This window comes from Nocardia anaemiae NBRC 100462, from assembly GCF_001612725.1.
In the GTDB taxonomy this organism is placed as follows: Bacteria; Actinomycetota; Actinomycetes; order Mycobacteriales; family Mycobacteriaceae; genus Nocardia; species Nocardia anaemiae.
Genome location: NZ_BDAZ01000004.1, coordinates 225,269 through 282,594 on the forward strand (window position 1 = coordinate 225,269; position 57,326 = coordinate 282,594).

A 57,326-nucleotide genomic window follows, 5' to 3' on the forward strand; every position below is an offset into this window, starting at 1 on the left:
CCGCACCCCTGTCGGATCAGCGGGTGTTGCAGGCCATCGCGGGCGAGATGAAGGTGGCTCTGGGACTGCCGGATACCGAATCCGCGCGCGCCGAACTCGCCGAACTCGGCGCCTGGGACGGTCCTTCGGTGCCCGCGCCCGCGCACCGGCCGCACCCGGTGACCCAACCCAGTCCCGGCACCGCCATCCTGTCCGGCTGGCGGATGCTGCTGGATCAGGGCCGCATGCAGGACGGCGAGCCGAATCTGGCGGGTGTCGCGCGGCCGCCCGTGGTGCGACTGTCTCCCGCCACCGCCTCCGAAATCGGTGCCGCCGATGACGATCCGATCATCGTCGCCACCGATCGCGGCGCCATCACGCTGCCGCTACTGATCACCGATCTGCCCGATCGGGTGGTGTGGCTGCCGCTGAACTCGCCGGGCTGCTCGGTCAACGAACAGCTCGCCACCCAGCCGGGCGGTGTGGTGCAGCTGCATCGCGCCGACGAGAGGATGAAGGAACACCGCCATGAGTGATCTCTCTCTTTTCGGCCACGACCCGCTGTGGCTCGTCATCGGAAAATCCTTGGCGATCTTCGCCTTCCTGCTCCTCACGCCGATGATGGCGGTGTATCTGGAGCGCAAGATCGTGGCCTGGATGCAGATGCGCGTCGGACCGAACCGGGTCGGCCCCAAGGGCACACTGCAGGCCGTCGCCGACGGCGTGAAGATGGCGCTGAAGGAAGATATCGTCCCGGCGATCGTCGACAAGCCGATTTTCATTCTGGCGCCGGTCATTTCGGTGGTGCCCGCCTTCATGGCGTTCGCTGTCATCCCGATCGGGCCGGAGGTGTCGATCCTCGGCCACCGAACCGCACTGCAACTCACCGATCTGCCGGTGGCGGTGCTCTACATCCTGGCCATCACCTCGATCGGCGTGTACGGCATCGTGCTGGCGGGCTGGTCGTCGGGTTCGACCTATCCGCTGCTCGGCGGGCTGCGCTCGACCGCGCAGGTGATCTCCTACGAAATCGCGATGGCACTGTGCTTCGCGACGGTGTTCCTGCTCGGCGGGACCATGGCCACCTCCGGCATCGTGAAAGCGCAGGAGGGCACCTGGTATGTCTTCCTGCTGCTGCCCTCGTTCCTGATCTACTGTGTGTCGATGGTCGGTGAGACCAACCGCGCGCCGTTCGATCTGCCCGAGGCCGAGGGCGAGCTGGTCGGCGGCTTCCACACCGAATACTCCTCGCTCAAATTCGCCATGTTCATGATGGCCGAATACATCAATATGGCAACGGTTTCCGCGCTCGCCACCACACTGTTCCTCGGCGGCTGGCACGCACCGTTCCCGATCAACCTGTGGGACGGCGCGAATTCCGGCTGGTGGCCCGCGCTGTGGTTCATCGCCAAGATGTGGACATTCCTGTTCGTGTTCATCTGGTTGCGCGGCACGCTGCCCCGCCTGCGCTACGACCAGTTCATGAATCTCGGCTGGAAGCTGCTGATTCCGACCTCGCTGCTGTGGGTCATGGTGGTGGCCACCGCGCGGCTGCTGCAGAACGAGGGCTACCGGATCCAGACGCCGCTGCTGGTGATCAGCGGAATCATCATCTCCGGACTGATCGTGCTGATGTTCCTGCGGGCCGGGCGCAAACAAGGCGCGCCGCCGACGGTCGCCGAACCCGCCCCGGCCGCATCGGGCACCGCGGTCTTCCTCGGGTTCCCGACGCCGCCGCTGCCGGATCCATCGACGCGACGTCCGGAACCCAAGGCGGGACTGCTGGAGCCACTGATGGGCTTCGCGGTCACCTTCCTGACCATGTTCAAGAAGCCCAACACCGAGTCGTATCCGGAACAGAAGGTACCGACCGCGCCCCGCTATCACGGCCGCCACCAGCTCAACCGGCATCCCGATGGCCTGGAGAAGTGCATCGGATGCGAGCTGTGCGCGTGGGCCTGCCCCGCGGACGCGATCTACGTCGAGGGCGCGGATAACACCGAGACCGAACGCTTCTCACCCGGCGAGCGCTACGGGCAGGTCTACCAGATCAACTATCTGCGCTGCATCGGCTGCGGATTGTGCATCGAGGCGTGCCCGACCAGGGCGCTCACCATGACCAACGAGTACGAGATGGCCGATGACAATCGCGCCGATCTGATCTATGAGAAGGACCGGCTGCTGGCCCCGCTGCAGCCCGGGATGACCGCACCGCCGCACGCCATGTATCCCGGTGCGACCGAAGGCGATTACTACCGCGGCAATGTCCCCGGCGGTGACAGCGGTTCGGATCGGGAGCCCGCCGCCGCGGGCGCGGAAGGAGGCACGCGGTGACCGAATTCATCCTGGCCGCCCAGACCTTGGCGGCCGAGCCACTGACCCACACCTCGACCGGCGAGGCCGTCCAATTCTGGATCCTCGGCCCACTCGCCGTCATCGGCGCGCTCGGCATGGTATTCGCGGGCAAGGCCGTGCATTCGGCGATCTGTCTGGCCGCCACCATGATCGTGCTCGCCACCTTCTATATGGCCCAGGACGCGCTGTTCCTCGGCGTCGTGCAGATCGTCGTCTACACCGGCGCGGTCATGATGCTGTTCCTGTTCGTGCTCATGCTGGTCGGCGTCGACTCCCCCGAATCACTCGGGGAAACACTGCGCGGACAGCGGCTCTCGGCCACCGCGGTGGGACTCGGCTTCGGACTGCTGCTGATCAGCGGTATCGCCAACGGCATCCGCAACTCCGGAATCACCTATCCGGCAAAGGGATTCGCCTATCAAGACGTGATCGGCCGACTCGCCGAGCTGATCTTCGTCCGATATGTGTGGGCCTTCGAACTCACCGGCGCGCTGCTCATCACCGCCACCATCGGCGCGATGATCCTGGCGCACCGGGAGCATTTCGGCCCGCGCCTGGATCAGCGGGAGCTCTCGCGCCGCCGCTTCCGCGGCGCCTACGATCCGGCCCGGCCCGCCGAACGCGCCACCCCACTGCCGACGCCCGGCGTGTATGCCAGGCACAACGCGGTCGATATCCCGGCACGGCTGCCGGACGGATCCTTCGAGGAACTGTCGGTCAGCACCATCCTGCGGCACCGCCGCACCAGGGCGCTCACCGAGGCGGCGGTCATCTCGGTCGGTACGACCCCGACCTTCGCCCCCGAGGTCGACGAGTCCGAAACCCCCGCCCGCGAGGCAGACGAGGAAGGCAAGCGGTGAATCCTGAGAACTACCTGTTCCTGTCCGCCCTGCTGTTCACCATCGGCGCGGCCGGTGTGCTGCTGCGGCGCAACGCCATTGTGGTGTTCATGTGCATCGAGCTGATGCTCAATGCGGTGAATCTCGCCTTCGTCACCTTCGCCAGGCTGCATTCGAATCTGGATGGTCAGGTATTCGCGTTCTTCACCATGGTGGTGGCCGCGGCCGAGGTCGTCGTCGGACTGGCCATCATCATGACCATCTTCCGCACCCGCCGTTCGACCTCGGTCGACGACGCCAACCTGCTGAAGTTCTGACGTGGATACCGCAACGCTCTGGATACTGCCCGCCCTGCCGCTGGCCGGGGCCGTCGTGCTGCTGCTGGTCGGACGCTACAGCGATAAGTGGGGGCATCTGCTCGGCTGTGCCACCGCGCTGGCCTCGTTCGGCTTCGCCGCCGTCGCCTTCTTCCACATGCTCGACCGTGCCGATGCCGCCCGCGCGATCCACAAGGACTTCTTCAGCTGGGTGCCCGTCGATGGGTTGCGGGTGGACTTCAGCCTCCAATTGGACCAGCTCTCAGTATGTTTCGCGCTGCTGATCACCGGCGTCGGATCGCTGATCCACATCTACTCAGTCGGCTACATGAACCACGATCCGGGACGGCGGCGATTCTTCGCCTACCTGAATCTGTTCCTGGCGGCCATGCTGCTGCTGGTGCTGGCGGACAACTACCTGGTGCTGTATCTGGGCTGGGAGGGCGTCGGTCTGGCCTCGTACCTGCTGATCGGTTTCTGGTACCACAAGCCGACCGCGGCGACCGCCGCCAAGAAGGCGTTCGTGGTGAACCGGGTCGGTGATATGGGGTTGGCGATCGCCATGTTCACCATGTTCGCGACCTTCGGCTCGATCGACTTCGGCTCGGTGTTCGCGACCGCGCCGCAGGCGGGCGAGGGCACGCTCACCGCGATCGGGTTGTTGCTGTTGCTGGCCGCGTGCGGTAAGTCCGCGCAGGTGCCGCTGCAGTCCTGGCTCGGTGACGCGATGGAAGGTCCGACACCGGTCTCCGCGCTCATCCACGCGGCCACCATGGTGACGGCAGGTGTGTATCTGATCGCGCGCTCCGGACCGATCTTCGATCTCGCGCCCAACGCGCGCCTCGGCGTGGTGCTGGTGGGTGCGGTGACGCTGCTGTTCGGTGCGATCGTCGGTTGCGCGAAGGACGACATCAAGAAGGCACTTGCGGCATCCACCATGAGCCAGATCGGGTACATGGTGCTGGCCGCGGGCCTCGGCCCGGCCGGATACGCGATCGCCATCATGCATCTGCTCACCCACGGCTTCTTCAAGGCCGGGCTGTTCCTCGGAGCCGGATCGGTCATGCACGCGATGGACGACGAAACCGATATGCACCGCTACGGCGGACTGCGCAAACTGCTGCCGGTCACCTACGTCACCTTCGGGCTCGGCTATCTGGCGATTATCGGAGTGCCGCCGTTCGCCGGATTCTTCTCCAAGGATCGGATCATCGAGGCGGCGTTCAACCAAGGCGGCGCAAGCGGTTTGGCTTTGGGCGCGGTGACGTTATTCGGTGCCGGGTTGACCGCGTTCTACATGACGCGCGTGATGATGATGACGTTCTTCGGCGAGCGACGCTGGAAGCCAGATACCCATCCGCATGAGGCACCAGCGGTGATGACCGGCCCGATGATTCTGCTCGCGATCGGTTCGGTGGCCGCGGGTGGGCTGTTCGTCCTCGGGTCGTCGCTGCAGAACTGGCTCGAACCCGTGGTCGGGGCGCATCACGGCGAGGAGGTCGTGCCCGCGGGTGTGGTGACCGCGCTGGCGCTGCTCGTGGTCGCTGTCGGAATCGGCTTCGCCTACTACCAGTACGCCCAGCGTGAGGTTCCCGAGACCGCACCGGAAGCGGTATCGGCATTGACCGTCGCGGCGCGCAAGGATCTCTACGGCGACGCGTTCAACGAGGGCGTATTCATGCGTCCGGGTGCGTATCTGACGCGGTCGCTGGTCTTCCTCGACAATCGCGGCATCGACGGCATCGTCAACGGGACCGCCGCATTGATCGGCGGATTGTCCGGGCGCATCCGGAAGGTGCAGTCCGGGTTCGTGCGGTCCTATGCCCTGTCCATGTTCACCGGCGCGGCACTGGTGGCCGCCGCCCTGCTGGCAGTGAGGCTCTGGTGAGTGAGTATCCCTGGTTGACCACGCTGTGGTTGCTGCCCGTCGTCGGCGCGGTGGTGGTGCTGCTATTGCCCGCTTCGCGGCGCACCCTGGCCCGCGGGCTGGCATTCGGTGTCGCCTCGGCGGTGTTGGTGCTCGGCATCGTTTTGGCCGTGCGCTTCGAACCCGGTGGGGCGCAATATCAGTTCGTCGAATCGCATGAGTGGATTCCGGCCTTCGGCGCGGGTTACACGCTGGGGTTGGACGGGATCGCGCTGGTGCTGGTGCTGCTCACCGCGGCGCTGGTGCCGCTGCTGATCCTGGCCGGTTGGAACGATGAGCGCGAGGTCGGCAGCGGGCGTCGGGTGTCGCACACCTATGTCGCGTTGACGTTGCTCGTCGAGGCGATGGTGCTGATTTCCTTTGTCTCGCTGGATATTCTGCTGTTCTACGTGTTCTTCGAGGCGATGCTCGTCCCGATGTACTTCCTCATCGGCGGATTCGGGCCGCGCAGTGCCGATCTGGCCCATCGCCAGCAGCGCTCGCGGGCGGCGGTGAAGTTCCTGCTGTACAACCTGTTCGGCGGTCTGATCATGTTGGCCGCGGTGATCGGGTTGTATGTGCTCACCGCGCGGCAGGGACTCGGATCCGGATCGTCGGGCACCTTCGATTTCCGCACCGTGGTGACGGCGGCCAATGCCGGACAGCTCGGTGCCGGTCCGGCGGTGCTGAACGCACTGTTCCTCGGGTTCATGTTCGCCTTCGCGGTGAAGGCGCCGCTGTGGCCGTTGCACACCTGGCTGCCCGATGCCGCGGTGGCGGCGACGCCGTCGAGTGCGGTGCTGATGATGGCGGTGGTCGACAAGGTCGGCACCTTCGGTATGTTGCGATACTGTCTGCTGCTGTTCCCGGACGCCTCGGGAACCTATGCGCCCCTGGTGATCACGCTCGCGGTGATCGGCATCATCTACGGCGCGCTGCTGGCCATCGGACAGACCGATGTGATGCGGCTGATCGCCTACACCTCGATCTCGCACTTCGGCTTCATCATTCTCGGCATCTTCGCGATGACCAGTCAGGGGCAGACCGGGGCCACGCTGTACATGGTCAACCATGGCATATCGACCGCGGCACTGTTCCTGATCGCGGGATTCCTGGTGTCGCGCAGGGGAACTCGGGCCATCGCCGCCTACGGCGGGGTGCAGAAGGTGGCACCGGTGCTGGCGGGCACCTTCTTGATCGCCGGTCTCGCCACCCTGTCACTGCCCGGTCTCGCGCCGTTCATCAGCGAATTCCTGGTGCTCCTCGGCACATTCACCCGCTACGGATTGGCGGCGGTGATCGCGACCGCAGCGTTGGTATTGGCGGCGCTGTATGTGCTGTGGATGTACCAGCGGATGATGACCGGGCCGGTCAAGGAGGGCAACGAGCGGCTCTATGACCTGGTGCCGCGCGAGGTGGCGGTGGTGGTGCCGTTGATCGCGGCGCTGCTGTTCCTCGGTGTCTATCCGAAACCGGTGCTGGACTTCATCAATCCCGCGGTGGGTCAGACGCTGACCACCATCGGCGTCCACGATCCCGCGCCGAAGACGCCCGCGATCCCCGCAGCGGGGGCCGATCACGGAGGTGCCCACAAATGAGCAGTCTGCTCGCGGCGAGTATGCCCGCGCCGAGTATCGAATACGCCAAGTTGTCGCCGATGCTGATCGTGTTCGGGGTGGCGGTGGTCGGGGTGCTCGTCGAGGCGTTCGCGCCGCGTCGGCACCGGTATGCCATCCAGGTGCCGCTCGGGCTGGCCGGGTTGGTGGCGGCGCTGGTCGCGGTGCTGCGGTTGTCCGGCACCGAGGCGACCGCGATGGTCGGTGCGGTGGCGATCGACGGCGTGACGCTGTTTCTGCAGGGCACGATTCTGGTGGTGTCGATTCTGGCGCTGCTGTTCATGGCCGAGCGCGGCGCGGAGCCACGGCCGCGGGTGCGGTCCGGTCCCGGGACGTGGAGTGTGGCCGCTGCCGCCGTCGGTGGTGGTGTGGACGCGTTCACGCCGCAGGCCTCCGCGGTGCCTGGTAGTGCGGGTGAAATGGCTGCTGTCCGTGCCGGTGTCGCGACCACCGAGGTGTTCCCGCTGACCATGCTCGCGATCGGTGGGCTGCTGCTGTTTCCGGCGTCGAATGATCTGCTGACCATGTTCGTGGCGTTGGAGGTGTTGTCGCTGCCGCTGTATCTGCTGTGTGGGCTGGCGCGGCGCAAGCGGCTGCTCTCGCAGGAAGCGGCGCTGAAATACTTTCTGCTCGGGGCGTTTTCGTCCGCGTTCTTCCTCTATGGCGTCGCGCTGTTGTACGGGCAGGCCGGGACGGTCAAGCTCGGTGGGATCGCCGATGCGATAACTCAGCATCCGCAGAACACCACCCTGGCATTGCTGGGGGTAGCGATGCTGGCGGTGGGGTTGCTGTTCAAGATCGGCGCGGTACCGTTCCAGTCCTGGGTGCCGGATGTGTATCAGGGCGCGCCGAGTTCGGTTACCGGTTTCATGGCCGCGGCGACCAAGATCGCCGCGGTCGGTGCGCTGTTGCGGGTGCTGCAGATCGCCGTGCCCGGTCTGCGGGACGACTGGCGTCCGGTGCTCGCCGCCATCGCCATCGCGACCATGGTGATCGGTGCGGTCATGGCGATCACCCAGACCGACGTCAAACGCATGCTCGCCTACTCCTCGGTCGCGCATGCCGGATTCATCCTGACCGGTCTCGCCGCGGCGAACGAGGCGGGTACCTCGGCCATCCTGTTCTATCTGTTGGCATACGGCCTGGGCACGCTCGGCGCGTTCGCGGTGGTCAGCCTGGTTCGCGATATCGAAGGTGACGAGGCCACCGCGATGTCCCAGTGGGCCGGTCTCGGCCGCCGCTCCCCCTGGCTGGCAACGGTTTTCGCCCTGTTCCTGCTCTCCTTCGCTGGCCTGCCCCTCACCGGTGGCTTCGTCGCGAAGTTCGCGGTCTTCCAAGCCGCCGCCTCCGGCGACGCCACCTACCTGGTGATCGTCGGTGTCATCTCGAGCGCCATCGCCGCCTTCTTCTACATCCGCGTCATTGTCCTGATGTTCTTCACCGACCCACCCACCGACGCCCCGACCGTCGCCGCCCCATTCCTCACCACGACGGTCGTCGCATTCACCGCGGGCGCCACCGTCCTGCTCGGCATCATCCCGCAAACGCTGCTCGACTTGTCCGACCGCGCATCAACTTTCGTCCGCTGAGTCCCTGACGACATCGCCGCACCCGACTCTGGTGCGGCGATGTCGTGTTTCACGATGCGCCCGCGTCGCGTGTGGCGGCGTAGATGAGCATGTCGCGTCGGGTGCCGCCGATTTCCTCGTAGCTGTGCAGCAGGCCTTCGCGGAAGTATCCGCCGGATTCCGCGACGCGGATCGAGCCGGTATTCCATGGCTCGATATAGAGCTCGATGCGGTGCAGGCTGGGGATGGTCCAGGCGAAAGTCGTCAGGGCTTGTAGGGCGGCACCGGCGAATCCACGGCCGCGGTGGGCCGGGGAGACCGAATATCCCACTGCCGCTCGGCCTTTCGCCAGGTTTTGCAGCCAAAGACCGATCCCGCCGACAGCGTTGCCGGTTTCGGCGTCGGCTATGGCGAAGGAGAAACCGATTCCTTCGGCGTGCCTGCCGCGTTGACGGTGCACCCAGTCCAGTGCCTCGGTGGCGGTCGGGAAAGCCGGCAAGCTCCCGATCAACGGGATGTACGGGTCCGCGCCCATCTCGATCGCGAGGTGGGTGTCGGCTTCGGTGTACTCCCGCAGGATGATCGGGCCGTAGGTCGGTGGCGTGTTGGGCCAAGGTGGTAGCTGCTGTGTCATGTGTCCCCCTAGCCGATCAGTGCAGGTACGAGGCTCCGTTGACGTTCAGGACTGCGCCGGAGCTCCATGTGGCTTCCGGCGAGGCGAGATAGCGGACGGCGGAGGCGATTTCTTCGGGTTGGGCAACGCGGTCGAAGGGGCTCTGAGCGCGGACCTCGTCGGTGACGCGGGACGCGACACGTTCGGTTGCGACGAATCCCGGTGCCACCGAGGCGACGGCAATTCCGTAGGGGGCCAAATACACCGCGAGCGATTGGCCGAGGGCATGGACGCCTGCCTTCGTGGCACCATAGGCGGGATAGTCGGGTTCACCGCGGAATGCGCCGCGGGATCCGATATTGATGATGCGGCCCGGCACCTCGTTATCGATCATGTGGCGGGCGGCGCAGTAGGAGATATTGGCCGTGCCGAAAAGGTTGACGTCCATGGTCTTGCGCCACACCTGCTGCCAGTCCGCGTACGAGGTTTTCGCGAGGGGATGCGGAAGGTTCACCGCTGCATTGTTGACCAGCACGTGCACGGTGCCGAGCCCCTCGACCGCCGCCGCGACGATCGCTTCGGCGGCTTCCGGCGAACCGATATCGCCTTCGACGAGGACATGCCCGTCACCCGGCAACCGCCGCAACGTCTCCTCGGCATCTGCGCGCCCGGAGGAGTAATGCACCGCCACCCGGTCGCCGTTCTCAGCGAATGCCACAGCAATCGCCCGCCCGATCCCCCGCGAAGCACCCGTCACCAACACACCACGACTCATCCCTTCACCCTGCCACGAACATTCCGCTGCTCTCACGTTTTGGGAAGAGGTGCTCGGAGCCGGATGAGCTTGCGTCCGGCTCCGATCGTGCTCAGTTGCCGTACTGTTTGGTTTCTGGGCGTTCGATCATGATCCCGTGAGCCGGTTTCTCGGCCACCGGCCGATGCTCGACTCCGCGCGGAACGACGAAAATCTCACCAGGACCGAGCGTCACCGGCTCGCGGCCCCGCAATTCGATGCGGAAGGCGCCGTTCCAGCACAGAAACAGCTCGTCCTCGTCGTGGTGGTGCCAGGGGAATGCGCCGTGGAAGCGAGCGATGCGGACCACGGCGTCATTGGCGGTGGCCAGGTCCCGCGGCTGCCATGGTCCGGTCAGGTTGTCGATGACATCGGTGATGGAGATCTTGCTCATGACTTCATCCTCGTGACGACAGGGGTCGCGCCCCTAGAGCCAATCGGGCAGAATTGGTTTGCGCATGAAGCCAATCGAACTTGCCGACCGGCTCGGCCGCTGGTCCGCCGACCGCGGGCCGCTCTATTTGCTGTTGGCCGGACGATTGCGGACGCTGATCGATGACGGTGAACTGCGGCCGGGTATGCCGTTGCCGCCCGACCGCGCTCTCGCGAAAGTACTTGCGGTAGGGCGCAGTACGGTTGTGGCGGCCTATGACCTGCTCAGCGTGGAGGGCCGGGTGGTGCGCAGGCAGGGCAGCGGTACCCGGGTCGCGGGATCCGCAGCAGTTCCGGCGCGCGAGACCACCCATTCTCCGGCGTTCCTGCAGCTGCTCGAACCGGACGCCGATGTCATCGCGCTCGCCTGCGCCGCCCCTGCGACACCGCCGCCCGAGGTGACCCAGGCGTATCGGCACATCGTGCCCGAACTCGCTGCGGTCGAGGGCGATATAGGTTATCGGCCGACCGGACATCCGCTGTTGCGCAACGCGATCGCCGATCGATACCGGGCACGCGGCGTGCCGACCGATCCAGAACAGATTCTCGTCACCGGTGGCGGGCAGCAGGCGCTGTCGCTGCTCGCCCGCGCACTGCTCCGGCCCGGCGACCGGATACTGGTGGAGGCGCCGACGTATCCCGGTGCGCTGGAGGCGTTTCGGGAGGTCGCGGCGATCCCGCAGACTGGTCCGGTGGGCCTCGGCACGGTGACCCCGGCGGCACTCGCGTATATCGTGGCGACCTACCAGAATCCCACGGGCGCGCTGCTTCCTGCGCTGGCCCGGCGGAGACTGGTCGAGTCGGCGAGAACGGCCGGAGTGCCGCTGATCGACGACGAGGTGCTGACCGATCTCGGATTTCCGGGCACCGATCCGCCACCACCGCCCCTGGCAGCCCTGGACGAGTCGGTGATATCCGTAGGTTCGCTCAGCAAGATCGTCTGGGGCGGGCTGCGTGTCGGCTGGGTGCGTGCACCGATCCCGGTCATCGCCCAGTTGGCCCGGCTGCGTGCCGTGCACGATCTGGGCGGCAATATCCCAGCGCAGTTGGCCGCCGCCTGGCTGCTGCGTGACCTCGACCGGTTGCGAGAGCGAATCACGCAGCAGCGCAAGGAAAGCCACGACATTCTGGTGACCGAGCTGAGCGAGCGCCTGCCGGAATGGGAGGTCCCTCCGGTGTCCGGCGGCCAGACCCTATGGATCCGGCTATCCCGCGGGGATGGCACCTCGTTCGCCCAGCGAGCCCTGCGACACGGCGTCGCGATCCTGCCCGGCGCCGGTCTCGATGCCTCTGGCGGCAGCAGCGATTACGTCCGAATCAGCTTTGTCGCCGATCCCGACAGCCTGCGCGAGGCCGCACGCCGCTTGGCTGAGGCATGGCGGACCTATGAACCTCCTCCCCAGCCCGCCCCGGCGTCACCGACACTGGCTGTTTAGCAGGCCCGGTCCGAGACGTGAGACATGGATTCGGAAACATCACTGCGGTGCGGCCATGCTAAGCAGCACCTCCGAGTACCGCACGCACCCGGACGGCGAAACCGGTTGGGTCCTCGACGAATCCGGTGTGTCCGCCGGGGAATACGGTTGGAGTCACCCCGATGGCTGCGCCGAGCGCCCGCGACGTGCGATCGCAGTGCTGGCCGGTCGATTTGGAGCCGATGCCGATCACGATGCGGGCCGGAGTCGATTGCAGCACAGTGATATTCGGCTCCCACATAGTGGTGCCGCGCAGCTCGTGATCGAACCAGTAGCGCTCGCTGGCCAGCTGGCGCGGGTCGCGCTCGCCGCCGAATACCTGCTGTAGCACCGGTTCCGGCATCATGATGTTCGCGTTGGCCATGAACTTGCGCCACGCGCCGAGCGTATCGCCGCTGCGGTAGGTGGCGATCACATCTTCGGTTCCGGCGCGCACCTGGTCACGATCGTCGAGGAGTTCACCCAGCGGCGGTTCGTGGGCGATCACGGTGGTGACCAGGTCCGGCTGAGATTGGGCCAATGCCAATGCACTGACAGCGCCGCCGCTGGAGCCGAATACCATTGCGGGGCCGATGCCGAGGTGGGTGATGAGGCAGGCCAGGTCGTCGGCGCGCAGCTGCGGTGTCGAGTCCTGCTCCGGGTCGTCGAGCACGCTGCCCTGGTGCCCGCGCGGGTCGGTGGTGAGCACGGTGTAGTCGGTGGCGAGCAGTTCCGCCAGCGGCCCGAAGGCCGCCGCATCCATCGGTGCGCCGACCAATACGACCAGCGGTCCGGCACCGCGCACCTCGTAGTGCAGCCGCGCCCCCGGCACGTCGAGAGTGTGCGTGGTCGCGGTCGAAGTCGGGCTCATCAAGATCTCCTCGAACAAATAGTCATGGTATGCCGAGAATGTTGACCGGCCCGGCCGCACGAATTAATCGGTCCGCCACCGACTTCTCCCGAAACTTCCGTTGTGTACACCGCGGGCACGGCCTCGTGAGCTCGCGAATTCAACTGTCGCGGGTTCGGCGAATCGCACCCGCTGACGATGACAACCGTGGGTCACGTATCGATCGTGCCACCGCCTGGTGGAGAATCCTCGTGCTAAATTGGCCGGGCGCGGATTGCTGAGGAATGCTGTGCCCTGATTCGGACGGTCACCGATGTGAATTTCCGAGCCAACCTGGAGCAGCCATGGTCACAAGATCCACCAAGGCCACCACACGTGGTGTCAGGTATCGATTGATCACAATTGCCGTACTGGTCGTAGGCGCGCTGACGCCGGTCAGCGCGTGCGGATCGAACACAGATACGCACGAGGGGATGACATCCGCGACGGCAACGGGAGCGAATAGTCAGGACGATCAGATCGCCCTGCAAACCTTGGATGCCATCGTGCGCGCAGACTTCACCGCGGCCACCTCCCATTTCGATGACGCGATGAAGAAAAAACTGCCCTCAGGTAATCTCTCGTCGAGCTGGACGGCGTATCAAGGGGCGTTCGGCCGCTATCAATCGCACGGGGATCCGCAAGATGTCACGCGGGGCGATCTCACCGTTGTGAGCGTGCCGTTGAGCATGGAGCGAAAGCCCGGCGAGTTCCGAGTGTCCATGCACAAGGACGAAACCATCGCGGGCCTGTTCTTCCTCGAGGCCGGGGCTCCTATCCCCTAGCGGCATTGACCGCAACGGTGTTGCGTACTAAGCACTTTCGTCTACCAAACGCACGCGTGGGAACCCTTTCAGGGTCATCGAGTTCTCGAAGCGTCCGGTCGGAGAGGGATATCCCGAGCGCGAGTTGGTCGCGGTTGAGCTGGTCGGCGGTTCGTGGACCACTGTTACGGCGATGGTTGGGGAGGCACTCCAACACTTGCAAAAACTAGGGCGCCTAGGATATAACTAGGGTACCCTAGGTACAGGAGGTGCGATGTCGCCACGCGCCGGTTTGACCCGCGAGCGGATCACGCTGGCGGCGGCGGAACTCGCCGATGAGGTCGGTTTCGACAACATCACCGTCGCCGCGCTGGCCAGGAAGTTCGGCGTCAAGGACGCGAGCCTGTACTCGCACATCAAAAACCTCGAGGATCTGCGCAACCGAGTAGCGATGCTGGCCGGTGACGAGAAGACCGACCGCATCGCCGCGGCGGTGGCCGGACGCGCGGGACGGGATGCGCTCGCGGCCTTTGCCGACGAGTGGCGGCGCTACGCCCTGGACCATCCCGGTCGCTATGCCGCCACCCAGATGTCGATGGACCCCGCCGTGGCCGCCGATTGGACCGGTGGGCGGCGCGCCATCGACCTGACCTACGGGATGCTGCGCGCCTACGGGCTCGACGAACCCGATATCACCGACGCGGTTCGCCTGTTACGCAGCACTTTTCACGGATATGCCAACCTGGAAGCGAGCGGCGGCTTCGGCCACGCCCGCTCCACCACCGCCTCCTGGGACCGCATTATCGACGCCCTGCACATCACGCTCACCCACTGGCCGACCGACGAGAAAGCGAAACAACAGTGAGATCCGAAACCCTCGAAGTGCCCGGCGCCACCTTGTATTTCGAGGTGCGTGGCAACGGCCCGGTGCTGCTCCTGCTGCCGGGCAGTGGCGGCGACGCCGGGATCTTCGACCCGATCGCCGATGCTCTCGCCGAGCACTTCACCGTCGTCGCCGCCGATCCGCGTGGTTACTCGCGCAGCGTCCTGGACACTCCCGAGCCCGTGGACCAGCGCATGGAAGTTCTCAGCGATGATGCACACCGCCTCATCGAAAACCCCACGCCCGCAGGCGAATTCGCCTATGTCGCGGGTGTCAGCGGTGGCGCGGTCGTCGCACTGGACCTGCTGGCCCGGCATCCGGAACGGCTGCGTCTGGTCCTCGCCCACGAGCCGCCGTGCTTCGCGGTCCTGCCGGATGCGCACGCGCACCGGGCCATGGTCGAGGAGGTGGTCGAACTCGCCCGTGACCAGGGGCCCGCAGTCGCGGGCGGGCGATTCATGCAGGCGGTGGGTGTCACCTCGAAGCCGCTGCCCGATGCGGCCGAGGTCCCGGCTCGCACCGCCGAAATGCTCGGACGGCTGATGGGCAACGCACCGCTGATGTTCGCTCATGAACTGCGCGCGGTCACCGATTACCGCCCCGATACGGCCGCGCTCGCCGCTGTCGTGGACCGCCTTGTGCTCGCCGCGGGTCGCGAAACCCGTGGCCAGCTCCCCTATCGGACCGCGGAAACTCTCGCGAGCCAGTTGGATCGACCGCTGGTCGAGTTCCCGGGTGGGCACAGTGGTGTGCGGGAAACCCCGAACGAATTCGCTCGTGCCCTGCTGGAAGCGCTGACGGTCACTGCGGATCACTGACCCACGCAGAGAGGCCGAGCCGTGCGGCCGATACTGAGCGTGCACGTTTCGTCGAGACCTAGCAGATCTCGCCGGTGCCGACGGACCAGTGCATGCTCACTATCGTCAATCCCGTCGATCCGATTGCGCGGGAACGTATTCCGGCCGACGCCGCCAAGCCGGGACCGACAGATATGTCGCGGCGCGAAGTACCCATTCCACCGGCCCGTACGCATGACCGCGCAACCACCAGTGACTGAATGCGAGCTGCGCGGCATAGGTCACCAACGCGATCCCGATGACGCCCGCCGGTGGCACATCATCGGCTAGGGCGAATCCGTAGCCGGTGTAGATCACCATCAATACCACCGACTGCATGATGTAGTTGGAGGCCGCCATCCGACCGGCCGGGGCGAGCAGCGCCGTATACCGTGCGGTGCGGGCTGATCGGGTCAGCATGATCACCCCCGCGATGTAGGCGAAGGTCATGAGCGGGTTGACCACTTCCTGGATCCCGTTCCAGTACGACGGCGGTTCCAGCCAACCCATCCCAGCCGTGAATGTCACCGCCGATACCGGCAATCCGACCACCAGCCCACCGATGAACACCCGAGGTGCCAAGCGGCGCACTGTCTCCGGTTCAGCGAACAGCTTGCGTTGACCGGCCGCCATCCCGATCAGGAACATGCCCAGCGCCGGAACGCCCTGGGTGATCCAGATCAGGATGATCCACAGCGGCGCCTCGGACACCTGCATCGTGAAGGTATCGCCGAAGCTGCCCGTATAGCCGTCGTGCAATGCCACCACATCGAGCAGCTCCGCAACCTCGGCAATTCCACCGGAACCCGGCAGGAACGCCCAGATCGACCACGCGAGATACAACACCACCCCGCTGACGACCGCCACCCGTGGCCGCAACCACCGCAGCAGGATCAGAAACAGGCACAGAAACGCGTACAGCGTGAGGATGTCGCCGATCCACAGCAGGAAGACATGCGCCAATCCGATTATCATCAGCGCTGCACAGCGCCGCAGCAGCCGCGGATTCGCCGAAACCCCGGCCCGCTGCGCTGCCGCTATCTGCAGGGTGAACGAGTAGCCGAACAGGAATGCGAACAGCAGATAGAACCGGCCGCTGAACAGCGCCTCCACCACCGCGTTCACGAAATGGTCGATTGAGCCGTCGAAACCGGGGAGCGGATCGTCCGCAGTGCCGTGGAAGGACCAGAGCAGCGTGGCGACCGCGACGTTCACGATGAGGATCCCGAAAAGTGCGAATCCGCGCAGTATGTCGACTTCGGCTATCCGCCGCGACGCGGTGGCGGGCACGACCGATTCGGACATGATCGGAAGATTAAACGGCGGGCGACGAGGGGGCGTCCTCCCATCGACCGATTCGTACCCCGATCGGATCCGACCCGAACAGCTACCTGCGGCGTATTGACTTCACACCAGGTCGGCGACCTCCAAATAGAGCTGCCGCTCGACGGCGAGGTCGACGAGGAAGCCCTGCTCCCCGCCCGCGGTATCGGTCGCATGGAACGCCGCCACCGCGATCTCGCCGACCCGCAACCGTTGCCCCGCGAAATCTCGCTGGCCCAGGATGATCGGCTGTGCCTGATCGAATACCAACTCGCCGACATCGACCGACAGCGGGGCGCCGAGCAGGTCGGTGACGGTGCCGGGGATGAGCCGGGCCGAGACGATTTGATCGAAGCTGGGCCGCCGCACGATCCGATGCGCCACATACATCTTGCCCGCCCGGCCGAAGCACAGATGAGTCAGCAGTTCCGCGGTGCGCAAGCGATGCGGATCGAGCTGGGTGAAGGAAACGACGTTGCGCACGGTGGCCACCACGTCGCGTGCGATCACGATGCCGCGCCGATCCAGATGGCCGCGAACCAGGTTGCCTCGGAACGTGGTTCGCGGCTGATCCGTGCGCGGATCGAGGTCGGCGAGCGAGAGGTCGACCGGTTCGAAGGCGTGGCCGCCACGGAATCTGGTGCGCCGGTCTGCGCCGAGTGCCCGACTGCCACGCTCGTCCAACTCGATATCGAGTAGCACCTGGAAGTCGAACGGCGAGAAGAACGTCGGCCGATGCGAGAAATAGCAGTCGGTGCCCGTGCCGAAGACCACCATCCCATGCGTGCCGACCGTTGGCGCCGAGCGATATGGACCCGCATATCTGGCCGTATATCTGGCAGTCTTGGTGAACATCCCGCTCATGGGACGCTCCTTTCTTCATCCCCTCCCATAGCCTGGCCTCAGTAGGCCCCCATGCCACGAGTGTCCGGCTACTCGAATACGCCGACCCCCGCTACTCGACCTCCCGATCCGATATGTCCCCTTTTGTGCTCCACGATCCTCCGATCGCGCTACCTCGGCAATCGGTCATGACCTGGACATATGGGTCGCCGGTGCATGCCCTGGCGAAAAGGCGGCGCACGGGTCGACCCCGAGGTGCCCGCTGCCCTCAGTTGTAGGACTTGGTGACGCTCTCGATGAGGTGTTCGAGGGTGTCGATGGTCGGGGTGTCGATCGCATCGATCACATCGCCGGGCACCGGGACGTGGTTGTCGGCGGTGACCTTGGCGAATTGGCTGGGGTCGCTGGTACGGAAACCGTGTTCGGCGGCGAGGCGTTGCAGGTCGGGGTCGGTGGCCAGCAAGCGGCCGATGCGGTCACCGGGCGCGGTGAGTGGCACCAGGGTGTGCTGGGAGACCACGGTCGGGGACGGGTAGGCCAGCACCATTCCGGGTTTGATCTGACCGCGCGCGCTCGCCTCGACGTACTGGGCCTCGTAGATCCAGACCATGGGCGTCGGGCCCATTCCCGCCGCGAGATATTCGCGGAACGGGCCGTCGGTGGAGTTCTCGGTGTAGCCCTGGCGCACGAACAGTCGCGACACCGTGGGCAGCACTGCCTGCTCGGCGGCCGGGCCCTGCACGATGGTGTTGTCATTGGCGACGTGGCTGGCGATGGCCAGGTACATGGCGGCGGAGTTGGAGGTGCGCGGGTCGGTGCTGGAGACCAGGATGTTCTTGTGTACCGGGTAGACGGTGTTGTCGCGGAGTTTGTCCCATTCGACATCGTTGCGCACGAGTTCGAGGTACCGGGCCATATCGAAGGTCGGGACCGGACCGGGACGCAGCACGCCCGCCGCGGTCAGCAGGTCGGCGATGGGCTGGAAGGTCGCGATCGCCATGGGTGAGGAGAACGGCGTGTACTTGGTGCTGATATTGCGCACCCGCTGAATCCGTTCCGCCGCAGGCGCACTCGATGGAAATGCGAAATCGTACTTGCCGAGATCGATGGAGGTCGCGATCTGTCGCGATCCGGCCGGATCGACCTGCGCCTCGACGCCCTTGCGGGCCAAGGCTTCCACGACGCGCGGGTCTTCGAAGAAGGCCATCTTCTCCGAGCCGACCACGCCGTGCACGGTGGTCAGCGCTGCTGTCGCGCTGGCCGGAGCGGGTTGGGCGGGCTGGCGCACCGCGAAGGCGACGACCAACGCGAGGACAACGATCGCGGCAGCCGCCGCGAGTGCCATGAGTCGCTTGTCGGCGGCGAATTTGCGGCCAGCCGTGTGGATTCGGCCCATCCTCCGCGCCGGATCGGTCTGCGGGTTCGGGCCTTGTTGCGCGGCAACGCTTTCCGACTCCGCCAGTTTCGTCGAGGCCGCCAGTTCCCTGCGTGCGATCCGCTCGATGAGAATCGGAACGAATTCCCGCACCGGATGGCCTTCGAACCGCTGCCGCGCCGTGCCGACCGCGCTCTCGACCGCATCGGCCGGGTAGTCGTCGACAAGGCGATCGGTCAACCGCTGAATTGCCTGCTCTTCGCGGACAGTAACGACACCCACCACAGTCTCCTCGGCGTCACATCGATCTCCGGTCGCGACGGCACCCATCCCCGCCCGCGCCGCCGAACCCTACCGAAATTTTCGGCCGTGACGACACCGATGAAACCCCCATCTCTGGCGGGTGAATCCCACTTCGACTGTGCCCGTATTGATCTGCCGCTGATCGTTGCACACCACTGCCGCCCAGCTCAGGGCAGGAATCGCAACCCGACCACCATCTCGTGGACGGTCCGCGCCACCCCGAACCGCCCGGGAACTCGCGCCGAAAGTTCAACGCGCCATTCATCTTTCGCCACCCAATGTTGTCCCCGAGTTTCCACCCCACCCGCGCGTTGCCGAAGATCGGCATTGTCGTTCACGCACGCCACGCAGGCCCGGTGTGTCGCACACGAAGCCGCGCGAGCGCTGACGCACACCTTCGGCACCAAGGTCCGGCGTGGCGTGCGGTGCGTCCATATGCGCGAGGCCCCGAAGGTGTGCGGCAGCTCAGTCGGTTCGGCGCGACGGTGAAGCTGCCCGATCCGGCGCCGGTGCGACCGAGGTCGCGACCCCTTCGAACTCCGCTGCGGTCGCCGCGCCGATTGCCACAAGCGTAGTCAGGCAAGCCGCATGAGGCCGACGTCGCGGAACCAGCACTTACTGCGCCGCAGCAGTTTTCGCGTTTGAGCACATTTCTGTAGCCGCACTCGGCGAAGGCGTCGACGGCTCACGCCGGTCCCGGACAAACCGGCGAGAACCGTCCTTACGGTGCGATCAGGGCCTGGATGTCGGGCAGGTTGCCGATCCGCTGGGTCGCGGGGCGGCCGGGGCCGTCGACTTGGGGGGAACCGGTTGCGCGGAGTCGCGCCCGTACCTCGGTTGGTGTTTTGCGTCCGGTGGCCGCGGCGGCCAACCCTTGGTAGCTGGCTATGGAGCCGACGACGATCGGTGATGCGCTGGAGGTTCCGCTGAAAGTGTCTGTGTACCAGTAGTCTTCGTCGGTGCCGCCCTGCAGGTCACCGTAACCGGTGGTGGTGACCTCGAGTCCCCAGCCCTGTGCGTCGACACGGGAGCCGTAGTTGGAGAAGGCGAGTCGCGAGCGGGTTGGTCCGTGGTCGCGGCCGTGGAATCCGGGTGGTGGGGCGCCCGCGCCGACCAGGATGGCTCCGGAGTCGGCGGCGCCGCCGCGGAACGGGTTGCGCCACGAGGTCGGGAATTCCGCTGGTCGGGTGTCGTATAGGGCGCTGTCGAGGTCTTCGGAACCGTTACCTGCGGCGCCGACCACGATGACGCCGCGTCCGACCGCGTAGCGGATCGCGGCCCAGTCGTCGGGCCACCATTCGATCGCGATGTATCCGGCTTGGTCTTCACGGTTTTGGAAGTTGTGGCGCGGTCCGGGCCGGTGCAGTTCGAGCAGGATGATGTCGCCTGCGCTGAGCGCGTCGGCAGCGGTTCGGATGGCGGCCGCGGACCCGGCGTCGAATACCGAGACCGCGCGGATGGCGGCATCGGCGGCAATCCCGGTGATACCGAAGGTGTTCGCATCACCGCTGATCTCCCCCGCCACCGCCGTGCCGTGATTGCGCCAGCCCGCATCCGTCGACGGCGCACCGCCGATCACACCACCCTGGTTCGCCAGCAGGTCTTCGTGGGTGAATCGCCACGCGCCCTCCACGTCCACGATGCGCACGCCCGCGCCGCGACCACCGGGTTGGGTCCAGGCCCAGCGTGCGTTCACACCTTGCGGCGCGGCGTCCAGATAACCCTGCCGGGCTTCGAAATTAGGGGTGACGGGTGGTGCCTCTGCCAGCCGACGGGCCGCGATATCGGCCAGTACGACCGGTGGCGCGATCGGCGGTTCCGCGGGCGGTTTCACATAGGCCGCTTCGACCGCGTCATCGGCACGCAATCGGTCCGCGACTGCGTCGAGTTCGTCCCTGACTCCGCGCACCGCGAAATAATTCAGATATTCCGCACCCACATCCTCTCGAGCGGTGCCCGCGATCCGCTGTGGCAGCCGATTGGGTGGCCCGAAGATACGTACCGGCGCACCGCCTTCCGGCAGCAGTTCGACCAGTCGCGATTGCGCCGCGAGACTCTCGCGCACCACATCGGGATCGATACCCGCCCGGGCACCGTGGGTGACGACGATCAGTTCCGAACCACTATCGGTGCGTGCCATGACCGACAGTTAACCCGTCTCGTGATCATCGCGCCAGCGTGATCGAAGCCAACTCGGGTGTGCGCCAGTTCAGTTCGGCGCCGCCGGGATGCGCGCGGTCGGCGCGACCGGGTCGACCGCACCGTGTCCGCGCGCGACGGTGAGAATTTCCAGCATGCCGATCACGATCGCGCAGCCACCGGCCGCCATGCCGAGTACGTTCAGCGAGTCGAACGGTAGGGCGATCATGATGAATCCCACCATCATGGTCAGCAGCCCGAATATCTCTTGCCAGCCACCCTCGGGCAATCCGTCGGCCCAGACCGCAACGGTCGCCTGCGCGATCCCGCGCACGGCCCAGCCCAGGCCGAGCCACACCGCGAGCAGCAGGATCGAATCCGCGCTGTGGAACGCCATCACGGCCAACGCCACCGAGACGACGCCGCTGAATAATACGAACATCCGCAGCGCTGCCCCCAACCGGGCACCCATCGCGATGATCAGCTGTATCGCAGCGCTCAAGAGTAGATAGAGGCCGAACAACAACTCCGCCATCGGCTCGGTCTTGTCCGGCCACACGGCGATCAGCACTCCGAGAACCACGGAGCCGATACCTGCGACCAATACTGCCAACCGCGCGCCGTCGGCAAGCGAACCCCCACGACCCGCACTCTCGTTTTCGGGCATAGCTCCATAGTATGGCCCGATCATGCGGATAACCGATTGTTTGCTTTCGGGTCGCGATATTTCTACGCCGACTCAGCGTGTCGCGGTGAATTGCGGGTGTGCGCGAGTGCCCCGACCCCGCAGGCGAGGACCGTCCCGAACACGAGCGTGAGCGGCAGGTGTCGGGCTAGCAGGTTCTCGCCCAACGGGTCTCGCATAAGCAGCCAGCCGGCGACGATCATCACGAACCCCTCGCAGAGCGCAGCGACCAGCGCAGCCTCGACCGTCGGCCGCCACGCTCGACGGTTCCGCTCGACCAGCCAACCACCGATGCCGAGCAGCGCACAGCCGAACCCGATGAGCGACGCGCCGATCGCGGTGCCGAAAGCCACCGTCGGCGAGTCGACGGTTTCGGCGCGAATGTCGTTCCAGCGCACCGCAACCACATCATCGCGCCAGGACTCGAGTTCGACAGCTGACCCGGGTGTCGCACCGGCGAGGATGGTGTTGTCGGCGGGGAAGTCGAGGTACCGCTCGATGCCGGTGTCGATCTCGAGTCGGTAGGTCGCCGCCTGCGTCATTCCCCCGTGAACGTCGGTACCGATGACACGGGCGGGATTCAGCGCATGTGCTTCGCGTCGGTAGGCCGCCCGGTCGCCCGCCGTGCGCGTCATATCGACGACGCCGAGGGCGGTGGCCGCGAACGCGAGCAGCCCGAATCCGAGGAGTAGCCGAGGACGTAGGGCCGTCCAGGACCACCACCGCTGCTCGGTCATGCGTTGATCGCCAGGACCGCACTGCGGACGGTGGAACCAGTGACGTCCTGCCATGGCATGGTGACTCGGGCGGAGTCCGGCTGGACCGGAATCGGTTCGTCGGAGCGCCGACTGTCGCCAGATTCGGAGTTCGCCAGTGTCACACCGGAACTCGGTATCTCAGCCGGTGTATCGGGGTGCGGGCCGTCGGTCGCCGATTCATCGGACGCCACTGTGGAGTTCGGCGCGGCGGCCCGTAAAATCCGTTCGACCCGAATGTTTCGACCACTGCCCACGGCTATATCGGTGTGGGTCGGCGCTTCGAGAGCCGAGCCGAATCCCGTTGCGGCGGAAGTGACTTCGCCGGTCGAGACGACTACGGAGGGATCCGGGGTGTCACTCGCACTCTGTGCTTGCGGCTGTGCCTGCCCGGCCAGCAGCGCGACGATCTGAGCGACCGCCACAGGATCGCGGGTAGCGTCGTAGATCCAGCGCTGTCCGAGCACACCGTGTATCGATGTGCCCACGAGTGCGTCCTCCGCACCGTCGAGTGGTGTGCCGCGGTAGGTCAGCGGCACGTGGTAGGTGATCGGTTCCGGTCCAGCGCTATCGGTCACCAGCACGAATTCGATGCCGACCGCACCGGCCGGATCGTCGAGCCGGAAGCCTCCGGCCTTGCTCAGCTGCGGTGCCCGCCCGCTGTCGCGAAACCACGGCCGGGTCGGCAACCAGGCGGTGAGCAGTTCGAGCTTGCTCGGCGACATGGTCGTACGGTGAATAACAGCCATGGGACACCCTATCCTTGCATCCAGCCGCGTTCACCGATCAGCGGCCAGCACTGCCGCGAGACCTTCTCGCAAGTCCTTGACGAAGTACTCGGGAACCTCCAGCGACGGGAAATGCCCACCGGTTTCGGGCGAGTTCCATCGGACGATCTTTCGGTACCGCTGCTGCGCCCAGGGGCGCGGATACTTCTCGATGTCGCGGGGATACATAGTGATTGCTGACGGGACGTCGACCCGAAGTTCTGGGTCGAGCGAGTTGTGGCTTTCGTAGTAAATGCGGGCCGCCGATGCGCCGGTCCGCGTCAGCCAATACAGGGTGACGTCGTCGAGAACTCTGTCTCTGGAAATCGTCTCGAACGGGCTGTCTTCGGTATCGCTCCACTCGGCGAACTTGTCGAGGATCCAGGCAAGAAGCCCGACCGGTGAGTCGACGAGCGAGTAGCCGATGGTCTGTGGTCGGGTCGCCTGCTGCTTCGCGTACGCCGCGCGGTGGCGCCAGAAATCGCGGGTTTCCTCGGTCCATTCGTGCTCGGCAGCCGTCAGCCCGTCCGTTGGCAATCCGGGCGGTGCCTCGGCGAACAATGTGTGGATGCCGAGAACGTGCTCCGGGAACCTGCCGCCGAGCACCGTGGTGATATTGCCTCCCCAGTCGCCGCCGTGGGCTGCGAACGTGCTGTAGCCGAGCCTTCCCATCAGTTCCACCCATGCGGCCGCGATCTTTTCGGTGCCCCACCCGGTGGTTGTGGGCTTGTCGCTGTAACCGAAGCCTGGCAGTGATGGAACAACGACGTGGAACGCTGGCGCGTCTGGATCTTTCGGATCTGCCAGCTCGTCTACTACATCGATGAATTCGGCAATGCTGCCCGGCCAGCCGTGCGTCAAGATCAGTGGGGTGGCATCTGCGCGCGCGGATCGGCGGTGCAGGAAGTGGATTCCCAGATCATCAATGGTCGTGCGGAACTGACCGATCCGGTTGAGGCGTGCTTCGAACGACCGCCAGTTGTACCCGGTGCGCCAGTAGTTCACGACATCGACGAGGTCCGCGAGAGGAACACCTTGTTCCCATCGGCGAGGGTCGGGCGCGTCGCGATAGACCGTCTCGGCTTCCGGTAGCCGCGCGGCGGCCAGTCTCGCGCGCAGATCGTCGAGGTCAGCGTCAGTTGCGTGGGCTTCGAATGCTTGCACGTCGCTGGTTGGACGGGGCATGAGACCTCCTGGTCATCGTGGAACCGGCTTGAACCGATCGTGAACCGTCTAAGACGGTTCTACCATGCTTCCGCGTCAGTCGGCAACCAGCTAAGGTGGTTCCATGCCTGCTGGGTTTCCTGACTTTCGTCTCGGTAGTGTGCTAGCGACCAGCTTCACGGCGACTCTGACGGAGCGCCGTGGCGACGCTGTGGAGCGCATTCCCACGCCGCAGCGGCTCGTCGACTGGCTGGCAGTGAGCGGCCTCGCCGTGGACTCCTGCACCACCGCCCAGCTCGAACTCGCTCGGGAACTGCGGGAATCAATTCACGCCGCCGCGACGGCGGCCGCGCTCCACGACGCTCTCCCCGCGTCTGCTGTCCAAGTCATCAATGACCGCAGCATTCAGGGTCGGGCGGCGGCTATCCTGACGCCCGAGGGCAATCGGCAATGGCGACTCAGCTCGCCCTCCTGCTTAGAAGACGCCCTGGGCGTAATCGCCGCCGACGCGATCAGCATCATCGCAGGCGAACGAGACGGAAAATTGGCCTTGTGCGCATCGCCAACCTGCCGAGCCGCCTTCTTCGACACCAGCCAAAGTCGCACCCGCAAATGGTGTGACATGAACACGTGCGGGAATCGTCAGAAGAAGGCGCGCTTCAATGCCAACCAGCGCAAGAACGGGACTCGTGCATCAGTCCCATGAGGCCTGAATCGCGCGGGGAATGTGATAGCTCTGTGGCATGGGTCTTCGCCGTTTGATCAGCGTTTCTTCCCATGAGTCGACCGACTCCGCCCGATTTTCGGCCGATAGTACGGCGACCCCTGGACGGGGAAGCGGATTCCGGCGGCGCCGAGGCCCAAACACCCTATTCGACTGCGTGATTCGTGTACGGCAACTCCGGGTGATTCGAGCCGTGACACCATGGCCGGTCGCTCGATCGCCATTTCAGCGGTTATCGCGAAGGCCTTCCTGAGGTTCGGACGCCCGTTGTGCTCGGGTCTGGCGGGATTCGGCGACCAGATGGTCGAGTTGGCGTTCGGCGCGTTCGGCCCGGGCAAGGGTTTGGGCGCGGGCGTCGTCGAGTGCGGCCAGGCGTTCGGCGGCTTCGCGGCGTGCCCGCTCGAGTGCGGCCGCCGATTCGGCTCGCACCGCCGTGACCTCGGTACTTGCCGTGCGGCGCACTTCGACGAGTTCGCTGCGCGTGCGATCAAGTTCCTCGCGCAGTCGGTTCAATTCCGCGCGCGCCTCTGCTACGGCCTGATTGCGTTCGGCCACGGCCTGTTCGGCGCGTTCGATGGCGCGTTCGGCATCGGCCGCGCGCTGCACCGCCAGATCGCGTTCGGCACCGGCCGCGGTGATCTGCTGGGCGGACTCGCGCCGGATCTGTTCGATCTCCGTCGCCGCCTTGCGCCGCGCCAACTCCACATCCTCGGTGGCCTCCTGCCGCGCGCGTTCCACATCGTCGGCGGCTTCGCGACGGATGGCGCGGATCTCGGCATCGGCCTCGCTGCGCGCCGCGAAGACATCCTCGGCGGCCTGTTTGGTCACCCGCTCGACCTCACGCAACGCATCCGACCGCGCCGTATCCGCCTCGGCGACCAGTGATTCCGCATGTTCGGCCGCATTGGCCGCATCGTCGGCGGCCGATTCCGCGGCCGCGCGTGCCTCCTCCGCTTCGCGTCGCGCCTGGTCCGCGGCCACCGTCGCGACCTCGGCCTCCGCGATACGCCGTGCCGCATCCGCTTGCACGGCCTGCATCTGCGCCTCGGCGATTGCGGGATCGGCCAGCGTGGACAGCTCGGCGACCGCCGCGTTCAGCGTGTTTCCCAATTGATCGGCCAGTCCACGGAATTGGGTGAGCAATTCATCGGCGCGCAACCGAGCCATCGTCGCCGGACCTTGTTGCGTCACAGTGACAGCAGCCGCCGGTGTCTGCGACTCCTGTTGCTGCCGTTGCCGTTCCCGCCAAGCGCGCCACCGGGTGTGCTCCGGGTGATCACAGTATTCCGAGGGCCGCCCCGGCCCGCCCCCACGCGTAATCGGTCGAGCGCAGCCAGGGTAGTTGCAAACGTTGGACACCCGCAGAATCGTAGCGTTTGTTTCGTCGAATCCAACGTATTCACACGAAACGAAATACGTGTCGCCGCAAGATCTTCACCCGCAACCCCGCTTATCCTGACCTCCGATAAGTGAACCTTATCGGCGGTCAGGCCTTCTTGGGTTCTCGCGATTCGTCCGCAGGAGTTACGTTTTCGTTTGGTTTGTGCATACGAAACGAAAAAGCAACGGAACCAGTGAAAACTGGGTACCCCCCCCCAAGGCCCGCTGCGGAGCTGAGCTGTCCGCTCGCCATCGAGCCCGAGCGCCGTCGGTCGGCGCGCGTGGACGAGGGCGGCCTCAAACCCGTCGCCGCTGTCGATGTTCGAAGTCGCGTTCATCGCGACCATGTACCGAGCCCGTCGGCGTCAGCCTTCGGTGGTCGGGGTGTTAGTTCGCGTAGCGCCTGCGATGGCACGCAGATAGCGGTTGGCCAGGGCCTACGACGGTATATGCCTGCAACGCATTAACCCTGCGCCGCAATCGATTCGGCAGCACTTGTTCGAGCTTGCCAAGAGCCCGCAGTGCGGTCTCCTCGACTCCGGCGATGCCGCGTCCAGCGGCGGTACGCAGGCCGACGGTGACCGCGACGGCTTCCTCTTTAGGAATGAAGTCTTCCTAAAGCTCTCTTACGGTTCAGGGCATGACGTTCAAGACCACCGCGATCACGCCCTTCCGTATCGATGTCCCGCAGGCGGACCTCGACGATTTACAGGATCAGCTGACGCGCCGCTCGCTGGTCCGGCGAGCTGGCTCCAGAGACCGAGGGAAAGGTCCGGACCGGAACGAGTTCGACCGGGGCAGCCGCTGGGCGACCCAGGACGCGCCCGACCTGGTGATCGCCGACATCTGCCGATTCTTCGGCGAACTGAAGTGATCAGCACCCAATGATCGTCCGAGGTGGCGTCGCGCTGGCGCCACCAAACCCACTGTTCTGTCGAAAGGTCCTGCTGATGAGGCAAGTGCTCAGTCGTCGGGCGCTCAATCGTGCCACTCTCGATCGGCAGTTGCTGTTGCGCCGCTCCGAGTTGTCCGTCATCGACGCGGTGGAGCAGTTGGTCGGGCTGCAAGCCCAGACCCCGCACACCTGGTACGTCGGATTGTGGTCACGACTGGCGGATTTCGTCCCCGAGCAGGCTGCCGGTCTGCTCACCGACCGCAAATTGATTCGAATTGCTTTGATTCGCTCGACGATTCACCTGGTCACCCCGGACGACGCACGTGCGCTGCGTCCACTGATCCAACCGGTATTGGATCGTGACCTCTACCGCAACCACACACATGGCAAGCCCATCGAGGGCATCGATATGGCGAAACTGATCGCCGACGGTATCGAGTTACTCGCCCCGAAACCGTTGACCAACAAGCAGCTCGGCGCGTTGCTCGGCCAACGTTGGCCCGACCGCGCACCCGCCTCACTGGTCTACGCCATCCGCAACCAGGTGCCTTTGGTACAGGTGCCACCACGCGGTGTCTGGGGCCGCAGCGGGCCGATCGCTCACACCACCGCCGACGCGTGGCTCGGCGCGGACCAGACGATCACTGCTTCGCTCGAGCACATGATCCTGCGCTACCTGGCCGCCTTCGGCCCGGCCAGTGTGAAGGATATGCAGATGTGGTCCGGCCTGACCAGGTTGCGCGAGGTTGTCGACCGAATGCAGCAGGGCTTGATGATCTTTCAGGATCAGCACGGCCAGGAGCTGTTCGACCTACCCGACGCCGCACGCCCGGACCCCGACACCCCGGCGCCGCCGAGGTTTCTGTACGACTTCGACAACGTTTTGCTCTCACACGCGGACCGCACCCGCGTGATCACCGACGAGTACGGCAGGCAGGGTTACCGTACTCAGCGCCCCACTCCGCAGATCCTGCTCGTCGACGGATTCACCGCAGGCGACTGGACGATCAGCCGAAACACCGGATCCGCGACAATCACCATCCGCCCCTATGACCGGCCATTCACCACACACGATGCGGCCGCTATCACTGAAGAAGCTCACGCGTTGCTGGCATTCACCGACCCCGGCACCCAGACCCGCAATGTCATCCTCGACCGACCCCGCCAACGAGTGTGATCGGCGATCGCTGTGTCGCCCTTGACGGCGCCTCCGGTGATCTGGCCGACCGGAGAACACCTGTCGAGGCATGTGACCGAGACAGGCGTCCGCCGTGGATCGTCGAGATCGGGTGTCTATTTGCGGTATTCACCGAACGTGGCGCGCAGGTCGCCGACGATGAGGTCGGGTTCTTCCATGGCGGCGAAGTGGCCGCCGCGCTCGAATTCGGTCCAGCGCACGATGTTGTGGTTTCGTTCGGCGATGCGGCGGACCGGGATACCGAGGTCGTGCGGCATGACTGCCACGGCGACCGGCACACCGGTCTCGGGTTCCGGCATTCCCCAGGTGGCGGCGCCTTCGTAGTAGTAGCGCGCCGACGAGCCCGCGGTGGCGTTGAGCCAGTAGATCATGACGTTGGTCAGCATCGCGTCCCGGTCGACGGCGTCCTCGGGTGCGTCGGTGGAGTCGGTCCAGTCCTTGAATCGTTCGACGATCCAAGCCAATTGGCCCACCGGTGAATCGGCGAGCGCGTAGGACAGCGTTTGCGGGCGACTGGCTTGCAGCATCGCGTATGCGCCGAGTTCGTATTGGGCGCGGCGAGCCAGTTCGACGGCACGCTGTTCGGCCGGGTTGTCGGGGTCGGCGGTCTCGGCGGTGACGGTGGCGGAGGCGATCATCGTCAGATGCACGGCGACGACATGCTCGGCGTCGATAACGGCCAGCTGTCGGGAGATCGCGGCACCGGTGTCTTCACCGTGTGCGGCGTAGCGGTCGTAGCCGAGGCGGCGCATCAGTTCCGCCCATGCCCGCGCGGCCCGCGCGGTTGACCAGCCGACCGCGGGGCCGGAAAACCCGAACCCTGGGATGGTCGGCACGACGACATGGAACGCGTCCTCCGCGTTGCCGCCGTGCGCCACCGGGTCGGTCAGCGGTCCGATCACGTCGAGGAATTCCACGATCGATCCGGGCCATCCGTGCGTGAGTATCAGCGGCAACGCGTCGGGTTCGGCCGAGCGGACGTGGATGAAATGCACGTTGTGGCCGTCGATCTCGGTATGGAACTGCGGGAAGGTGTTGAGCCGTGCCTCCTGGGAGCGCCAATCGTAGGTGTTACGCCAGTATTCGGCGAGTTCCCTGGTGTAGTCGAGCGGGATGCCCTGCGACCACCCGGCTTTCGGATCCGAGTCGGTCCAGCGGGTGGCGTCCAGTCGCCGATTCAAGTCGTCGAGCTGCTCTTGGGGGACGTCGATCCGGAAGGGGGTGATCTCTGTGCTCATGACAATCACTCTAGGACGCGGTTAGGACAAGTTCTGCCCTAGGTTCTGCGCACTGCGGGACTCGCGCCGATCGAGTATCGGTTCGCCGTCGGCGATCGTCGGAAATATGGCCTGCGATGCCCGGTCCGAGGCGTGTCGGATGCCGAATGTTGTTCAGAGCCAATGGAATCCACGACCGCTGGTGCAGACTGATGGCTTTGCGCTGTGTTCATGGCCGCCGGTGGGGTCGAGCGAGGAGTGGCTACCGCGCTCGTCGAGGACCTGACGACCCACGCAGCGGATCACCTATCGAGGGAAGCGGGTACCCGTGTGAATATCGAACCTGAAATCCGTACGGCTGCGGGAGTTGTGCGTGGCAGCCGGGAGAACGACGTCGCGGTCTTCCGAGGTATCCCCTACGCCGAGCCACCGGTGGGCGCACGCCGGTTCGGCGCTCCTGTTCCGGTGCGGCGGTGGGATGGCATTCGTGACGCGCTGCGGTTCGGTCCACCGGTTCCCCAAGGCGCCCATACCGGTTCGGTGATGTCGTCGGTGTCGGGCAATGTCGATGACGGTTCCGCCGACTGTTTGACGCTCAACCTGTGGTCACCCGACCTCGGTGCCGGGAGGCTGCCGGTGATGGTGTGGATCCAGGGCGGCACCTACCTGGAGAACAATTGCGCCAACCCGCACCAGAACGGTGCGACGCTGGCTCGGGCCGGTGTGGTGCTGGTCAGCATGAACTACCGCGTCGGCGTCGACGGTTTCGCCCACATCACTGGAGCCCCCGGTAATCGAGGCATTCTCGACCAGATCGCCGCGCTGCGCTGGGTCCAGGACATATCGGCGCATTCGGCGGCGATCCAAACAACGTCACCGTATTCGGCCAGTCCGCCGGTGGGGCGTGCATCGCGGCGCTATTGGTTATGCCGTTGGCGGACGGACTTTTTCGACGCGCGATAGTTCAGAGCATGCCGGGTACCTACTTCTCCGAACGGCTCGCCGCCGCGATCTCCACGACGATCGCCGCGCAACGCGGCGTGCGAGCCACCATCGATGAGCTGGCCGGGATCGCACCGCGCGCATTGACCGACGCGACGGATGTGGTGATCGAGAAGATGCCGGATTTCGTCGAATCCTGGGGACCCATGGCGCTCACGCCCACACCGTTCTCACCCGTCGTCGACGGCGACGTCCTGCCATGCGCACCGTGGCGTGCGCTCGCGGCCGGTGCCGCGCGCGACATCGACCTGCTCATCGGCCACACCCGTGACGAATTCCGGCTCTACACTTCCCGCCCCGGCAACGAGCCGACCGAGGCGCGGGTGGCCGCGGCATTCGACCACCTTGCACCCGGCACAGATGGGAAAGAGCTCTACCGCACCACCTACCCGGACACCACACCCGCGCGACGCTACGAACTCCTCAACTCCGACTGGCTGTTCCGGATGCCCGGCCTGCACCTCGCCGACGCCACATACACCGGCGGCGGACCTGTGTGGCTCTATGAACTCGGCTGGAGCTTCAACTCCGAGCAAGGCGCCTCGCACTGCTTGGACTTCCTGCTCGTCTTCGGCACCCTCGCCCCCGATGAAGTACGCGCCCACCGATTCGCCCACCCTAGCGCCGCGAACGAGATCACCCGCGTCTCGCACCGCATGCGCACCGACTGGGTAACCTTCGCGACCACAGGCGATCCGGGCTGGCCACCCTATGATTCGCACACGCGATCCACCCGCGTCTACAACGCTGTGCCGACCACCCAGCCCTACCCCGAGGAACGCTCGCGCCGCATCTGGTCCACGTACCGGTTCGACACTCTCGATCTCCCCCATACCGACTGACGGGTGTCATGTCACTCGGCGGACAACATGAAGCGACCGGGATCCGACACGACACTCCAGCCGCAGCCGTCAAACATGCTGAACGCGACCCGCTTGGGTCGAGACGTTCGAAACGAACGGGAGGCGTGCAGCGGACCCTCCGCGCAGGGCAGCTGCATTCGATGCGGCTAGTTCTCAGGGAATTCGATCTCGGGTGTCTGCTCGGCTTCGAGCAGGAAGTATCCGAGGAATGTCACCCCTTCGCTCTCGGCGTCGAAGCGGGCGATGCGCACGCCTTCGGGTTCGTAGAACACATCACCTGGGCTGAGCACGGACTCTGGTCGGCCGTCGATCTGGTAGATCACCGAACCGGATTCGATGCTGCCGAAGACCGGGCCGTTGTGGATGTGCAATCCACCAGCATGGTTGGGGGCGATGGTGATTCGCCGGATCTCGACCCGGTGGGTGGGCAGCGGTTCGGGTAGTGGCTGGTCGAGCAGAATCGAGCGGGTGATCGGCGAGGCATCGACGGCCGCGGACACGGCGGCGTATTCCGCATCGGTGACCGGGGCGCCTGCTTCGGGTTCGGTGCCGTCATCTGGCAGCTCTTCGACTGCCAGATGGGTCAGCGCGGTGGTGGATGTGGCTCCGTGCCAATGCCATTCGTCGGCGGCGATGTGCACGGTATCGCCGGTGCGTATGGTTTCGACCGGTCCACCGCGGCGTTGGACGAGCCCGACACCCTCGGTGACGATGAGTACTTGACCGAGGGGGTGACGGTGCCACACGGTGCGCGCGCCGGGTGCGAAGCGGACGCTGTCGATGTGGGTTCGCTGTCGGCCTTCGGGCGCGGCGACCGTATCGATCCACGCGTCACCGGTAATCCATTGGGGCGGAGCAGAACTGGTGGCAAGTGTGCGAGATATGCGCACGGGTGAATTCCTGACTGTTGGGTTACCGGATGGTGTGTGCGGCAAGGAGTGCGAGGATGCCCGCGATCGCCTGGTCGAAGGCCTCACTGGTGCCGTCCGCGCGGGCCAGGACATATCCGCCCTGCATGGTGGCGACGATCGCGCACGCGGTGGCGGTCGGGTCGAGGGATGGCGCCAATTCGCCGCCGTCCAGGCCCTCCTGGATGACTTCCGCGAGACGGGCGCGCAGCCAGGTGAAGGTCTCCTCGACCGGCGCCCGCAGTGCGGGATCGGCAATCACCTCGGGGTCTTGGGTCAATCTGCCGATCGGACAACCGCGCAGAACATCGCGCTCGCGACGGAGGTAGGCGGTGATGCGTTCGACGGCCGTCCCGGGTACCGACAGTTGCGCGTCGACACCGGTCCGGATCTCCTCCGCGGTACGGCGAATGGCCGCGAGTGCCAGATCCTGTTTACCGGCGAAGTGGTGGTACATGCTGCCCTGACCGGCCTCGGCATGCTGCTGAATGGTTTTCGGGCTGGTTCCGACATAACCCCGTTCCCACAGCAGCGCGCGGGCGCTTTCGATGAGGCGTTCCCTGGTGCTCACCACGCGAGTGTACATACTGATAGGTACAGAGTCGCGACGAGCCGGGAGGCAGATCCGCCCGATCCGGAAGGGCGAGATGACCCGCACCTACTACGAGGGCATGGAAGATCAGCTCTCCGCGCTGGAGCTGGTGCTCAACTGCACGGTTCTGTGGAATACGTTTTACGCCAACCGCGCTCTGGAATAGCTACGCGCGCACGGCTATCCGGTGCGCGATGAGGACGCGCAGCCGTTCTCGGCGTTCATCCGCACCCATATCGGCATCGATGGCCACTACGCCTTCCACCTGCCCGACCTCGGCGGCACGCACCGGCCACTGCGCGACCCCGATGCATCCGGCGAGGACAACTGATCAGCCCAGCTCGTGCGCGGCGATCGTGTTGTCGAGTTCGCGCAGCGCGGCCGAGCCAGGAGTACACGTAGCTGGGCAGGTGCGTGCTGCCGCGTTGGGCCTCGCCCAGGAGCACAAGACAGGTGACGTAGTTCGTCAGGCGATCGCGTAGTCGCCGAGGGCGGGCTCGAGCAGATCGAAAACCTGGTTTATCTCGTCGATCACGGTGGCCACGATGCGTTTGCGCGAGTGCCCGCGGAGTGTGAGTTCCTGGATGCGCTGGAACAGCAGACGGTGGGCGGCACCGAATTGGGCGGCGGCGGCGCGGCGGGTGATGTCGTTGCCGGGTAGCACGTCGGCGAGCGCCTTCTCGCGCAGTTCGTGGAGCTCCCGCAGCCGGGCGACCAGTGTCGGGCTGTCAGCGATCATGCGGCAGAAATCGGGTCCGGAGAATCCGGCCAGTGCATCGAAACGCTGTGCTGCGGAGATGAATTCGCGGCGCAGGGCGGACAGTGCCGACTCGCCTGGCGTGCGGGCGGCCACAATGTCGGCCAGCGAAGAGACGAAGTCCTGATGGATGTCCAGCGCCAGATCCTCTTTGCGCGGAAAGTAGTTCGTCACGGTCTTCTTGGCGACCCGTGCTATCGCGGCGATCTCGGCGATGGTCGTCGCCTCGAATCCGCGCTCGATGAACAACCGTGTCGCGTGATCGGAGATCGCCTGCCGGGTCTCGCGCTTCTTGCTCTCTCGCAGGCCGAGGGTCTCGGTACTCACTATCAGAACATACCACCATAGTAAATTTCCGATTGACATATGACTTACCTTCATCATAATCTTACGTCCGTTGTAAGATTTTCGAAGGAAGGGTGAGATGCTGCCCCGAAACAGCTGTTGAGCGCCCCTCGGTGAGGGCCGCGAGCAAGAGCAGGCGGAGATGTCGCCCCAGGCCGGGCGGCATCTCCGCCTGCCGACCGATAGCCAGTTCTCGCCGGAGGTGTTCCGGCATCAACCCCCGAAAGGCGTGCTCAGTGCGCAAGTTTCGTTTCTCCGGCCGTCCGGAACCAGTCGAGGTCCAGCGCCCGGAGCCTGGGCCCGGCCAACTGCTGGTGCGCACACAATTGGTCGGAGTCCACCTCGGCCTGGTGCGGATGCTGCGGGCGGGCAACGCATCCGAACCAGGCGGTGAGATGGTGGGCACAGTGGTCGATATCGGCCCGGACGTCCCCGGTACGTGGCTGGGCAAGCGGGTCGGCGGTCTCGTGTTCGAAGGTGTCTACGCCGAGTATGTCCTCGCCGCACCGGCCCTGGTCACCGAACTGTCCGCCGACGTCGATGCCGCCGACGGTCTCGCGGTGGTCCGCGGTGGCCTGGTGGCGATGGGCGCTGTGCATTCGGGTGGCCTCATCGCAGGGCAGTCGATGCTCATCACCGCCGCCGCCAGTGGATCCGGTCACCTGGCGGTGCAGATCGCACGGGCACTCGGCGCCGAGCGTGTGGTCGGTGCGGTCGGCGTAGCGGACAAGGCCGGGTTCGTACGGGAGTGTGGTGCGGACGCCGTGGTGACGTACAACGATCCATGGGACGAGCGGTTCGACGTGATCGTGGACGGTGTCGGCGGCGCGCTGGTGCCCCGAGCGGTCGAGGCATTGGCTCCGCGGGGCCGGCTGGTGGTCTACAGCGCCGGTGGCGGCTCGGTCGAGGTCGGCAGCCTGCTCGCGGACCTGAAGACGGTCACCGGCTTCTCGATGGGACTGCTGACCCGAACACAGCCGGAGTTGATCGAGTCGTATCGGTCCCAGCTGTGGAAGTTGCTGGCAGACGGTGTAATCCGGCCGCATCACACGGTGTTCGCGGTCGAGCACCTCGACGAGGCCATCGCGTCGATCGAAGAACGACGCAACATGGGGCGCGTCGCCCTGCGGATGGACGCCACCACACCGTGAGCATCAGCGGCGCCAGCACAGCATGTCGGAGCCGATGCGGACCGCCCGACCTTCCCCAGTCCTGTCATTGGCGTCGCTTGCGATCGGCGGGGTCGGTGCTTGCGCCCTATCCCTTTCAACGTATACCGCACCCAGGGGCTTGCGGCAAGGCCCCGGTCGTGCTGCAGAATCTCCTGCCGAAGCCGGTACCTGCGGAAATGAGTGCGTCGGTGGCTCGCGAGAACCGCCGGTTGCGGTAGGGCGCGCAGTGACTGGGTCGAAGGGCAAATCGAGTGAGGGGTTTTCGTGATTGATGTGATCGTGGCGGGCGGCGGCCCGACCGGGGTGATGCTGGCCAGTGAGCTGCGCATGCGCGGCGTGGACGCGCTGGTAGTGGAGAAGGATGCGGAGCCGACCAAGGTGGTGCGCGCGCTCGGCATCCACGCGCGCACCGTCGAATTGATGGATCAGCGTGGTCTGTTGGACAAGGTCCTCGCGCTCGGGAAGCAGTACCCGCTCGGTGGCTTCTTCGCCGGAATCAAGAAACCCCGGCCGGAGGGGTTGGAGACCACCTATCCGTTCGTGCTCTCTATTCCGCAGCCCGTCACCGAGCGCCTGCTGATCGAGCATGCCACCGAACTCGGCGTCGAAATCCGCCGCAGCTGCGAAGTGGTCGGCTCGAGCCAGGACGATGACGGGGTGAGCGTCGAGCTGGCCGACGGCACGCGGTTGCGCTCGCGTTATCTCGTCGGCTGCGATGGCGGCCGCAGTACGGTGCGCAAGCTGCTCGGCGTCGAGTTCCCCGGTGAGCCGACCAGAGTCGAGACGCTGCTGGGTGAGGTGGAGTTGACCGCGGCGCCGGAGGAGATCGACGCCGTGGTGGCCGAAGTCCGCAAGACCCAGCTGCGGTTCGGCGCCGTGCCCCTCGGCGACGGCGTGTACCGTATCGGCGCGCCCGCCGCGGGTGTGGCCGAGAATCCCAGGGTCCCACCGACTTTGGAGGAGTTGAAGCATCAGTTCCGGGAGCTCGCGGGCACCGACTTCGGCGCGCACTCGCCGCGCTGGCTCTCACGCTTCGGTGATGCCACTCGCCTGGCCGAGCATTACCGGGTCGGCCGGGTGCTGCTGGCCGGGGACGCGGCGCACATCCACCCGCCGATGGGCGGCCAGGGCCTCAACCTCGGCGTGCAGGACGCGTTCAATCTCGGCTGGAAGCTGGCCGCCGAGGTCGCGGGCTGGGCGCCGGAGGGGCTGCTGGACAGCTACGAGACCGAACGGCGTCCGGTGGCCGCCGACGTACTCGAGAACACCCGCGCGCAGGCCGAGCTGATATCGCTCGAGCCGGGGGCCCAGGCAGTGCGCCGACTGGTGGCGAAACTGATGGACTTCGATGAGGTGAACCGGTATCTGCTCGAGCAGATCACTGCGATCGGGGTCCGCTACGACTTCGGTGCGGGGCACGAATTGCTGGGTCGGCGGCTGCGGGATGTGAAGCTGAGTCGGGGACGCCTCTACGAGCTGATGCGCGGCGGTCGCGGACTGCTGCTCGACCAGACGGGCCAGCTCTCGGTGCAAGGTTGGGCGGATCGGGTCGACCACATCATCGATGTGAGCGAGGAACTGCAGGTGCCCGCGGTGCTGCTGCGGCCGGATGGGCATGTGGCGTGGGTTGGTGACGATCAGCAGGATCTGATCGGCCAGCTGCCCAGGTGGTTCGGCGCTCCGGTCAAGTGAGCGGGTCGGTGCGGCCCGACGGCCGCATTTGCCCTCGGGGCGCACCAGCCCGCATGTACGAGCACCAACTGCAGAGATTCCTGGATCTGCCTGGCTGGAAGCTCGATTTCCCTGCGCCACAACAGCTTCGGATGCTCGAGCACCGGCCGTAGATCCCGGGAATGAAGCCCTGTGGTACCGCGGTGCGGGTGCTCGGTGGCGAGGTCACCGTCCGCCTCGCCGAAGCCACCGGCCGCGATCATGCGACTCGGCGGCTCCGACCGTGTTCAGACCGCCGGTTCACCGGGTGACGAACTGCGCCGCCACGTCACCGGTAACCACGAGGTGGCGGCGACGGCTGGGCACCAGCATGGTCGGGTGCGCGATGCTCCAGGCCGTGGACGCGCAGATGAGCTCCTTGATGCGGGCACCCATCCGGCCCGTGATCACTGTGGAGGTGGGCTGGTCGGCGGGTGTCACCTTTTGGACGATGCCATCGCGGCGTCCGAGGCTGATGCACTGGCTGGCGTAGCCGATCGGGGCGTCGGGAACCTTGCGGCCGGTCAGGCGCGCGGCGATGGCGTCGGCGCCCTGCCATGCCATCGGGGTTGCGGTGGCGCAGCCCATCCGCAGTGGTTTACCGCCGACCCCTTCGGCGTGCGCGGCGTCGCCGACGGCGTACACATCGGGGTGGGAGACCGAGCGCAGGGTGGCGTCGACAACGATCCGGCCGGTGTCCGACACCGCCAGGGTGGTGGCGGCCGCGATCGGGTGCACGGTGAAACCCGCTGTCCACACGGTCATTTGGGCCGGGATCGTGGTGCCCGTACCGGTGAGCACACCGTTCGCCGCGACGCGTGTGACATCGGCGTGCTCGTGGACGGTGATGCCGAGCCGCTGGAATGCTCCGCGCAGATAGCGCTGGGCCTTCTCGTCGAGCCAGTCGCCGACACCGCCGCGCGCGGCGATCGCGACGTCGAGGTCGGGGCGTGCCTCGGCGATCTCGGCGGCCACTTCGATGCTGGTCAGGCCGCCGCCCACGATCAGCACGGTCTCGCCGGGCCGCAACTCGTTCAGGCGTGCCCGCAGCCGCAGCGCGGCCTGCTTCCCGGCGACGTTGTAGGTGTGCGCGGCGACGCCGGGAATGGCGTAGTCGGCGATGGTGCTGCCGAGGGCATAGACGAGGGTGTCGTAGCCGAGCGTCTCGCCGGTCAGGTCGACGCTCTTGCAGTCCACATCGACCGCGGTGACCCGCGCGATCCGGACCTGCACACCGGTGCCAGCAAAGATCTCACCCAGCGGGCGGGCAGGCAGATCCTGCCCGCTGGCGAGCTGGTGCATACGCACGCGTTCGACGAAGTCGGGGTCGGCATTGACCAGGGTGATCTCGACGTCGTCGCGGTGCAGCCGCTTGGCGAGGCGTCCGGCGGTGATGGCTCCGGCGTATCCGGCTCCGAGGACGACGATGCGGTGCTTCATGGTCTTGCTCCTGTCTGGATGGGTTCGCTACCTGAACCGGACAGCGCCGCGAATGCTGACAGGAGTGGACTGTGATGTGGGTCACCAGGATTCGATGATGGGTGCTCCGTGTTCCGAACTCGCCCATCGTCGGGTGGCGCGCGCGAGCTTTTCGGGGTTGACCTGGGCGTGGATGGCGGCGATGCCGTCGCGGGTCAGCTCGAGGCACACGATGCCGACGACCCGGTCACCGACCACAACCACCAGCGCGGGCCCGCCATTGACGACCGCGGAAAATATGGCGGGGCGGCCGCCGAGCATGTTGCGCTTGCCCTCGGTCGGCTTGATGGCCAGACGCAGGAACCGTACGACGCGCTGCGCACCGACGAGGGGCCGGTTGAGCGTCGGGAAGAAGTCGCCGCCGTCGCCGATGCTGATCGCGTCATCGGTCAGCAGACCGATCAGTGTCTCGGTTCGGCCGCTGACCGCCGCGGCGAGGAACTCCTCGACGATCTTGCGGGCAGCGGCCTCGTCGACCTGCACACGAGTCCGGTCGGTGGCCAGATGCTGTTTGGCGCGCCGATAGATCTGCTGGCAGTTCGATTCGGTGATATCGAGCATTTCGGCAATCTCGTTGTGCGCGTATCCGAATGCCTCGCGCAGCACGTACACCACGCGTTCCTTGGGTGAGAGCCGTTCCATCAGCGTGAGCATCGCGATCGATATCGATTCCCGCTGCTCGACGGTATCGGCCGGGCCGAGCATCCGGTCCCCGGCGAAGACGGGTTCGGGCAGCCATTGGCCGACATAGGTCTCGCGCCTGGCCCGCGCCGAGGTGAGCTGGTTGAGGCACAGGTTGGTGAGCACCTTCGTCAGCCACGCCTCGGGGGTCTCGATATGGTCCCGGTCGGCGGCCTGCCACCGCAGAAACGCTTCCTGGACCGCGTCCTCGGCGTCGCCGGTCGATCCCAGCAGTCGGTAGGCGATCGCCTCCAGACGGCCCCTGGTGCTCTCGAAAAGATCGACTTCGTACGTGCTGAGCGACATCCGCCCATGGTCGACCATGTCCGCGGGCCGCGTCCACTCGCCCCGTTTTCGGGCCCCGTCGCCGAAACCATCCCGTAGATGAGGAATGGTGGGACGGTGCCGAATATCAGTCTGGATCGGGTCAGCGTGAGCCACGGCGAAACGTCGATACTCACCGATATCTCCGTGATGTTTCCGGCAGGTCGGTGCACGGCGGTGGTCGGGCCGAGCGGCACCGGCAAGACCACATTGTTGCGGCTGCTCAACCGGCTCGACGAACCCAGTAGCGGCCGAATCCTGCTCGATGACATCCCGATCACCCACTTCCCCGCGCCGCAGCTGCGCCGCCGCATCGGATTGGTACCACAGCGACCGACCCTGCTCACCGATATCGTGGCCGATGAGATCCGGGTCGGCCGTGCCGATCTCAGCGCCGATCGTATCGATGCCCTGCTCGCCCGAGTGGGCTTACCGGACTTCCGTGGTCGGCGCTGTCTCGAACTGTCCGGCGGCCAAGCGCAGCGGGTGTGTCTGGCTCGGGCGCTCGCCGTCGAGCCGGAGGTGCTGTTGCTCGACGAACCGACCTCCGCACTCGACGCGGAATCCGCCGCCGCGGTGGCGAGGCTCATTCGCGAGCACACCACCTCCGGTGGCGGTGTCATCCTGGTCAGCCATGACACCGCCTTCGTCACCGAGGTGGCCGACGCCAGCTGGACACTGCGAAACGGCCACCTGTCCGATGAACGGAAACCCAAGTGACAGAACAGCTTTCGGTGCCCGGCTGGCCGGGTGTGGCGACTTCGCTGGTGCTCGTCGCACTGGCCGCCGCGATCGCCTACCGTCAGCGACTGCATCTGACCCGCGAGCTGCTCATCGCCGCCACCCGCGCGGCGGCCCAGTTGGTCGCGGTCGGCGCTATTCTGCTGATCCTGTTCCGGCACACCGGATTACCGGGCGCGCTGGGCTGGGTGGTGCTGATGGTGCTGATCGCCGGGCAGGTGGCGGGGCGACGTGGCAAAGGTGTGCCGCGAGCGCGCCGGGCCGCGACCATCGGGGTCGGCACCGGATCCGCCATCACGCTCGGCGCACTCATTGTGCTCGGTGTGATCTCCACCCAGGCCCGGGTGGTCGTCCCGGTCGGCGGCATGATCGTCTCCGCCGCCATGCAGGCCACCGGTATCGCGCTGCGTCGACTGCACGAGGATGCCCGCAACGCGCGTCCCGCCATCGAAGCCCGCTTGTGCCTTGGCCTTTCGGCACGTGCGGCCTTCCTGCCGCACCGCCGGTCCGCACTGCGCACCGCGCTGATTCCGACGATCGACGCGACGAAGGTCGTCGGGCTGATCAGTCTGCCCGGCGCCATGACCGGCCTGATCCTCGCCGGTGTCGATCCCCTCACCGCCATTCGCTACCAGATCGTGGTCATGTACATGTTGCTCGCGGCCACCGCTCTCGCAGCGCTCACCGCGGCACGGGTCGCCGAGTCCTATCTGTTCGACGATGCCCAACGGCTGGTGCCACTTCCCGAGTGAGGTGCGTTTCGATCACACCGGAATCGCCGGAGTCGTTGCGGCGGCACGGAAATCCCCGGAGAACGCATAGGCTTGATCATCGAACGTCGGACCGGGTGGATGGAGCGAGCGGGTGGGCGATGCGGTGGTCGCGGTGCCGGAGTCGGTGCGCACCGAGTTGCGCCGTGGCGTGCGCAGCGTGCTGGTCGACACCGTGGCGCTGCGGTTGGTGCGCGAGCGTTTCGACGATGAGCAGGCCGGGGCGTTGCGACGGTATCTGGAGGCGTCACAGTCGGCGAATACGTTGCGCGCGTATCGAACCGATTGGATCGGGTGGGCCGGATGGTGCGCGGCGGAGGGACGGCAGGCGTTACCCGCGGATCCGCTCGATGTCGCGGTGTATCTGGCTGCGGCGGCGGATGCGTTGCGTCACAGTGACGACGGTTCGCAGCGGTGGGCGTTCAGCGCGGCCACCCTCGAGCGCAAGGCGGCGGCCATCGCGGCGGTGCACGCCGCCAACGGATTACCGTCGCCCACACGGTCCGACGTCGTCCGACTCACCTTGCGCGGTATCCGCCGGACTCGTCGCACGCAACCGAAACGTAAACGCCCCGTACTGCTGCACACCCTCGAACAATTGCTCGCCGGGTTGCCGGAGCCCGGATGGCCCACCGAACCCGCGCGCCGCCGCGACGCACTGGCATTACTCGTCGGATTCGCGGGCGCATTGCGCCGCAGCGAACTCGCCGGATTGCGGATCGCCGACGTGCGAGTCGATCTCGACCACGGCACCGGTGAACCGCTACTGCTCGTGCAACTTCCGACCACCAAAACCGATCCCACCGGTATCTCTGAACAGCGCGTCGCACTCCCCCGCGGCCAACGCCCACAGACCTGCCCGGTCTGTGCGTTCGCCGATTGGATCCAGTTGCTCGAGGCGCACCGCGCACACGGCGATGTGCGCGCCTGGCTCGCCGAGGCAGCGTCGCCGTCTCCGGATATCCACCGCTGCCACGGCTACCGGGGCACCGTGCTGGCCGAAAACGACACCCTGCCTTTGTTTCCCACCATCACCCGGCACGGCGGCGTCGGCCGCGAGGCCATGTCCGGGCGCGCGATCGCCGAACTCGTGAAACGCTATGCCGCCCGTGCCGGACTCGATCCCGACCTGTTCTCCGGACACTCACTGCGCGCCGGATTCGCCACCCAGGCCGCCCTCGGTGGGGCCAGCGACCGTGAAATCATGCGCCAGGGCCGCTGGTCCAACCCACGCACTGTGCACAACTACATTCGCACCGCGAATCCGTTCGAAGACAACGCCGTCACCAAACTCGGCCTCTAGCGCTGTAGGTCAGTCCTGGATGCGCCGCCAGGGGCGTTCGGCTTCCAGGGCGAAGGCGATTTCGAGTAGGGTGCGTTCGTCGCCGTGGGCGGCGCAGAATTGCATGCCGATCGGGAGGCCTTCGCTCGATGCACCCATGGGCAGCGAGATCGCGGGTGTGCCCGCGACATTGTTCAACGGGGTGAAGGCGACCCAGGAGATCAGTCGTGCGAAGAGTTCGTCGAAGGGCACGGTCGGGTTCAGGTGGCCTAGTCGCGGGGTGGTGTGGACCAGGACCGGCGAGAGGATCAGTTCGTGGTCAGCGAACATGCCCGCATAGGCCCGACGCACTTGTGCGAGACGGTAGAGAATGGCCGGTGTGCGCGCCATGGACTTGCGATACAGCGCTGCGAGTCCCTGGGTGAACGCATCCAGATCTCCCGACTGGAATCGCGGATCGATCGCGAGTTTGCCACCCGCCCCGATGAGGAACGCCAACAATCCCCAGTAGGTGGTGAAGTCGTCGACGAAGCGTTGCGAAACTGGCAAGGTGATCGGATCTACCTCATGCCCCATCTTCTCCAGCAGTGTGACGGTGTCATCGAGTACGGCCCGGGTCTGCGGGCAGGTTTCGGTGCCGGTGATGGAATCGGCGATCAGCCCGATCCGCAGCCGCCGCCGCGCCGGTCCCTGCACCAGACCGACCGGCGGCAACTTCGGATTACGCCAATACCGTTCGGCCGCGGCGAAATACGTCGCGGTATCGCGCACCGAACGGGTGAGCACGCCTTCGGAAACCAGATTGATCGGCATCGAGCGCGCCTGCGGACCGTCGATATGTCGTCCTCGGCTCGGCTTCAACCCGACCAGACCGCAGCAGGCGGCCGGAATCCGAATGGAGCCACCACCGTCATTGCCGTGCGCGATCGGCACCACCCCCGCGGCCACCAGTGCGGCCGCGCCACCCGATGACGCACCCGGCGAATAGTCCGTATGCCAGGGATTGCGGGTGGGTTCGGCGGCGGCGAATTCGGTACTCGCGTTCAAACCGAACTCCGGTAGTCGACTCTTGCCCAACACCGACATCCCGGTGCTCAGAAACTGTTTCGCATAAGGCCCGTCCTCGGCGGCGGGCCGCCCGACGAACGCCGCGGTGCCGTGATTGGTCGCCAGACCCCGCACATCGGTGTTGTCCTTGACATAGGTCGGGACTCCGAACAGCGGCGCATCCGGATCACCCGCCGACAGCGCGGATTCCGCCGGGACTACAACGGCGCGCAATGTCGGATCGACCCGCGCGGCCCGTGCCCGCGCCGCCTCGGCGACCTCGGCCGCGCCGATCTCCCCTCGACGCACCAGTTTCGCAATCGTCACCGCATCGTGGTCGGCGAGTACATCATCACCGAAGGCATGGAATCGCATATCCGGATTCTGCGCGCCGCGATAGCGACCACGCACCATTTTGGACAACCGACCTGTCGACAGGTGTTCCGCATGGCGTCGGATATCGTTCGACTGCAACGTGAGCGAGGAGATCGACACTATGAATAGCTCGACCGCCGTCCCGCTATGCCTACTGGCCGCGGGGGTGCTGAGTTTCGTTCCAGCACAATCGGCTTCGGCGGACGCACTGCCGGATCAGTTCCGCACGGTCAGCACCGAGGACGGCTGGGAACTGACGGTCACGAAATCCGCCGAAAACCTCGATCGAGTTCCCAACCTCGCCGAAACCGCCTTCACCCGAGAGGGCTTCGTCAGCGTCCGCGCGGCGGCCGATATCACCGGTGCGGGCAGTGTATCGGTCAACTCGGGCACGCTCACGCTGGGATACCAAATCGGTTGCCAGATCGATGTTTCCAACGGCATCTCACTCGGGCTCGCCGCGTCGGTCGGCCCGAACGTCAATGTGATGGTCGCGCCGACCCCCGGGTTGAGCGTCGGTGTCGGGGCAGCGGCACTGCCCAGCGTGTCGGCCACCTTCAAACCGGGAACGATCACCACCATCCCGTTCGGCACCAAAGCCCTTGCCGGACCGCATGGTTCGATCACCACCGATCAGGTGCAGATCAAAATCGATGCCTGTATGGGGCCGGTCAGCCTGCGCTCATATGTGATCGCGACCATTTCCACCGATACCGCCGATAATTCGGTGGCGGTGTACGGCGATCCGATCTGGTTGTGATCGCCGTGTCCGTCACATATCGCCGAGCCGCCCTGATCGCGGGCGCAGTCCTGGCGATCGCCACCAGCGCGCTGTCGAGCGTCACGCACGCGGCACCGATCGTGCCCGCCACCTGCGACCAATCCGATGCCCCCGACTGCCCCGAGCCGACCACCGACAAGACTCCGGGCATGGTTCCCGCACCGGGCGCCCCGCCGCTGCTCACACCGGCCGCACCGCCGCCACCGGCAAAGCCGAGCGCACCCGCCGCCGCACTGACCCCACCAGCGCCGGTCCCGCATCCGGGCACGCCGATCGTGCCCGCGGCACAGTGAATTCAGCTGCGGCGTAACTCGAAAATGCGGAAGGTCCGCCCACCGGACAGCTCGCACTCCATTTCGTAGCCCGGCCAGAACTCGACCGCCAGATCCCAGGCGCGTTTGCGGTCCATACCGGTGACCTCACTGACGCTCACCTCGAACCGCTCACCCTTGCGCCGGACAATGGCGGTGTCGGCCGCGCGCAGGTTCGCCGACCACACCGGATGCTTGGGGCTGCCCCAGTTGGAGCCCACCAGCAGCAAGTCGTCACCGCGCGGCACATACAACAGCGAGGTGGTGCGCGGGATCCCGGTTTTGCGGCCCGGGACGGTGAGCTCGATCGACGGCAAACCCGCCAGATCGAGCACACCGCGCCGCCCCCGACTGACTCGCCGCACAAACCGTTCCAGCCGCAGCACCATCGGCGCCGTGCGCATGACCCAGCGTTTCTGCGCGATCCGGCGAGCTAGCGCGGGCAACGGATTCGACACCATAATCCGAAATCCTGACAGAAATCCGACCCCGGACCACAGCCGGGACCGTCCGTTGAGACCAGCCTCACCCGCGCCATCACGAAACGCCCTCGACTGTCGCCGGTGGCCGAACAACGGCCACATCCGGTAGCACACCCTCATACGGCTCGATCTCGACCAGCGCCAATTGTCCCGCGCAGCTCTGACTCAACGTCGAGGCGGGACGATCCGCGGTGAGCACATTCGGGTTGCCGTGCCGACAGAAGCTGGGATCGGCCGGATCCGGGTCGTACCGGGCACCCGTGGACAACTGCGCGACCTGCGGCCGGACCGCGTCGTCGACGACCAGCCCCGCCAGACAGCTGCCCCGATCGTTGAAGATCCGCACGATATCGCCGTCTCGCAGACCGCGCGCCGCGGCATCGTCGGGATGTAACCGCACCGGTTCTCGCCCACCGATTTTCACCGACCGACTGTGTGCGCCGACATCGAGCTGGCTGTGCAGTTTGGCGCGCGGCTGATTCGCGATGAGCTGCAGCGGGAACCGCGTCGCGGCACCCAGCCATTCCTCCGGCGCCAACCACACCGGGTGACCCGGGGTATCGGCATATCCGAACCCATCGATCGTTTCGGAGAAGATCTCGATCTTGCCACTGGGTGTGGTGAGCGGGAAACGGTCCGGATCCGCGCGGAAATCGGCCAACAGCACTTGATCGGGATCGGGCACCGCAACCGTGAACGACTCGCTGTCCCAGAACTCGTCGAACTCCGGCACCGTCGGATCGTCGAGCCCGCCGCGCCATTGCTCGTACAGGTGCCGCAACCATTCCTCGACGGTGCGCTCTTCGGTGAATTCCTTACCGACACCGAGGCATTCGGCCAAGTCCGCGAAGATCGCGTAGTCGTCACGGGACGCACCGTGCGGCCGGGTCAGCGCCTTCATCGGGAAGAATTCGCGATCGTTCTGCCCGCAACCGAAGTCGTCGCGTTCGATGCTCATGGTCGCCGGGAGGACGATATCGGCGTGACGCGCGGTCGCGGTCCAGAACGCATCGTGCACGATCACCGTCTGCGGCCGCGTGAACGCCGCGTGCAGCCGGGCCAGATCCTGGTGGTGGTGAAAGGGATTCCCACCGCACCAATACACCAACTCGATCTTCGGATACACCAACCGCGCACCGTTGAAATCGAAGGGCTGCCCCGGATTCAGCAGCATATCGGCGATCCTGGCGACCGGAATGAACGCCGAAACACCATTGCCGCCCTGCGGGAACCTCGGCACCGACTGCCCGCGCGCCGGATCACCGACGTGCGCGCACGAACCGTAGCTGTGGCCGAATCCCCCACCCGGCAGCCCTATCTGGCCGAGCATCGCCGCAAGCACCACCCCCAGCCACAACGGCTGCACACCATGCTCGGCACGCTGCAACGACCAGCTCACATTGAGCATCGTGCGCGCGGCGGCCATCTCCCGTGCCAACCACCGGATTCGCTGGGCCGACACACCGGTGATGGCTTGCGCCCACGCGGGATCCTTGACAATGCCATCGGTTTCGCCCCGCACGTAGCCGATGAACCGCTCGTACCCGACCGTGTACCGATCCAGAAATTCCTTGTCCGCCAACCCATCCGCATCCAACACCTGGGCCAGCGCCAGCATCAGCGCCGTATCGCTACCGGGCCGCGGCGCGATCCATTCGGCCGCGGCCTCCGCCGGAATGTCATCGCGCAGTGGGCTGATCGATACGAATCGGCACCCGCGCGCCCGCGCGGCCGCTATCCAGCTCCTGGTGTTGTGCCGCGACACGCCACCGGGCGACACCGCCGAGTTCTTCGGCGACAGCCCACCGAAGGCCACCACCAACTGTGTGTGGTCGACGAGTACGCTCTTCGCGGTCGCGTGACCCTCGAACAGTCCCATCGAGCCGATCACATGTGGCAACAGCACCTGCGAGGTTCCCAGACTGTAGCTGTGCACACTTCGGACATAACCGCCGAGACAGTTCAGAAACCGGTGCACCTGACTCTGCGCATGATGAAACCGCCCCGCACTCGACCAACCGTAGGACCCGCCGTACACCGCTTCCGCGCCGTAATCGCCGTACACCCGACGCAACTCACCGGATACCAACTCCACCGCGGTTTCCCAGGACACCGGCACAAACGGCTCATCGCCGCGCCCGGCCGCACCCGGCCCGCTCTTCAACCACCCCTGTCGCACATACGGCTGATCGATGCGCGTCGGATGATGTTGTGCCGAGGCCACATTCTCGATCAGAGCCGTCGGTTCCGGATCCCCGCGCCACGGACGCACCGCAGTCAACCGCTGCCCATCGCTCTCGGCTTCGAACACTCCCCAGTGCGTCAGATGCGCGGCCATCACCCCACGGTAGCCCCGCCCACCGACAGGTTCACTTTGTTATGACGCCGCGCTGGTCCGCGGCTTATGCCCGCCCGGCGATCTCAGACACAGATGCTGAAGCTGAAGAAGGGACCCAGCGGGACGTTGAAGCAGAATGCGACCGAACCGAACGCGGGTGTAACCGGCTCCGCCGAGGCCGCAGGAGCGGCGAGAGCGCCAACAGATACGGTGATGGCGATCGCGGCGATCGCCGTGGCAATTCTGGTGGTCATTACAACGTTTCCTGACTGATCGACGATGATGATGCCCCCGACCAGAAATCGTTACTTCTCCGATCATCCGCTGATCCCCTAGCAGGCACAAGACCACGCATCGAGGACGCGTCGGCACGGAATGTGCGGTCGGACTGCCCGACCGCACATCAGATCCGACTCAGGATTCGGATTCGATCGGCAGGCCCGCCTCGGTCCAATCCTGGATGCCCGCGCGGTAGGCGCGGACATTCGTATAGCCGAGGGCGCGCAGTTTGACGGCGACGACCTCACTGTTGCGGCAGGCGTTGTTGGAGCAGTAGGTCACGATGGGTGCGTGCGGGTCCGGGAGCAACTGCGCGGCTCGGGATTCTACATCGGCCTCGACGAGCGTGAGCGCGCCGGGCAGATGCGCTTTCTCGTAGTAACCCACACCGAGGGTGTCCAGGACCGTCACCGTACCGGCCTCGATTGCTTCGGCCAGTTCGTCACGGGCGATGACTGTGGTCATGAGATGTCCTTCCTAACGTCACACATTTTATGTGCGTGCGCACGCTATTATATATGTGCGGGTGCACGCAAGTGGTTAGAATCGGCGCGTGACGGAATCGGAGAAGCATCGCGCGGCGGCCAGCAGCGCATGGTCGGCACTGCTGCGGGTGCACGCGAACCTCGTCCCCCGCTTGGATGCTGAACTGCGCCGAGACTTCGGACTCCCGCTCGCGTGGTACGACGTGCTACTCGAACTCGACGGCGTCGAACCGATGCGCATGACCGATCTGGGCGAGCGTGTCGTACTCAGCCGCACCCGGGTCAGCAGGCTCGTCACCGAGATGGCGGCCGCAGGCCTGGTCGCGCGCGAATCCAACCCCGACGACGGCAGATCCGCATTCGTCGCCATTACCGATGCCGGTCGCGAGCGGCTGCACGCGGCCGCGCCCGGCTACCTCGCGGGTATCGAGCGATACTTCGCCGACAAGCTCGACCCGAACGAATTGCACACCCTCGCCGCGACTCTCGCCAAGATCCTCGGCCCGACCGATCTCACCATCACACCCCGGCGCGGTTCGTAGCCCGCAAGTCTGCACCGACTGCCGGTCGGCACGATTCGAACACCCATGGCAGTCAATGCAATTCGCGTCACATCCGCGCACGCGGCGGCGTCTTTTCTGAAACACTAACACTTCAGACTGGCCTGTACCTTTGATGACAGGCACATCGAGCGTGCACCCCCGGAAAGGATGCAGCCCCTTGGCGATCGGCGCGGCACAGCAAGCCCCACACCAATTTTCCCGCGGGCAAGGAGCCCGCTGATGTTCACCCGCTGGGGCGATCTCGTCTATCGCCTGCGCTGGGCCGTACTCGCTGTCGTGGTGGGCGCATTGCTTGCACTCGGCGCATACGGCTTCGGACTCGAAGACCACCTCAGCTCCGGCGGCATGGACGATCCCACTTCCGAATCCGCACACGCCGCACGCCTCGCCGACACCGCCTTCGGACGCAATCACGACTTCGACGTCGTCGTGCTCTACACCGCACCGGACGGAAAGACCGTCGACGACCCGGAATTCAGCCAGCCGATCATCGACAACCTCAACAGCCTCCCCGACAAATACCCGAACGAGATCACCGGCATCAACGCGTCCTACTGGCGCGTCGACGGCGCCAAGATCAGCGGCGCGAAGGCAGCCACCCAGGACAAGAAGCGCGCCGTGGCCGCAATCGCCATCGCGGGCGACAACGACACCGACTGCGTCCGCAACTTCCGGAAAGTCAAGGACGCCTTCGCAATCCCCGGCATCGACGTGCAAGTCAGCGGCCTGCAAGCGGTGGCGGGCACACTCAACGACACCATGGCCGACGATGTACACCGCATGGAAGTCCTGGCCATCCCGGCCGTCGCCGTACTGCTCTTCTTCATCTTCGGCGGCCTCGTCGCGGCCGCGCTACCGTTACTCGTCGGCGGACTCACCGTCATCGGCGCATCCGGCATCATCATGTTCCTGACCCGCTTCACCGAGGTGAATTCCTTTGTCTCCTCGGTACTGTCGATGATCGGCCTGGGCCTGGCCATCGACTACGGCCTGTTCATCGTCAGCCGATTCCGCGAAGAACTCGCCGCGGGCCACGACACCCGCGCCGCGGTGCGCCGCACCGTCGTCACCGCGGGACGCACCGTCGTGTTCTCCGCGACCATGATCATCGCGAGCCTCGGCAGCATGCTGCTGTTCCCCCAGGGCTTCCTCAAATCCATGGCCTACGGTGCCATCGCGACCGTCCTACTCGCCGCCTGCACCGCCATCACCATCCTGCCCGCCAGCCTCGCCGTCCTCGGACCGCGCGTGGATATGTTGGGGTTCAAGCGGTTCCGAAGAGCCAAGACCGCCGAACAAATCGAAGACGGTTTCTGGGGCAAGACCACCCGCTGGGTGATGGCGCGACCACTCACCGTCGCGATCCCGCTCGTCATCCTGCTCTTCCTACTGATCATCCCCGTCAAAAACCTCATCTTCGGCGGCTTCAGCGAGCGATACCTCCCGCCGGACAACCCGACTCGCGTCGCACAAGAACAGATCGACACCTTCTTCCCACAGCGCCGATCCGACCCCATCGAACTGGTCTTCGTCGCCGACAACAGCACACCGGTCGGCGAGGCCTGGCACGCGGCCGGACACGCACCCGGATTGGCCAGCCCGTTCGAGATGCCATCCAAATCCTCGACCCAGGACAACATCTACCGCTCCAAGGCAACACTGGTGAACCCGAACGAAGGCGGGCAAACCATCGAATACCTCCGCAAAATGGAACTCCCCGACGGCGTCGGCATGTACGTCGGCGGCATTCCCGCCATGCAGAAAGACAGCATCGACGCGCTGCTCTACCGCATCCCGGTCATGATCGCCCTGGTCCTGTTCGTGAGCACACTGCTGATGTTCCTCACCTTCGGCTCACTGGTACTGCCGATCAAGGCCGCACTGATGAGCGCCCTCGGACTCGGCTCCACCCTCGGCATCCTCACCTGGATCTTCGTCGACGGCCACGCCGCAGCGCTACTGAACTTCACCCCGCAGCCGATCCAATCCAACGTGCTCGTGCTGATCATCGCGATCATCTACGGCCTGTCCACCGACTACGAGGTCTTCCTGCTCTCCCGGATGGTCGAGGCCAGAGCCAAGGGCGCCAGCACCAGCGACGCGGTACGCACCGGCACCGCGCACACCGGCCGCATCATCACCGCCGCAGCGCTCATCCTGCTGGTCGTGACCGGCGCCTTCGCCTTCTCCGATCTGGTGATGATGCAGTACATCGCCTACGGCATGATCGCCGCACTGTTCATCGACGCGACCGTACTGCGCATGCTGCTGGTACCCGCGGTCATGAAACTGCTCGGCGACGACTGCTGGTGGGCACCGGCCTGGATGAAGCGTCTCCAGGAGAAAATCGGACTCGGCGAACCTATTCTGGACGACGAACGCCCGGGCACCGAGGATCCGCGCGACCCGATCGACACCGCACCGGTCACACTGCGGCGCCCCACCGTCACCGCTGGACGGTCGGACGGTTCGTAGCCGCACCCACCAAAGGGAACGCTGCGCGCCGCCTCGGGAGGTACGCTCACCGCCGGAAAGCCCGCGGACCCGATCGCCGAACCGGCGACCTGGTCAACCACCGGCCACCTGGACCGAAGGACGACCGCGATGTGCAGCTACCGTCTCGATGCCGAATATGCCGACCCGACACCGCGGAAGGTGCGGATCAACACCCACGCCCGCTATTCGGAGCATCCCGACGACCCCACCGCGAATGTGCTCACCGCGCTCGAACTCACCGGAACCGAACATCTAGCCGATATCGGCTGCGGCGACGCCCGATTCCTCGCTCACCTCGTGAGCAACGGTCACCAGGGTCCGCTGGTCGGCATCGACACCTCTCCCGCGATGGTCGCCGCCGCCGATGCCGTGCCAGGAGTGCGCGGCGTATTCGGCAGTGCGGACCGAATCCCGTTCGACGACAACAGCTTCGATGCACTCACCGCGCGCCATATGCTCTACCACCTCGCGAATCCGATCGCCGCACTCCGAGAATTCCGGCGCACGACCAAGCCCGGCGGGACGGTAGCCGTGGTCGTCAATCATCCCGGAACCTACCCGCACACCACCGAACTCGTGGCCGCGCATGCCGCGACATACGGCCTCGACGTGGGCGATTCGGTCCCCACCACCGTCGACTCCGACACTTTGCCCGCCATGATGTCCGAGGTGTTCGGCGAGGTGCGGATCCAGCGATCCGATAACGCGCTCGTCTTCGATACCCCGGATCCGCTCGTGCGCTTCGCCGAGGCGCTGTTCACGTTCTACGGAGTCATGCCGAATCACCCTCGACGGCAGGCGATCCTGAACGACCTCCGCGAGGACGTCGAGGATTGGTTCACCCATCATCCAGGGCGGACGTGGCGAGATCCCAAGGGGTACATCGTCGCCACGGCCGTGGTCGATCACCAGGGCAGCGCGCCTTCGGCATCGACATAGCTACCGGTGGGGCCGTCGGGGCCGATCTGCGCCATCCGCACGATGATCTGCGCGCCCTCTTCCACCGTCTGGGTGCCGCTGTTCCCGTTGAGATCGGTCTTCGTGAAACCCGGCTCCACCGAATTGATCCGCATATTCGGGAACGCCTTCGCATACTGCACCGTGAGCATGTTCACCACGGTCTTCGACGCCGGATAAGCGACACCAGGGTATGCGTACGCCGGGGTGCCCGGAGTCGAGACCCTGTTCAATGAGGCCAGACCGCTGCTGACATTGACGACGACCGGCGCAGCGGAACGCTGCAGCAGCGGCAGGAAGGCATGCAGGACACGCACTGTGCCGAAAACGTTCGTGTCGAAGGTCTTTCGCATAACATCCGCAGTGAAGTCCGCGGCACCGATGATGTCGTCCCGATCGGTCATCTCCGCCTGGATACCGGCATTGTTGACCAGGACATCCAGACCGCCCTCGGCCTCGATGGTCCGCACCGCTGCCGCGACGGAAGCATCATCGGTGATATCGAGTTGCACTGCCCGAGCACCCAACTCCTGCGCCGCCTGACGACCGCGTTCGGCATCACGGCTGCCCAGATAGACCGTGTGGCCCCCTGCGACAAGTTGGCGGGCGGTCTCGAAGCCGAGACCCTTGTTCGCTCCGGTGATCAAGATTGCTGCCATACCACCAACGCTAGGACTTAGAGTGCACTCGAAGTCAAGTAGCAACCCGGTCCTCTCCGAAAAACGCTGAGCTGCAGCAGCGCTCGGCTCATCAACCGGCCGCTTACCACGATTCGATCAGCGGGACATCATGTTCCTGCCGTTGCCACTCCTCGGTGAGGCGACCCAGTCGGCCCGGGGCGGCGATACCGCGCACGCCTGCGATCTTCTCCTCGCGGACCTCCAGGATCGTGACGCCAACGACGCGGTCGTCGAGCGTGGCGAGCATGGCCGGTTGGTTGTTGACCACGACGGCATGGATCGCGGGCGAGCCACCGGCGAGTCTCCGCTTGGCCGGAGACGGTTTGAAGCCCGCCCGCACCGCACTGGCTATCCGCTCCGGCGTCGCGTACCGGATCAGTTTCGCGGCCAGTCCCAGCCCAGCGCCGTCGGAAATGCCGGTCGCGTCGTCGGTCAGCAGCGCGATCAGCCGATCGGTGCGGCCAGAGGAAGCGGCATCGACGAATGCCTCCACGATTCGACGCGCGGAGGCACGATCGATGTCAATGCCATTGCGGGCAGCGGTGATTCGACGCCGGGCTCGGTGGATGTGCTGCTGACTCCCCGACTCGGTGATGCCGAGAATCCCGGCTATCTCGGCATGGCTGTACGCGAAGGCCTCGTGCAGCACGTAAACGGCCCGCTCGACCGGTGACAGCCGCTCCATGAGCGTCAGCACCGCAAGGGTCACCGATTCACGCTGCTCGACAGTGTCGGCCGGGCCCAGCATCGGATCGCCGTTTAGCAGCGGTTCGGGCATCCAGGCGCCGACCGCGCGTTCGCGCCGGACCTTCGCCGAACGGAGCCGGTCGATGGCCAGATTGGTGACGATCTTGGTCAGCCATGCCTCGGGCACCTCGACATACTCCCGGTCGGCCGCCTGCCACCGCAGGAACGCGTCCTGCACCGTGTCCTCCGCGTCGGCGGCCGAGCCGAGCAGACGATAGGCGAGCGAGGCCAGCCGATTTCGGCTGGCCTCGAAACGCGCCACGGTGGCAGTGTCCATGCGCACGACTCTATGCGGCGACCACGTCGGCCGATTGCTGTCGGGTGGTGGCCAACCGGTACTTGTGAGTCGACCTTCCCAAGGTCGGGTGGCCGATGGCCCAGCCGCTGGCCGCCACGATCGCCGACTTGACGCGCGCCGCCGACCGTCCGCACACCGCCCCGGACTTCGACCGAGCGTCACCATCGACCAGCTGCAAGATCCCGTCCTTGCGTCCCAGGCTGATGTGGTTGCCGACGTACGTCAGCGCGGCCGCCTTGATCTTGCGCCCGGTCAGGTCCCCGACGATCGCGGCCGTCGCCTGCATGCCGGTGAACCCCGCGGAAGCGCAGGACATCGGCAACGGCCGTCCGTTGTCGCCGATGACGAAGGCGCTGTCACCGGCAACATAGACATCCGGGTGCGAGACCGACCGCATCTGACGGTCGACCACTATCTGGCCGTTGGGTACCACCTCGAGGCCGCTGGCGGCGGCAATCGGGTGCACGGCGAAGCCCGCGGTCCACACGGTCGCGTCGGAGGCGAAAGCGGTGCCGTCGGCGGCGACCACCGCCGCCTCCTCGACGCGCTCGATGGTGGTGTGCTCGTGGACCGTGATCCCGAACCGGTCGAAGGCACGCAGCAGGTGACGGCGAGCCTTCGTACCCAGCCAGCCGCCCAGTTCGCCGCTGGTGGCAAGGCTGACCCCAAGTCCCGGACGGGATTCGGCGATCTCGGTCGCGGCCTCGATCGCGGTCAGGTTGCCGCCGACTACCACCACCTTCCCGTGCTGGCCCAGCTCATCCAGGCGTGCGCGCAGACGCAGCGCGGACGGCCGCGCGGCCACATGGAAGGCGTGCTCCTCGACACCCGGAACACCATGGTCGGCGGCGGTGCTGCCGAGCGTGTAGACGAGGGTGTCGTATTCGAGCCGATCGATACCCTCGCCGTCCACGACTGTGACAGTTCGATGGTCGACGTCGACGTTGGTTACCCGCGCCAGCCGTAGCCGGATGCAAGTGCCCGCGAACATCTCCGCCAGCGGCCGGTGGCGGAGATTCTGCCCCGCGGCGAGCTGATGCAAGCGCAACCGCTCGACGAAATCGGATTCGGCGTTGACGACCGTGATCTCGAAGTCGTCGGAGTGGAGTTGGCGGGCCAGGTATCCGGCGGAAAATGCTCCGGCGTATCCGGCCCCGAGGACGACGATGCGGTGCTTCATGGTTCGCTCCTGTCTGGTTCGCGTGCTTCCTGAACGAGACAGCGCCCGAATTCCTGACAGGATCAATCAGTGACGTGGGTCACCGCCACGAGACCAGGCCTGACCTGGGGCAACGCATATCCGTTGTTCTTGCCCGGACGCTACGGAGACCCCTTGTGGCGCAATGAGCCTGCCCCCGGGCACGTCGTGGCTGGGGTGTGCGCTGGGTGCTGCGCTTTCGTCCATAGGTGATTCGTGTGGGGTTTGAAAGGAGGCTACATAGTTAGATGCGCATATCTACTTAACTAGATGTAATTTTGAGCGCTTGGCTGTCTGTTCTAGGTCACCTCCTGGCACCGCGGAGATCGACATGAGCCACGCGATTCCCTTGTGCCCCAGTTTGTTTCGAGCCTCTGCGGCCTACCCCGCTCCCCCACCCCCAGTTCAGCAGGGCAGCACGACATATGTCTCGCGCTCTGGATGTACCTGATCCCGATCGATAGCCACATCCTTCACGAAAGAGACGACCGACCAGTTACCCTCGTCGCGTGGTCCCGCCCGACCCGGCATGAGCCGGAGGTCCACGAGCGCCCGTCACCGCCAAGGAAGCAGGAGTTCGATGCGATCACTGAGTAGCCGCCACATCTTGGTCACGCTGGTGGCCAGCACCGCCGCCGTCATGGCCGGTGGTCCGACACCCGCCATGGCACAGCCTGCGCCGCCCACCCAGGTGCGGCCGCTCGGCCCGGACTTCCTCTGGGGCGTGGCCGCATCGGGATATCAGTCCGAAGGCTTTGCGCCGGACAGCAATTGGTCCCGGTACGTGGCCGCGGGTAAGACGGATGACCCCTATCTGGAGTCCGTCGACTTCTACCATCGGTACCGGTCCGATATCGATCTGGCCGCGCAGCTCGGCGTCAAGGTCTATCGGATCGGTATCGAGTGGGCGCGCGTGCAACCGCGACCGGGTGAATGGGATGAGGCCGGATTTCGCTTCTACGACAATGTAATCGCCGCGATCACGGCGTCCGGGATGCGTCCGATGCTCACCATCGATCACTGGGTGTATCCGGGCTGGGAGGTCGATCGCGGCGGCTGGTCGAATCCGAATATCGTCGAGGACTGGCTGGCCAATGCCCGCACGGTCGTCGACCGATACGCCGCGGCGGACCCGCTGTGGGTCACCTTCAACGAGCCCGCGGCCTACATCATGAACGAGATCTCACACGGCGGCCTCTCCCCCGCCGCCATGCCGGTGATGCAGGACCGAATCACCAAGGCGCACAACGCCATCTACGACTACATCCACTCCGTGCAGCCCGGTGCGATGGTCACCAGCAATGTGGCCTACATTCCGGCCGGTGAGGATGCGGTCAACGGCTCGTTCATCAATGCGATCGCCGCGAAACTGGACTACATCGGCATCGATTACTACTACGGCGCCTCCCCCGACACCGTTACCACGCTGAGCTTCAGCCAGCTGTGGAACAACCCATTGGAGCCGGAGGGCATTTACTATGCCCTGCAACACTATTCACGCAAATTCCCGGGCCGCCCGCTCTACATCGTCGAGAACGGCATGCCCACCGAGAACGGCATGCCCCGAGCCGATGGTTACACCCGCGCCGATGACCTCCGCGACACCGTCTATTGGCTGCAGCGCGCCAAGGCCGACGGTATGAATCTCATC

At 65.7% G+C, this 57,326-nt stretch carries 54 protein-coding genes and 2 pseudogenes (2 of these 56 running past the window's edge); 29 read left to right on the plus strand and 27 right to left on the minus strand.

All coding sequences use genetic code 11. From position 1 onward, the window contains the following. The 7 genes in view from NA5_RS04460 to nuoN are tightly spaced (at most 1 nt apart) and all read left to right on the plus strand, a layout consistent with a single transcriptional unit that may run on beyond the window. Positions 1–515 carry the 3' end of an NADH-quinone oxidoreductase subunit G gene (locus NA5_RS04460; protein WP_062982131.1) on the plus strand. It extends 1,954 nt beyond the left edge of the window, so the window shows 515 of its 2,469 coding nt (coding positions 1,955–2,469); the start codon falls outside the window, past its left edge; its stop codon occupies positions 513–515. Next, positions 508–2,313 (plus strand): NADH-quinone oxidoreductase subunit NuoH, encoded by a 1,806-nt coding sequence (gene nuoH / locus NA5_RS04465; protein WP_062982133.1) that lies wholly within the window; start codon positions 508–510, stop codon positions 2,311–2,313. The genes NA5_RS04460 and nuoH overlap by 8 nt, the downstream gene beginning before the upstream one ends. Continuing rightward, entirely contained in the window at positions 2,310–3,194 is an 885-nt protein-coding gene (locus NA5_RS04470) for an NADH-quinone oxidoreductase subunit J (protein ID WP_063813178.1), read from the plus strand. The genes nuoH and NA5_RS04470 overlap by 4 nt, the downstream gene beginning before the upstream one ends. Further along, positions 3,191–3,490, plus strand: coding sequence for an NADH-quinone oxidoreductase subunit NuoK (nuoK, locus tag NA5_RS04475; RefSeq protein ID WP_062982135.1), 300 nt, complete (start codon positions 3,191–3,193; stop codon positions 3,488–3,490). Before NA5_RS04470 ends, nuoK begins: the two co-directional genes overlap by 4 nt. 1 nt (position 3,491) lies before the next feature. Beyond that, entirely contained in the window at positions 3,492–5,378 is a 1,887-nt protein-coding gene (nuoL, locus tag NA5_RS04480; protein ID WP_062982137.1) for an NADH-quinone oxidoreductase subunit L, read from the plus strand. After that, positions 5,375–6,994, plus strand: coding sequence for an NADH-quinone oxidoreductase subunit M (locus NA5_RS04485; protein ID WP_157110216.1), 1,620 nt, complete (start codon positions 5,375–5,377; stop codon positions 6,992–6,994). The genes nuoL and NA5_RS04485 overlap by 4 nt, the downstream gene beginning before the upstream one ends. Continuing rightward, complete coding sequence (nuoN, locus tag NA5_RS04490) at positions 6,991–8,601, plus strand: NADH-quinone oxidoreductase subunit NuoN (RefSeq protein ID WP_062982141.1); 1,611 nt, start codon at positions 6,991–6,993, stop codon at positions 8,599–8,601. The genes NA5_RS04485 and nuoN overlap by 4 nt, the downstream gene beginning before the upstream one ends. A 49-nt stretch (positions 8,602–8,650) precedes the next feature. On the opposite strand, the gene NA5_RS04495 is transcribed toward nuoN, so the two are convergent. The 3 genes from NA5_RS04495 to NA5_RS04505 all read right to left on the minus strand — a co-directional run bounded on the left by NA5_RS04495 (position 8,651) and on the right by NA5_RS04505 (position 10,380). Continuing rightward, positions 8,651–9,214 (minus strand): GNAT family N-acetyltransferase, encoded by a 564-nt coding sequence (locus NA5_RS04495; protein ID WP_062982143.1) that lies wholly within the window; start codon positions 9,212–9,214, stop codon positions 8,651–8,653. A gap of 16 nt (positions 9,215–9,230) precedes the next feature. Beyond that, entirely contained in the window at positions 9,231–9,968 is a 738-nt protein-coding gene (locus tag NA5_RS04500) for an SDR family NAD(P)-dependent oxidoreductase (protein ID WP_062982145.1), read from the minus strand. Positions 9,969–10,059: 91 nt separating this feature from the next. Then, positions 10,060–10,380 carry a cupin domain-containing protein gene (locus tag NA5_RS04505; RefSeq protein WP_062982147.1) on the minus strand — a complete coding sequence of 107 codons (321 nt, stop codon included), beginning with the start codon at positions 10,378–10,380 and terminating at the stop codon, positions 10,060–10,062. 64 nt (positions 10,381–10,444) lie between these two features. On the opposite strand from NA5_RS04505, the gene NA5_RS04510 reads away from it, so the two are divergent. After that, positions 10,445–11,854, plus strand: coding sequence for an aminotransferase-like domain-containing protein (locus NA5_RS04510; RefSeq protein WP_062982149.1), 1,410 nt, complete (start codon positions 10,445–10,447; stop codon positions 11,852–11,854). 58 nt (positions 11,855–11,912) lie between these two features. Here the strand turns inward: NA5_RS04510 and NA5_RS04515 are convergent, their stop codons facing one another. After that, the gene (locus NA5_RS04515) at positions 11,913–12,743 is read right to left on the minus strand and encodes an alpha/beta fold hydrolase (protein WP_062982418.1); all 831 of its coding nucleotides are present in this window, start codon (positions 12,741–12,743) and stop codon (positions 11,913–11,915) included. Positions 12,744–13,066: 323 nt separating this feature from the next. On the opposite strand from NA5_RS04515, the gene NA5_RS04520 reads away from it, so the two are divergent. The 3 genes from NA5_RS04520 (at position 13,067) to NA5_RS04530 (ending at position 15,226) form a co-directional block, all read left to right on the plus strand. Further along, on the plus strand, positions 13,067–13,546 hold the full coding sequence (locus NA5_RS04520) for a DUF3887 domain-containing protein (protein ID WP_169811261.1): 480 nt from the start codon (positions 13,067–13,069) through the stop codon (positions 13,544–13,546). A 253-nt stretch (positions 13,547–13,799) separates the two neighbouring features. Then, entirely contained in the window at positions 13,800–14,390 is a 591-nt protein-coding gene (locus NA5_RS04525; RefSeq protein ID WP_062982153.1) for a TetR/AcrR family transcriptional regulator, read from the plus strand. After that, positions 14,387–15,226: an alpha/beta fold hydrolase gene (locus NA5_RS04530; protein WP_062982155.1), complete on the plus strand. Its 840-nt coding sequence runs from the start codon at positions 14,387–14,389 to the stop codon at positions 15,224–15,226. The genes NA5_RS04525 and NA5_RS04530 overlap by 4 nt, the downstream gene beginning before the upstream one ends. Before the next feature lie 105 nt (positions 15,227–15,331). Here NA5_RS04530 and NA5_RS04535 read toward each other — a convergent pair whose 3' ends face one another. The 8 genes from NA5_RS04535 to NA5_RS04570 form a co-directional block, all read right to left on the minus strand. Next, entirely contained in the window at positions 15,332–16,549 is a 1,218-nt protein-coding gene (locus NA5_RS04535; protein ID WP_062982157.1) for a DUF418 domain-containing protein, read from the minus strand. A gap of 102 nt (positions 16,550–16,651) precedes the next feature. Next, on the minus strand, positions 16,652–17,431 hold the full coding sequence (locus tag NA5_RS04540; RefSeq protein ID WP_157110217.1) for a hypothetical protein: 780 nt from the start codon (positions 17,429–17,431) through the stop codon (positions 16,652–16,654). Between the two features lie 247 nt (positions 17,432–17,678). After that, positions 17,679–19,067, minus strand: a complete 1,389-nt coding sequence (locus NA5_RS04545; RefSeq protein ID WP_245672087.1) for a three-helix bundle dimerization domain-containing protein — start codon at positions 19,065–19,067, stop codon at positions 17,679–17,681. A 742-nt stretch (positions 19,068–19,809) separates the two neighbouring features. Further along, positions 19,810–21,228 (minus strand): S8 family serine peptidase, encoded by a 1,419-nt coding sequence (locus NA5_RS04550; RefSeq protein ID WP_062982161.1) that lies wholly within the window; start codon positions 21,226–21,228, stop codon positions 19,810–19,812. A gap of 69 nt (positions 21,229–21,297) precedes the next feature. Next, positions 21,298–21,894 (minus strand): DUF308 domain-containing protein, encoded by a 597-nt coding sequence (locus tag NA5_RS04555; protein WP_062982163.1) that lies wholly within the window; start codon positions 21,892–21,894, stop codon positions 21,298–21,300. Between the two features lie 62 nt (positions 21,895–21,956). Then, positions 21,957–22,649 (minus strand): hypothetical protein, encoded by a 693-nt coding sequence (locus NA5_RS04560; RefSeq protein WP_062982165.1) that lies wholly within the window; start codon positions 22,647–22,649, stop codon positions 21,957–21,959. Further along, entirely contained in the window at positions 22,646–23,392 is a 747-nt protein-coding gene (locus NA5_RS41175) for a maltokinase N-terminal cap-like domain-containing protein (RefSeq protein WP_245672088.1), read from the minus strand. The genes NA5_RS04560 and NA5_RS41175 overlap by 4 nt, the downstream gene beginning before the upstream one ends. Positions 23,393–23,446: 54 nt before the next feature. Beyond that, on the minus strand, positions 23,447–24,619 hold the full coding sequence (locus NA5_RS04570; protein WP_062982169.1) for an epoxide hydrolase family protein: 1,173 nt from the start codon (positions 24,617–24,619) through the stop codon (positions 23,447–23,449). A 103-nt stretch (positions 24,620–24,722) separates the two neighbouring features. On the opposite strand from NA5_RS04570, the gene NA5_RS04575 reads away from it, so the two are divergent. Then, a complete protein-coding gene (locus NA5_RS04575; protein WP_062982171.1) occupies positions 24,723–25,304 on the plus strand; it encodes a CGNR zinc finger domain-containing protein in 582 nt (193 codons plus the stop codon). A 243-nt stretch (positions 25,305–25,547) separates the two neighbouring features. On the opposite strand, the gene NA5_RS04580 is transcribed toward NA5_RS04575, so the two are convergent. Together NA5_RS04580 and NA5_RS42065 are read right to left on the minus strand one after the other, a co-directional pair. Continuing rightward, complete coding sequence (locus tag NA5_RS04580) at positions 25,548–26,489, minus strand: coiled-coil domain-containing protein (RefSeq protein WP_245672089.1); 942 nt, start codon at positions 26,487–26,489, stop codon at positions 25,548–25,550. A gap of 654 nt (positions 26,490–27,143) precedes the next feature. Next, a pseudogene (locus NA5_RS42065) lies at positions 27,144–27,299 on the minus strand (DNA-binding transcriptional regulator); the annotation flags it as partial. 43 nt (positions 27,300–27,342) lie between these two features. Between NA5_RS42065 and NA5_RS04585 the strand changes: the two are divergent. Beyond that, positions 27,343–27,576 (plus strand): hypothetical protein, encoded by a 234-nt coding sequence (locus NA5_RS04585; protein WP_062982176.1) that lies wholly within the window; start codon positions 27,343–27,345, stop codon positions 27,574–27,576. 76 nt (positions 27,577–27,652) lie between these two features. Beyond that, positions 27,653–28,774 (plus strand): winged helix DNA-binding domain-containing protein, encoded by a 1,122-nt coding sequence (locus NA5_RS04590; protein WP_062982422.1) that lies wholly within the window; start codon positions 27,653–27,655, stop codon positions 28,772–28,774. A gap of 116 nt (positions 28,775–28,890) precedes the next feature. On the opposite strand, the gene NA5_RS04595 is transcribed toward NA5_RS04590, so the two are convergent. Further along, a complete protein-coding gene (locus NA5_RS04595; RefSeq protein WP_062982178.1) occupies positions 28,891–30,033 on the minus strand; it encodes an epoxide hydrolase family protein in 1,143 nt (380 codons plus the stop codon). 210 nt (positions 30,034–30,243) lie between these two features. Here NA5_RS04595 and NA5_RS04600 point away from each other — a divergent pair. Further along, positions 30,244–31,856 (plus strand): annotated as a pseudogene (locus tag NA5_RS04600) (carboxylesterase/lipase family protein). A 167-nt stretch (positions 31,857–32,023) separates the two neighbouring features. Here the strand turns inward: NA5_RS04600 and NA5_RS04605 are convergent. Together NA5_RS04605 and NA5_RS04610 are read right to left on the minus strand one after the other, a co-directional pair. After that, positions 32,024–32,767, minus strand: a complete 744-nt coding sequence (locus NA5_RS04605; protein ID WP_062982180.1) for a (R)-mandelonitrile lyase — start codon at positions 32,765–32,767, stop codon at positions 32,024–32,026. 22 nt (positions 32,768–32,789) lie between these two features. Then, a complete protein-coding gene (locus tag NA5_RS04610) occupies positions 32,790–33,356 on the minus strand; it encodes a TetR/AcrR family transcriptional regulator (RefSeq protein WP_062982182.1) in 567 nt (188 codons plus the stop codon). Between NA5_RS04610 and NA5_RS43105 the strand changes: the two genes are divergently transcribed. Then, a complete protein-coding gene (locus tag NA5_RS43105; RefSeq protein ID WP_371856368.1) occupies positions 33,334–33,543 on the plus strand; it encodes a Tn3 family transposase in 210 nt (69 codons plus the stop codon). The genes NA5_RS04610 and NA5_RS43105 overlap by 23 nt on opposite strands. A 21-nt stretch (positions 33,544–33,564) precedes the next feature. Beyond that, positions 33,565–33,708 carry a hypothetical protein gene (locus NA5_RS43110; RefSeq protein ID WP_245672090.1) on the plus strand — a complete coding sequence of 48 codons (144 nt, stop codon included), beginning with the start codon at positions 33,565–33,567 and terminating at the stop codon, positions 33,706–33,708. A 135-nt stretch (positions 33,709–33,843) separates the two neighbouring features. On the opposite strand, the gene NA5_RS04620 is transcribed toward NA5_RS43110, so the two are convergent. Beyond that, positions 33,844–34,461, minus strand: a complete 618-nt coding sequence (locus NA5_RS04620; protein ID WP_245672091.1) for a TetR/AcrR family transcriptional regulator — start codon at positions 34,459–34,461, stop codon at positions 33,844–33,846. Between the two features lie 254 nt (positions 34,462–34,715). Between NA5_RS04620 and NA5_RS04625 the strand changes: the two genes are divergently transcribed. Then, entirely contained in the window at positions 34,716–35,630 is a 915-nt protein-coding gene (locus NA5_RS04625) for a quinone oxidoreductase family protein (protein WP_062982186.1), read from the plus strand. A 285-nt stretch (positions 35,631–35,915) separates the two neighbouring features. Next, complete coding sequence (gene rox / locus NA5_RS04630; RefSeq protein ID WP_062982187.1) at positions 35,916–37,343, plus strand: rifampin monooxygenase; 1,428 nt, start codon at positions 35,916–35,918, stop codon at positions 37,341–37,343. A 279-nt stretch (positions 37,344–37,622) separates the two neighbouring features. On the opposite strand, the gene NA5_RS04635 is transcribed toward rox, so the two are convergent. Together NA5_RS04635 and sigJ are read right to left on the minus strand one after the other, a co-directional pair. Continuing rightward, positions 37,623–38,801: an NAD(P)/FAD-dependent oxidoreductase gene (locus tag NA5_RS04635; RefSeq protein WP_062982189.1), complete on the minus strand. Its 1,179-nt coding sequence runs from the start codon at positions 38,799–38,801 to the stop codon at positions 37,623–37,625. Positions 38,802–38,882: 81 nt separating this feature from the next. After that, on the minus strand, positions 38,883–39,827 hold the full coding sequence (gene sigJ, locus NA5_RS04640; protein ID WP_062982191.1) for an RNA polymerase sigma factor SigJ: 945 nt from the start codon (positions 39,825–39,827) through the stop codon (positions 38,883–38,885). A gap of 78 nt (positions 39,828–39,905) precedes the next feature. Here sigJ and NA5_RS04645 point away from each other — a divergent pair, with 78 nt between their 5' ends. The 3 genes from NA5_RS04645 (at position 39,906) to NA5_RS04655 (ending at position 42,659) form a co-directional block, all read left to right on the plus strand. Next, on the plus strand, positions 39,906–40,565 hold the full coding sequence (locus NA5_RS04645; protein ID WP_062982193.1) for an ABC transporter ATP-binding protein: 660 nt from the start codon (positions 39,906–39,908) through the stop codon (positions 40,563–40,565). Beyond that, on the plus strand, positions 40,562–41,338 hold the full coding sequence (locus NA5_RS04650; protein ID WP_062982195.1) for an ABC transporter permease: 777 nt from the start codon (positions 40,562–40,564) through the stop codon (positions 41,336–41,338). Before NA5_RS04645 ends, NA5_RS04650 begins: the two co-directional genes overlap by 4 nt. Positions 41,339–41,450: 112 nt before the next feature. Continuing rightward, the gene (locus NA5_RS04655; RefSeq protein ID WP_062982197.1) at positions 41,451–42,659 is read left to right on the plus strand and encodes a site-specific integrase; all 1,209 of its coding nucleotides are present in this window, start codon (positions 41,451–41,453) and stop codon (positions 42,657–42,659) included. A gap of 9 nt (positions 42,660–42,668) precedes the next feature. Here NA5_RS04655 and NA5_RS04660 read toward each other — a convergent pair whose 3' ends face one another. Then, positions 42,669–44,060, minus strand: a complete 1,392-nt coding sequence (locus tag NA5_RS04660; RefSeq protein ID WP_062982428.1) for an amidase — start codon at positions 44,058–44,060, stop codon at positions 42,669–42,671. A 121-nt stretch (positions 44,061–44,181) separates the two neighbouring features. On the opposite strand from NA5_RS04660, the gene NA5_RS04665 reads away from it, so the two are divergent. Together NA5_RS04665 and NA5_RS04670 are read left to right on the plus strand one after the other, a co-directional pair. Further along, complete coding sequence (locus tag NA5_RS04665) at positions 44,182–44,820, plus strand: MspA family porin (RefSeq protein ID WP_062982199.1); 639 nt, start codon at positions 44,182–44,184, stop codon at positions 44,818–44,820. After that, complete coding sequence (locus NA5_RS04670) at positions 44,817–45,134, plus strand: hypothetical protein (RefSeq protein ID WP_062982201.1); 318 nt, start codon at positions 44,817–44,819, stop codon at positions 45,132–45,134. The genes NA5_RS04665 and NA5_RS04670 overlap by 4 nt, the downstream gene beginning before the upstream one ends. Positions 45,135–45,136: 2 nt before the next feature. On the opposite strand, the gene NA5_RS04675 is transcribed toward NA5_RS04670, so the two are convergent. Both NA5_RS04675 and NA5_RS04680 read right to left on the minus strand, forming a co-directional pair. Next, positions 45,137–45,613, minus strand: coding sequence for a nitroreductase family deazaflavin-dependent oxidoreductase (locus tag NA5_RS04675; RefSeq protein ID WP_062982203.1), 477 nt, complete (start codon positions 45,611–45,613; stop codon positions 45,137–45,139). Positions 45,614–45,689: 76 nt separating this feature from the next. Beyond that, complete coding sequence (locus tag NA5_RS04680) at positions 45,690–47,972, minus strand: molybdopterin guanine dinucleotide-containing S/N-oxide reductase (RefSeq protein WP_084483870.1); 2,283 nt, start codon at positions 47,970–47,972, stop codon at positions 45,690–45,692. Positions 47,973–48,065: 93 nt separating this feature from the next. Here NA5_RS04680 and NA5_RS40130 point away from each other — a divergent pair, with 93 nt between their 5' ends. After that, on the plus strand, positions 48,066–48,245 hold the full coding sequence (locus NA5_RS40130; RefSeq protein ID WP_157110218.1) for a hypothetical protein: 180 nt from the start codon (positions 48,066–48,068) through the stop codon (positions 48,243–48,245). A 141-nt stretch (positions 48,246–48,386) separates the two neighbouring features. On the opposite strand, the gene NA5_RS04685 is transcribed toward NA5_RS40130, so the two are convergent. Beyond that, a complete protein-coding gene (locus tag NA5_RS04685; RefSeq protein WP_062982205.1) occupies positions 48,387–48,716 on the minus strand; it encodes a rhodanese-like domain-containing protein in 330 nt (109 codons plus the stop codon). An 88-nt stretch (positions 48,717–48,804) separates the two neighbouring features. Here NA5_RS04685 and NA5_RS04690 point away from each other — a divergent pair, with 88 nt between their 5' ends. The 3 genes from NA5_RS04690 (at position 48,805) to NA5_RS04700 (ending at position 52,734) form a co-directional block, all read left to right on the plus strand. After that, complete coding sequence (locus tag NA5_RS04690; protein WP_062982207.1) at positions 48,805–49,278, plus strand: MarR family winged helix-turn-helix transcriptional regulator; 474 nt, start codon at positions 48,805–48,807, stop codon at positions 49,276–49,278. 240 nt (positions 49,279–49,518) lie between these two features. Then, positions 49,519–51,774 carry an MMPL family transporter gene (locus tag NA5_RS04695; protein WP_062982209.1) on the plus strand — a complete coding sequence of 752 codons (2,256 nt, stop codon included), beginning with the start codon at positions 49,519–49,521 and terminating at the stop codon, positions 51,772–51,774. 129 nt (positions 51,775–51,903) lie between these two features. Beyond that, complete coding sequence (locus tag NA5_RS04700) at positions 51,904–52,734, plus strand: class I SAM-dependent methyltransferase (protein WP_062982211.1); 831 nt, start codon at positions 51,904–51,906, stop codon at positions 52,732–52,734. Here the strand turns inward: NA5_RS04700 and NA5_RS04705 are convergent. From NA5_RS04705 to NA5_RS04715, 3 genes are all read right to left on the minus strand, one after another. Continuing rightward, positions 52,701–53,411 carry an SDR family oxidoreductase gene (locus NA5_RS04705; RefSeq protein WP_062982213.1) on the minus strand — a complete coding sequence of 237 codons (711 nt, stop codon included), beginning with the start codon at positions 53,409–53,411 and terminating at the stop codon, positions 52,701–52,703. The two genes, NA5_RS04700 and NA5_RS04705, sit on opposite strands and share 34 nt — an antisense overlap. A gap of 103 nt (positions 53,412–53,514) precedes the next feature. Then, positions 53,515–54,456, minus strand: coding sequence for a sigma-70 family RNA polymerase sigma factor (locus tag NA5_RS04710; RefSeq protein ID WP_062982215.1), 942 nt, complete (start codon positions 54,454–54,456; stop codon positions 53,515–53,517). Between the two features lie 10 nt (positions 54,457–54,466). Further along, positions 54,467–55,657, minus strand: coding sequence for an NAD(P)/FAD-dependent oxidoreductase (locus tag NA5_RS04715; RefSeq protein ID WP_062982217.1), 1,191 nt, complete (start codon positions 55,655–55,657; stop codon positions 54,467–54,469). 598 nt (positions 55,658–56,255) lie between these two features. Here NA5_RS04715 and NA5_RS04725 point away from each other — a divergent pair. Next, positions 56,256–57,326, plus strand: the 5' portion of a protein-coding gene (locus tag NA5_RS04725; RefSeq protein ID WP_062982221.1) for a family 1 glycosylhydrolase. 252 nt of this gene lie beyond the right edge of the window; the window shows 1,071 of its 1,323 coding nt (coding positions 1–1,071); its start codon is at positions 56,256–56,258; the stop codon falls past the right edge of the window.

Coding starts and splice junctions, on each gene's coding strand:
- nuoH (WP_062982133.1), top strand. CDS start 508: ATGAGTGATCTCTCTCTTTTCGGCCACGACCCGCTGTGGCTCGTCATC.
- nuoN (WP_062982141.1), top strand. CDS start 6,991: ATGAGCAGTCTGCTCGCGGCGAGTATGCCCGCGCCGAGTATCGAATAC.
- NA5_RS04495 (WP_062982143.1), bottom strand. CDS start 9,214: ATGACACAGCAGCTACCACCTTGGCCCAACACGCCACCGACCTACGGC.
- NA5_RS04500 (WP_062982145.1), bottom strand. CDS start 9,968: ATGAGTCGTGGTGTGTTGGTGACGGGTGCTTCGCGGGGGATCGGGCGG.
- NA5_RS04505 (WP_062982147.1), bottom strand. CDS start 10,380: ATGAGCAAGATCTCCATCACCGATGTCATCGACAACCTGACCGGACCA.
- NA5_RS04510 (WP_062982149.1), top strand. CDS start 10,445: ATGAAGCCAATCGAACTTGCCGACCGGCTCGGCCGCTGGTCCGCCGAC.
- NA5_RS04515 (WP_062982418.1), bottom strand. CDS start 12,743: ATGAGCCCGACTTCGACCGCGACCACGCACACTCTCGACGTGCCGGGG.
- NA5_RS04520 (WP_169811261.1), top strand. CDS start 13,067: ATGGTCACAAGATCCACCAAGGCCACCACACGTGGTGTCAGGTATCGA.
- NA5_RS04525 (WP_062982153.1), top strand. CDS start 13,800: ATGTCGCCACGCGCCGGTTTGACCCGCGAGCGGATCACGCTGGCGGCG.
- NA5_RS04535 (WP_062982157.1), bottom strand. CDS start 16,549: ATGTCCGAATCGGTCGTGCCCGCCACCGCGTCGCGGCGGATAGCCGAA.
- NA5_RS04540 (WP_157110217.1), bottom strand. CDS start 17,431: ATGAGCGGGATGTTCACCAAGACTGCCAGATATACGGCCAGATATGCG.
- NA5_RS04550 (WP_062982161.1), bottom strand. CDS start 21,228: ATGGCACGCACCGATAGTGGTTCGGAACTGATCGTCGTCACCCACGGT.
- NA5_RS04555 (WP_062982163.1), bottom strand. CDS start 21,894: ATGCCCGAAAACGAGAGTGCGGGTCGTGGGGGTTCGCTTGCCGACGGC.
- NA5_RS04560 (WP_062982165.1), bottom strand. CDS start 22,649: ATGACCGAGCAGCGGTGGTGGTCCTGGACGGCCCTACGTCCTCGGCTA.
- NA5_RS41175 (WP_245672088.1), bottom strand. CDS start 23,392: ATGTCGCCGAGCAAGCTCGAACTGCTCACCGCCTGGTTGCCGACCCGG.
- NA5_RS04570 (WP_062982169.1), bottom strand. CDS start 24,619: ATGCCCCGTCCAACCAGCGACGTGCAAGCATTCGAAGCCCACGCAACT.
- NA5_RS04575 (WP_062982171.1), top strand. CDS start 24,723: ATGCCTGCTGGGTTTCCTGACTTTCGTCTCGGTAGTGTGCTAGCGACC.
- NA5_RS04580 (WP_245672089.1), bottom strand. CDS start 26,489: ATGGCTCGGTTGCGCGCCGATGAATTGCTCACCCAATTCCGTGGACTG.
- NA5_RS04585 (WP_062982176.1), top strand. CDS start 27,343: ATGACGTTCAAGACCACCGCGATCACGCCCTTCCGTATCGATGTCCCG.
- NA5_RS04590 (WP_062982422.1), top strand. CDS start 27,653: ATGAGGCAAGTGCTCAGTCGTCGGGCGCTCAATCGTGCCACTCTCGAT.
- NA5_RS04595 (WP_062982178.1), bottom strand. CDS start 30,033: ATGAGCACAGAGATCACCCCCTTCCGGATCGACGTCCCCCAAGAGCAG.
- NA5_RS43105 (WP_371856368.1), top strand. CDS start 33,334: ATGAGGCGTTCCCTGGTGCTCACCACGCGAGTGTACATACTGATAGGT.
- NA5_RS04635 (WP_062982189.1), bottom strand. CDS start 38,801: ATGAAGCACCGCATCGTCGTCCTCGGAGCCGGATACGCCGGAGCCATC.
- sigJ (WP_062982191.1), bottom strand. CDS start 39,827: ATGTCGCTCAGCACGTACGAAGTCGATCTTTTCGAGAGCACCAGGGGC.
- NA5_RS04645 (WP_062982193.1), top strand. CDS start 39,906: ATGAGGAATGGTGGGACGGTGCCGAATATCAGTCTGGATCGGGTCAGC.
- NA5_RS04660 (WP_062982428.1), bottom strand. CDS start 44,060: ATGCGATTCCATGCCTTCGGTGATGATGTACTCGCCGACCACGATGCG.
- NA5_RS04665 (WP_062982199.1), top strand. CDS start 44,182: ATGAATAGCTCGACCGCCGTCCCGCTATGCCTACTGGCCGCGGGGGTG.
- NA5_RS04675 (WP_062982203.1), bottom strand. CDS start 45,613: ATGGTGTCGAATCCGTTGCCCGCGCTAGCTCGCCGGATCGCGCAGAAA.
- NA5_RS04680 (WP_084483870.1), bottom strand. CDS start 47,972: ATGGCCGCGCATCTGACGCACTGGGGAGTGTTCGAAGCCGAGAGCGAT.
- NA5_RS40130 (WP_157110218.1), top strand. CDS start 48,066: ATGCTGAAGCTGAAGAAGGGACCCAGCGGGACGTTGAAGCAGAATGCG.
- NA5_RS04685 (WP_062982205.1), bottom strand. CDS start 48,716: ATGACCACAGTCATCGCCCGTGACGAACTGGCCGAAGCAATCGAGGCC.
- NA5_RS04695 (WP_062982209.1), top strand. CDS start 49,519: ATGTTCACCCGCTGGGGCGATCTCGTCTATCGCCTGCGCTGGGCCGTA.
- NA5_RS04700 (WP_062982211.1), top strand. CDS start 51,904: ATGTGCAGCTACCGTCTCGATGCCGAATATGCCGACCCGACACCGCGG.
- NA5_RS04705 (WP_062982213.1), bottom strand. CDS start 53,411: ATGGCAGCAATCTTGATCACCGGAGCGAACAAGGGTCTCGGCTTCGAG.
- NA5_RS04710 (WP_062982215.1), bottom strand. CDS start 54,456: ATGGACACTGCCACCGTGGCGCGTTTCGAGGCCAGCCGAAATCGGCTG.
- NA5_RS04715 (WP_062982217.1), bottom strand. CDS start 55,657: ATGAAGCACCGCATCGTCGTCCTCGGGGCCGGATACGCCGGAGCATTT.